The sequence below is a fragment of the Rhodobacteraceae bacterium D3-12 genome (assembly GCA_025916135.1).
Lineage (GTDB): Bacteria > Pseudomonadota > Alphaproteobacteria > Rhodobacterales > Rhodobacteraceae > JAKGBX01.
Genome location: CP104793.1, coordinates 3,145,153 through 3,202,823 on the forward strand (window position 1 = coordinate 3,145,153; position 57,671 = coordinate 3,202,823).

At 57.8% G+C, this 57,671-nt stretch carries 48 protein-coding genes, 2 tRNA genes and 4 pseudogenes (2 of these 54 only partly in view); 35 read left to right on the forward strand and 19 right to left on the reverse strand.

Annotation, left to right across the window (positions count from 1 at the left end; genetic code table 11):
- Window positions 1-472, reverse strand: the start of a protein-coding gene (locus N4R57_15610) for a hypothetical protein (protein ID UYV36423.1). It extends 650 nt beyond the left edge of the window; 472 of the gene's 1,122 nt are visible here — the first part of the coding sequence; its start codon is at window positions 470-472; its stop codon lies beyond the left edge, outside the window.
- Between the two features lie 486 nt (window positions 473-958).
- Window positions 959-2,310 (reverse strand): IS3 family transposase gene (locus tag N4R57_15615; GenBank protein ID UYV36424.1). Its coding sequence is split into 2 segments (ribosomal slippage): window positions 959-1,974 and window positions 1,974-2,310, totalling 1,353 coding nucleotides; the frame shifts between segments, so codons are not numbered across the junction.
- 69 nt (window positions 2,311-2,379) lie between these two features.
- On the opposite strand from N4R57_15615, the gene N4R57_15620 reads away from it, so the two are divergent.
- Together N4R57_15620 and N4R57_15625 are read left to right on the forward strand one after the other, a co-directional pair.
- A complete protein-coding gene (locus N4R57_15620; protein UYV36425.1) occupies window positions 2,380-2,931 on the forward strand; it encodes a hypothetical protein in 552 nt (183 codons plus the stop codon).
- Between the two features lie 29 nt (window positions 2,932-2,960).
- A complete protein-coding gene (locus tag N4R57_15625; GenBank protein UYV36426.1) occupies window positions 2,961-3,185 on the forward strand; it encodes a hypothetical protein in 225 nt (74 codons plus the stop codon).
- 173 nt (window positions 3,186-3,358) lie between these two features.
- Here N4R57_15625 and N4R57_15630 read toward each other — a convergent pair.
- The 3 genes from N4R57_15630 to N4R57_15640 all read right to left on the reverse strand — a co-directional run bounded on the left by N4R57_15630 (window position 3,359) and on the right by N4R57_15640 (window position 5,282).
- Window positions 3,359-3,434 (reverse strand) — tRNA-Trp (locus tag N4R57_15630).
- 60 nt (window positions 3,435-3,494) lie between these two features.
- Window positions 3,495-4,151: a CatB-related O-acetyltransferase gene (locus tag N4R57_15635; protein ID UYV36427.1), complete on the reverse strand. Its 657-nt coding sequence runs from the start codon at window positions 4,149-4,151 to the stop codon at window positions 3,495-3,497.
- A 195-nt stretch (window positions 4,152-4,346) separates the two neighbouring features.
- Window positions 4,347-5,282, reverse strand: a complete 936-nt coding sequence (locus N4R57_15640) for a helix-turn-helix domain-containing protein (GenBank protein UYV36428.1) — start codon at window positions 5,280-5,282, stop codon at window positions 4,347-4,349.
- A gap of 359 nt (window positions 5,283-5,641) precedes the next feature.
- Between N4R57_15640 and N4R57_15645 the strand changes: the two genes are divergently transcribed.
- Complete coding sequence (locus tag N4R57_15645; GenBank protein ID UYV39595.1) at window positions 5,642-6,295, forward strand: alpha/beta hydrolase; 654 nt, start codon at window positions 5,642-5,644, stop codon at window positions 6,293-6,295.
- 77 nt (window positions 6,296-6,372) lie between these two features.
- Here N4R57_15645 and tuf read toward each other — a convergent pair whose 3' ends face one another.
- From tuf to N4R57_15660, 3 genes are all read right to left on the reverse strand, one after another.
- The gene (tuf, locus tag N4R57_15650; protein UYV36429.1) at window positions 6,373-7,548 is read right to left on the reverse strand and encodes an elongation factor Tu; all 1,176 of its coding nucleotides are present in this window, start codon (window positions 7,546-7,548) and stop codon (window positions 6,373-6,375) included.
- A 157-nt stretch (window positions 7,549-7,705) separates the two neighbouring features.
- Window positions 7,706-8,347 carry a hypothetical protein gene (locus N4R57_15655; GenBank protein UYV36430.1) on the reverse strand — a complete coding sequence of 214 codons (642 nt, stop codon included), beginning with the start codon at window positions 8,345-8,347 and terminating at the stop codon, window positions 7,706-7,708.
- 75 nt (window positions 8,348-8,422) lie between these two features.
- Window positions 8,423-9,058 (reverse strand): hypothetical protein, encoded by a 636-nt coding sequence (locus N4R57_15660; GenBank protein ID UYV36431.1) that lies wholly within the window; start codon window positions 9,056-9,058, stop codon window positions 8,423-8,425.
- Between the two features lie 117 nt (window positions 9,059-9,175).
- Here N4R57_15660 and N4R57_15665 point away from each other — a divergent pair, with 117 nt between their 5' ends.
- Entirely contained in the window at window positions 9,176-10,531 is a 1,356-nt protein-coding gene (locus tag N4R57_15665; GenBank protein ID UYV36432.1) for a cytochrome P450, read from the forward strand.
- 281 nt (window positions 10,532-10,812) lie between these two features.
- On the opposite strand, the gene N4R57_15670 is transcribed toward N4R57_15665, so the two are convergent.
- Complete coding sequence (locus N4R57_15670) at window positions 10,813-13,269, reverse strand: DNA topoisomerase IV subunit A (GenBank protein UYV36433.1); 2,457 nt, start codon at window positions 13,267-13,269, stop codon at window positions 10,813-10,815.
- Between the two features lie 414 nt (window positions 13,270-13,683).
- Here N4R57_15670 and N4R57_15675 point away from each other — a divergent pair, with 414 nt between their 5' ends.
- The 8 genes from N4R57_15675 to N4R57_15710 all read left to right on the forward strand — a co-directional run bounded on the left by N4R57_15675 (window position 13,684) and on the right by N4R57_15710 (window position 18,885).
- On the forward strand, window positions 13,684-14,151 hold the full coding sequence (locus tag N4R57_15675; GenBank protein UYV36434.1) for a hypothetical protein: 468 nt from the start codon (window positions 13,684-13,686) through the stop codon (window positions 14,149-14,151).
- Complete coding sequence (locus N4R57_15680; protein UYV36435.1) at window positions 14,123-14,287, forward strand: SH3 domain-containing protein; 165 nt, start codon at window positions 14,123-14,125, stop codon at window positions 14,285-14,287. Before N4R57_15675 ends, N4R57_15680 begins: the two co-directional genes overlap by 29 nt.
- A gap of 133 nt (window positions 14,288-14,420) precedes the next feature.
- Window positions 14,421-15,248 carry an SDR family NAD(P)-dependent oxidoreductase gene (locus N4R57_15685; protein ID UYV36436.1) on the forward strand — a complete coding sequence of 276 codons (828 nt, stop codon included), beginning with the start codon at window positions 14,421-14,423 and terminating at the stop codon, window positions 15,246-15,248.
- 79 nt (window positions 15,249-15,327) lie between these two features.
- Window positions 15,328-15,525, forward strand: a complete 198-nt coding sequence (locus N4R57_15690; protein ID UYV36437.1) for a twin transmembrane helix small protein — start codon at window positions 15,328-15,330, stop codon at window positions 15,523-15,525.
- 30 nt (window positions 15,526-15,555) lie between these two features.
- Complete coding sequence (locus tag N4R57_15695) at window positions 15,556-16,128, forward strand: cob(I)yrinic acid a,c-diamide adenosyltransferase (GenBank protein ID UYV36438.1); 573 nt, start codon at window positions 15,556-15,558, stop codon at window positions 16,126-16,128.
- Between the two features lie 279 nt (window positions 16,129-16,407).
- Window positions 16,408-16,995 (forward strand): hypothetical protein, encoded by a 588-nt coding sequence (locus N4R57_15700; protein ID UYV36439.1) that lies wholly within the window; start codon window positions 16,408-16,410, stop codon window positions 16,993-16,995.
- A 205-nt stretch (window positions 16,996-17,200) separates the two neighbouring features.
- Window positions 17,201-17,959: an electron transfer flavoprotein subunit beta/FixA family protein gene (locus tag N4R57_15705; GenBank protein UYV36440.1), complete on the forward strand. Its 759-nt coding sequence runs from the start codon at window positions 17,201-17,203 to the stop codon at window positions 17,957-17,959.
- Window positions 17,959-18,885, forward strand: coding sequence for an FAD-binding protein (locus tag N4R57_15710; protein ID UYV36441.1), 927 nt, complete (start codon window positions 17,959-17,961; stop codon window positions 18,883-18,885). The genes N4R57_15705 and N4R57_15710 overlap by 1 nt, the downstream gene beginning before the upstream one ends.
- Before the next feature lie 127 nt (window positions 18,886-19,012).
- Here N4R57_15710 and N4R57_15715 read toward each other — a convergent pair whose 3' ends face one another.
- Window positions 19,013-19,828 carry a DUF6473 family protein gene (locus tag N4R57_15715; GenBank protein UYV36442.1) on the reverse strand — a complete coding sequence of 272 codons (816 nt, stop codon included), beginning with the start codon at window positions 19,826-19,828 and terminating at the stop codon, window positions 19,013-19,015.
- Window positions 19,829-20,022: 194 nt separating this feature from the next.
- Between N4R57_15715 and N4R57_15720 the strand changes: the two genes are divergently transcribed.
- The 3 genes from N4R57_15720 (at window position 20,023) to N4R57_15730 (ending at window position 22,466) form a co-directional block, all read left to right on the forward strand.
- Complete coding sequence (locus tag N4R57_15720; GenBank protein ID UYV36443.1) at window positions 20,023-20,898, forward strand: 3-hydroxybutyryl-CoA dehydrogenase; 876 nt, start codon at window positions 20,023-20,025, stop codon at window positions 20,896-20,898.
- A gap of 110 nt (window positions 20,899-21,008) precedes the next feature.
- Window positions 21,009-21,866, forward strand: a complete 858-nt coding sequence (locus N4R57_15725) for an alpha/beta fold hydrolase (GenBank protein ID UYV36444.1) — start codon at window positions 21,009-21,011, stop codon at window positions 21,864-21,866.
- A gap of 69 nt (window positions 21,867-21,935) precedes the next feature.
- A complete protein-coding gene (locus N4R57_15730) occupies window positions 21,936-22,466 on the forward strand; it encodes a DUF3859 domain-containing protein (GenBank protein UYV36445.1) in 531 nt (176 codons plus the stop codon).
- 24 nt (window positions 22,467-22,490) lie between these two features.
- Here N4R57_15730 and N4R57_15735 read toward each other — a convergent pair whose 3' ends face one another.
- Window positions 22,491-23,270, reverse strand: coding sequence for a sulfite exporter TauE/SafE family protein (locus N4R57_15735; protein ID UYV36446.1), 780 nt, complete (start codon window positions 23,268-23,270; stop codon window positions 22,491-22,493).
- A 168-nt stretch (window positions 23,271-23,438) separates the two neighbouring features.
- Between N4R57_15735 and N4R57_15740 the strand changes: the two genes are divergently transcribed.
- From N4R57_15740 to cueR, 3 genes are all read left to right on the forward strand, one after another.
- Window positions 23,439-25,121 carry an acyl-CoA/acyl-ACP dehydrogenase gene (locus N4R57_15740; GenBank protein ID UYV36447.1) on the forward strand — a complete coding sequence of 561 codons (1,683 nt, stop codon included), beginning with the start codon at window positions 23,439-23,441 and terminating at the stop codon, window positions 25,119-25,121.
- 317 nt (window positions 25,122-25,438) lie between these two features.
- Complete coding sequence (locus N4R57_15745; protein UYV36448.1) at window positions 25,439-27,931, forward strand: heavy metal translocating P-type ATPase; 2,493 nt, start codon at window positions 25,439-25,441, stop codon at window positions 27,929-27,931.
- Window positions 27,928-28,329: a Cu(I)-responsive transcriptional regulator gene (cueR, locus tag N4R57_15750; protein ID UYV36449.1), complete on the forward strand. Its 402-nt coding sequence runs from the start codon at window positions 27,928-27,930 to the stop codon at window positions 28,327-28,329. Before N4R57_15745 ends, cueR begins: the two co-directional genes overlap by 4 nt.
- A gap of 108 nt (window positions 28,330-28,437) precedes the next feature.
- On the opposite strand, the gene N4R57_15755 is transcribed toward cueR, so the two are convergent.
- Window positions 28,438-30,330 carry an acyl-CoA synthetase gene (locus tag N4R57_15755; GenBank protein UYV36450.1) on the reverse strand — a complete coding sequence of 631 codons (1,893 nt, stop codon included), beginning with the start codon at window positions 30,328-30,330 and terminating at the stop codon, window positions 28,438-28,440.
- 265 nt (window positions 30,331-30,595) lie between these two features.
- On the opposite strand from N4R57_15755, the gene N4R57_15760 reads away from it, so the two are divergent.
- The 12 genes from N4R57_15760 to N4R57_15815 all read left to right on the forward strand — a co-directional run bounded on the left by N4R57_15760 (window position 30,596) and on the right by N4R57_15815 (window position 42,716).
- Window positions 30,596-31,477: a carbon-nitrogen hydrolase family protein gene (locus N4R57_15760; protein UYV36451.1), complete on the forward strand. Its 882-nt coding sequence runs from the start codon at window positions 30,596-30,598 to the stop codon at window positions 31,475-31,477.
- An 83-nt stretch (window positions 31,478-31,560) separates the two neighbouring features.
- The gene (gene infA / locus N4R57_15765) at window positions 31,561-31,779 is read left to right on the forward strand and encodes a translation initiation factor IF-1 (GenBank protein UYV36452.1); all 219 of its coding nucleotides are present in this window, start codon (window positions 31,561-31,563) and stop codon (window positions 31,777-31,779) included.
- Window positions 31,780-31,907: 128 nt separating this feature from the next.
- The gene (locus N4R57_15770; protein UYV36453.1) at window positions 31,908-32,498 is read left to right on the forward strand and encodes a Maf family protein; all 591 of its coding nucleotides are present in this window, start codon (window positions 31,908-31,910) and stop codon (window positions 32,496-32,498) included.
- A complete protein-coding gene (locus N4R57_15775) occupies window positions 32,495-33,517 on the forward strand; it encodes a ribonuclease E/G (protein ID UYV36454.1) in 1,023 nt (340 codons plus the stop codon). The genes N4R57_15770 and N4R57_15775 overlap by 4 nt, the downstream gene beginning before the upstream one ends.
- Window positions 33,514-33,708, forward strand: coding sequence for a DNA gyrase inhibitor YacG (locus tag N4R57_15780; GenBank protein UYV36455.1), 195 nt, complete (start codon window positions 33,514-33,516; stop codon window positions 33,706-33,708). The genes N4R57_15775 and N4R57_15780 overlap by 4 nt, the downstream gene beginning before the upstream one ends.
- A gap of 81 nt (window positions 33,709-33,789) precedes the next feature.
- A tRNA-Phe gene (locus N4R57_15785) sits at window positions 33,790-33,864 on the forward strand.
- A gap of 1,310 nt (window positions 33,865-35,174) precedes the next feature.
- Window positions 35,175-36,526 (forward strand): IS3 family transposase gene (locus N4R57_15790; GenBank protein UYV36456.1). Its coding sequence is split into 2 segments (ribosomal slippage): window positions 35,175-35,511 and window positions 35,511-36,526, totalling 1,353 coding nucleotides; the frame shifts between segments, so codons are not numbered across the junction.
- A gap of 632 nt (window positions 36,527-37,158) precedes the next feature.
- Window positions 37,159-39,738 carry a DEAD/DEAH box helicase family protein gene (locus N4R57_15795; GenBank protein ID UYV36457.1) on the forward strand — a complete coding sequence of 860 codons (2,580 nt, stop codon included), beginning with the start codon at window positions 37,159-37,161 and terminating at the stop codon, window positions 39,736-39,738.
- A gap of 297 nt (window positions 39,739-40,035) precedes the next feature.
- Window positions 40,036-41,232 (forward strand): tyrosine-type recombinase/integrase, encoded by a 1,197-nt coding sequence (locus N4R57_15800; protein ID UYV36458.1) that lies wholly within the window; start codon window positions 40,036-40,038, stop codon window positions 41,230-41,232.
- Window positions 41,229-41,978, forward strand: a complete 750-nt coding sequence (locus tag N4R57_15805) for a hypothetical protein (protein UYV36459.1) — start codon at window positions 41,229-41,231, stop codon at window positions 41,976-41,978. Before N4R57_15800 ends, N4R57_15805 begins: the two co-directional genes overlap by 4 nt.
- A gap of 117 nt (window positions 41,979-42,095) precedes the next feature.
- Complete coding sequence (locus tag N4R57_15810) at window positions 42,096-42,341, forward strand: AlpA family phage regulatory protein (protein UYV36460.1); 246 nt, start codon at window positions 42,096-42,098, stop codon at window positions 42,339-42,341.
- Between the two features lie 51 nt (window positions 42,342-42,392).
- The gene (locus tag N4R57_15815; GenBank protein UYV36461.1) at window positions 42,393-42,716 is read left to right on the forward strand and encodes a hypothetical protein; all 324 of its coding nucleotides are present in this window, start codon (window positions 42,393-42,395) and stop codon (window positions 42,714-42,716) included.
- A 358-nt stretch (window positions 42,717-43,074) separates the two neighbouring features.
- Here N4R57_15815 and N4R57_15820 read toward each other — a convergent pair.
- A protein-coding gene (locus N4R57_15820; GenBank protein UYV36462.1) for an IS3 family transposase occupies window positions 43,075-44,426 on the reverse strand; the annotation gives its coding sequence in 2 pieces (ribosomal slippage) (window positions 43,075-44,090 and window positions 44,090-44,426; 1,353 coding nt in all).
- Window positions 44,427-44,573: 147 nt separating this feature from the next.
- Here N4R57_15820 and N4R57_15825 point away from each other — a divergent pair.
- Complete coding sequence (locus N4R57_15825; GenBank protein ID UYV36463.1) at window positions 44,574-45,236, forward strand: glutathione S-transferase; 663 nt, start codon at window positions 44,574-44,576, stop codon at window positions 45,234-45,236.
- A 219-nt stretch (window positions 45,237-45,455) separates the two neighbouring features.
- On the opposite strand, the gene N4R57_15830 is transcribed toward N4R57_15825, so the two are convergent.
- Complete coding sequence (locus tag N4R57_15830; protein ID UYV36464.1) at window positions 45,456-45,782, reverse strand: hypothetical protein; 327 nt, start codon at window positions 45,780-45,782, stop codon at window positions 45,456-45,458.
- Window positions 45,783-45,956: 174 nt separating this feature from the next.
- Between N4R57_15830 and N4R57_15835 the strand changes: the two are divergent.
- From N4R57_15835 to N4R57_15850, 4 genes and pseudogenes are all read left to right on the forward strand, one after another.
- Window positions 45,957-47,570: pseudogene (locus tag N4R57_15835) on the forward strand (GMC family oxidoreductase N-terminal domain-containing protein).
- Between the two features lie 71 nt (window positions 47,571-47,641).
- The gene (locus N4R57_15840) at window positions 47,642-49,270 is read left to right on the forward strand and encodes a long-chain-fatty-acid--CoA ligase (GenBank protein UYV36465.1); all 1,629 of its coding nucleotides are present in this window, start codon (window positions 47,642-47,644) and stop codon (window positions 49,268-49,270) included.
- A 3-nt stretch (window positions 49,271-49,273) separates the two neighbouring features.
- Complete coding sequence (locus N4R57_15845; protein UYV36466.1) at window positions 49,274-50,995, forward strand: aldehyde dehydrogenase family protein; 1,722 nt, start codon at window positions 49,274-49,276, stop codon at window positions 50,993-50,995.
- A 57-nt stretch (window positions 50,996-51,052) separates the two neighbouring features.
- A complete protein-coding gene (locus tag N4R57_15850) occupies window positions 51,053-51,664 on the forward strand; it encodes a TetR/AcrR family transcriptional regulator (protein ID UYV36467.1) in 612 nt (203 codons plus the stop codon).
- Between the two features lie 343 nt (window positions 51,665-52,007).
- Here the strand turns inward: N4R57_15850 and N4R57_15855 are convergent.
- The 5 genes and pseudogenes from N4R57_15855 to N4R57_15875 all read right to left on the reverse strand — a co-directional run.
- Window positions 52,008-52,202, reverse strand: a pseudogene (locus tag N4R57_15855) (transposase).
- Window positions 52,203-52,465: 263 nt separating this feature from the next.
- Window positions 52,466-54,157 (reverse strand): calcium-binding protein, encoded by a 1,692-nt coding sequence (locus N4R57_15860; GenBank protein ID UYV39596.1) that lies wholly within the window; start codon window positions 54,155-54,157, stop codon window positions 52,466-52,468.
- Window positions 54,137-54,250: pseudogene (locus tag N4R57_15865) on the reverse strand (hypothetical protein). The gene N4R57_15860 and the pseudogene N4R57_15865 overlap by 21 nt, the downstream one beginning before the upstream one ends.
- Before the next feature lie 42 nt (window positions 54,251-54,292).
- A pseudogene (locus tag N4R57_15870) lies at window positions 54,293-56,299 on the reverse strand (hypothetical protein).
- A gap of 233 nt (window positions 56,300-56,532) precedes the next feature.
- Window positions 56,533-57,671, reverse strand: partial view of a hypothetical protein gene (locus N4R57_15875; protein UYV36468.1) — the 3' portion only. Its footprint extends 286 nt past the window's final position; only the last 1,139 of its 1,425 coding nucleotides appear in the window; its start codon lies beyond the right edge, outside the window; the stop codon is at window positions 56,533-56,535.

Here is a 57,671-nt window from a genome sequence, read left to right on the forward strand (position 1 = left end):
CGCGCTCTTTGGCGATATCGAGAATTTTGCTCAGAAAATCAGGTTCCCTGACCGGGCTAGTTTCTGCATAGCGTTCATCTATCTCGACGATAGGAGCTTTAAGCGGGGCTTCCGGAATGCGTAAGTCCCACCCCACCCCTGAGACGACAACGTCCCCAAGATCGTCCCCAATCCGGAATTGGTGACCGCAAAGCTCGCCTTCTTCTGACGTTGGCTCGTTATCATGCTGGAATTCACTGGTGGATGCGGTTGCTTCGGTTTTGGCTCCTGCTTGGCGCACAATTTCGTTCGCCGTCGCCCAATCCTCGTCACTTGGAAGCCAACCCTCCTTAGTTGCTTCGGTCAGCGCCTTCCAGTGCGCTAACCCCATTGCTGCGGCTAAAACGTTCAATGCTTCAGTGTGCGCCATCGTGGTCGCACGTGCATACCGTTTGCCAAGGGTCTTTAGTTTTTTAATCTGATGGTCATTCATGTGTCATCTCCATTTGGATATGACTAGGTGCCCGCTGCTAGCCGCTCTGCGCGCAGTGCACAGAGTAAATATCATGGCTAAAAACGCTGCGTTGCTTTGCGTGGCGGGCACACCGGCCTGCGTGAGGGCCAAGTGATAACTATGATTTTCATCCGATTTCGTCAACCGGCCCAATGCCGCCGTATGTGTTATATGAAGTGCCTAGCTACTTCGAACCACCTGGCTGGAAACTACCAGTTTAACATCGACGTCTACCACCTTATTTTATTGTATTCGGTATACAGCTTTTCGCCGTATTTCCTATCCACATGATAAGCGAACGAAATTAACCCTCTGACATGATGGCGCATGCCTGTCACTGAGCTAAAACCACGTTTGGATTGATGCGCCAATACCCCTATTTCGTCGTGGTTTGTCAGTCGTCATATAAAATGGGACATCAGAGCGGCTTGAACATTGGAGGCTCTGGTTCGGTTGCGTGATTGATTATGCGGCTTGTTTTTGATGTTGCAAGCGGCGTTGTCGGATCGTCAGTTTCTTGATCTTCTCCCTTTCTCTCAGAATGGCTTTGTCCCGTCCAAAGTAGACGTCGGCGGGTGTGACGTTATTCAGGCTCTCGTGGTAGCGCTGGTTGTTGTAGTAGTCGACGAAGGCCCCGATCTGTCGCTCGAGATCACCGGGCAGGTAGTAATTCTCCAGCAGAACACGGTTCTTCATGGTCTGATGCCATCGTTCTATTTTGCCTTGGGTTTGCGGGTGGAATGGCGCTCCGCGAACGTGGTCCATCTTCTGATCCTCCAGCCATTTGGCCAGATCGCCAGAGATGTAACAGGATCCGTTGTCGCTGAGCAGACGGGGTTTGTGTCGGACCACGGCCTGGTCGCAGCCCGATGCCTGAAGCGCCAGCTCGATCGTGCTGGTCACATCCTCGGCCCGCATGTTCGTGCAGAGCTTCCAGGCGATGATGTAGCGGCTGTAGTCGTCGAGGATGGTGGACAGGTAATACCAGCCCCAGCCAATGATCTTGAAGTAGGTGAAGTCAGTCTGCCACATCTGGTTGATGGCGGTGGTCTTGTCCGTGAACTCATCGGCGGCCTTGATCACCACGTAGTCCGGCGCAGTAATCAGATCAGCGGCTTTCAGGATGCGGTAAACCGATGATTCAGAGACAAAATATCGCTTCTCATCGGTATATTTAACGGCCAGCTCGCGTGTGGTCAGTGCCTCATGCTCCAACGCAAACTCGATCAGATCGTCACGGCGGATATCAGGGATGCGGTTCCAGACCGACTTTGGACGTGGCGAACGATCTGCCAAGGCATCCAAGCCACCTTCGACATATCGGTCATACCATCGGTAAAATGTGGTGCGCGGGATGCCCAGCATATCAAGGGTCTTCTTGGTTGGCAGATGCGACCCTTCAACTGTGCGAATGATCTCCAACTTCTCGGTTGCTGGATACCTCATTCCTCGAACTCCCCAGCCCCTGTCATGCTTTTTTTGAGCAGACGGTTTTCCAAGGTGAGGTCGGCCACGCATTCCTTCAGGGCCATGGCCTCAGATCTCAACTCCTTCACCTCAGGCGATGTCGCTTGACGCGCCGTGTCGCCGGAAAGACGACGCTTTCCAGCCTCAAGGAATTCCTTCGACCAAGTGTAATACAGGCTGTCAGAAATACCCTCGCGGCGACATAACGCCGAGATGCTTTCCTCCCCGCGCAATCCGGCCAAAACAATGCGGATCTTCTCCTCCGCCGAGTAGGTCTGGCGGGTCTTGCGGCGGATGTTTTTGACCAGCTTGTCAGCTGCGCCTTTCGATGTTCCGGGCTTCTTGTTCATCTTCGCTCCTTAAAGGCTACGATGAACCAGAAACCCTCCGTTATTCAAATCCTCATATCTGTCCCATAGGTGCTGACGTCAGACACTCGCGGTTCCCGGAAAAAGGCAACAAGTTCTCCACTGGCTGGCAAGCTCTTTGATGAAACTGGTGACCGCTTGACCCCTAGCCACACCCGGAAAAAAGGCAAGCGCCTGCGATACTACGTCTCTCGGCGAGTGATTGCTGGCAACAGCAAGATGCACCCGAATGCCTGGCGTTTGCCTGCGGAGCAAGTTGAGAGCCTCTTGACGGAACTGGTCAGACAACAACTTTCCAAATCAGATGCAGCATCTTCAATGACGCAGGGCTTATCAGCGACAGAAATCAAATCGGTTTCAGAACAATTAAAAGAAAGCCTCAGCGTTGCTGACTGCCTGAAATTGATTGAAAGGGCACATCTAAAGCCAGGCTCATTGCGTATTCAACTGGATGCACAGGTTCTTGCCGAAACGCTGAAATGCAGGCCGCAGCAGTTCAATGAATTGGAATTGTCGATTGAAGCTCCATTCCAAATGCGGAGGCGGGGTGTCGAGTTAAAGCTACATCTTGGTGACCCACCCCCGAGATCGACATCACGTTAGTGCAGAACATCGAAAAAGGACGCCGTTGGTTGGCGATGATCATTGATGGCAAGTCCGTCTCCGAAATTGCAGAAGCAGAAAATGTATCTACGCGCCGCGTACAAGATGTCGCCAACCTCGCAATGATTGCCCCCAACATTCTGGATGCCATCATCTCCGGCGAACAGCCAGTTGGCCTTACCACCGACTACCTGATCAAGAATCGTTTTTCCGCGATTTGGTCAGAACAGCACATGCAGTTCGCAGCGCTCTGAAACCTACTCACCCCAAACTCGTACCGCCGGAATCGCAAACAGAGACTATGGCCCGAAACCGGCCCTCAAAGGAGACCGTGTCGCGTCTCTCTCTAAAAGACTGCGAGGTAACCGCCCGGAAACGCGCCACAATATCGCAGCAAACCAGCAGCGCCGGAAATCAAGGAAGTGTTTGGCAGGGGCAGCAGGGTTCGAACCCGCGACCTACGGTTTTGGAGACCGTCGCTCTACCAACTGAGCTATACCCCTAGGACCGTTCAGGGGTTTAATCGCGCCCCTTCGGCTTTGCAAGATCGAATTCACGTGATTTCAAAGGGAATTCGGCGCGTGGTTGCGCAATGCCTCAAGATCGCTGCCACAAATCGCCGCTTCGGCGGCTGAGATGCGCTCTATCGGCCAGTCCCACCACGCGATCCTTAACAGTTCTGCGATTGTGTTTTCATCAAAGCGGCGGCGAAATACCGTCGCAGGGTTGCCGAGAATCACGCTGTAGGGCTCGTATTGCCCCGCGACAATCGCCCCCGCTCCGATAATCGAACCACTGCCGATCTGCGCTCCGGGCAGGATTCGGGCACCTTGTCCGATCCAGACATCATTGCCAATGATGGTGTCTGCTCCGGGGTCTGGCATAGAGGGCGCCTCCATTCCCCCACCGGTGAAAACGGCAAAGGGAAAGCTGGAGAACCCGTCATAGCGGTGATTGGCCGAGGCAGTTATGAACTGGACCCCATCGGCGATCTGGCAGAATTTTCCGATGATCAGCTTTTCGGGCGAGAATTCGTAAAGATAGGGCGCAAGCTGTGCCGCCCAATCATCGGGTGGGACGTGGCAGCTGGCATAGGAATAGTCGCCCACTTCGATCCGTGGGTGCGAGAGCGCGGCTTTGAGAAACACCGTGCCGCGATGCAATGAGCCATCGGGCAACGGAACGGGATGACGTGTGTCAGGCGACGGAAAGTCAGGCATGACGAGACCTTTCTTGATCTGAGAAAATAACAATCGGTTCAGATCGCGGTCTTGGTCATGTCACCCTCCATCGGTTGGCCTTGTGGATTTGCAAAAATTTTGCTTCGCCAAACCAGTGTCGCACACTCTTGCGCCGGAACGCAAACGGCTCTCAAAACCGCGACGACGGAGTATGCCGCGGGGCGTGCGGTCTTTTTAATGGATGTATTTGCGCCGGTAAGCTGTGGGCGTCGCACCAAAACGGTTCTTGAAGCGCCTGCTCAAATGCGACGCGCTGGCAAAGCCGTTGGCAAAGGCGATTTGGGTCACGCTTGCCCCCGCCACGCGCGGATCACGCAGCGCCGCGGCCACCGCCTCGAGGCGGAGGCAAAGCAACCGCTCGCGCACGGTTTCCTGCTCGGTCTGAAACAACTGATGCAAGTAGCGCACCGAGATCCCGACCTCGGCCGCGAGGGCGGCAGGCGTCAGGTCAGGATCATCGAATCGCGCCGCCATCGCCTTTTCGATACGAGCCATCAGGGCCGCTCGCGGTGCGACGAGCGCCGGCGTTCCGCGCTGCGCGAGATAGGCGATTTCATCGACAAGAGACTGCGCCAGCCGGTCAAGCGCAGGCGCGTCCAGATCTCCCAGAATGCTATCAAGCGCCAGTATCCTGTCACGCAGCAGCGCGCCCATACCGCCACGCGTCTCAACCCGTCCGGTGACCAGCGCGTCGTGGCCGATGGCCGCTTTCAAGCGGTCGCGGGTGATGAATAGCGTGGTTTTGGCAATGCTCTGCGGCGCGTTGAAAGCACAGTGCTCCGAAGCGTCCCAGATCAGCATGTCATCCTTACTCAGCCGGGTTTCAAAGCTCGATTGGCGCACGCATTCAAAGCCGTCACGCAGCACCAGGATACCATAAACCGCATCATCGGCTTGTTTGATCTGTTGCGTGCTACGCTCTCCCGAACAGGGATCACAGCGGCAATTCACGACCGAGAAGCCGTCAACCTCGCAGCTTGTGATCGCAGCATCAAACCCCCTACTGGCCGGCGCGCCCAAGGCCCAAGGCAGGTGCGAGCCCGACAGGGCCTCGGCCCAGGCATCATAACGGGATCGACTTTCGACATTGGCGGTAGACCAGGACTGCATCTCTCTCCCCCTCGGATGCGCACATTGCACACAGGATCAAGAATTAACGCACCCTATGTCAAGCACGTCGGAAAAACCTGCTCCAGTATTAATCCGTCTTCTAGGGAGGAAAACATGAAGCAAGATATCACATTCAAGACCGAGGACGGTACAACGCTCGCGGGTTGGTTCTTTGAGGCGGCGACAACGCCGGCGCCCTGCATCGTCATGGCCCACGGGTTTTCAGCGACCAAGGAAATGCACCTGAAAGGCTTTGCCGAGACATTTCAGGCGGCCGGGATGAACGTGCTGGTCTATGACAATCGCAACCTTGGGAATCGGGAGGAGAACCGCGCGGTGAGATCGACCCCGAGCAGCAGATTCGCGATTATCGCGATGCCATTACCTATGTTCAGGGACTGGACAGCGTGGATGCCACGCAGATCGGCGTTTGGGGGTCGAGCTATTCCGGCGGGCATGTGCTTGTCGTTGCGGCCAAGGACCGGCGGGTAAAATGTGTCGTGAGCCAGGTGCCTTTGACTTACGGGCTCGAAAACGCGCAGCGGTTGGTGCGCTCGGACCATTGGGCCGGTCTGCGTGACGGTTTCGCCGCCGACCGGGCGGGACAGCTGAACGGAGACGCACCCTTGCGGCTGCCCGTGGTGGGCAACGGGCCGGAAGATCCCTGTGCCTTGCCAACGGATGACAGCCGCGAGTTCTTTCTTGGCCTGTCCGAGGAAAATCGCGGCGCTTGGGTCAACGAAATCACGCTGCGCTCGATGGAGTATTTCACCGAGTATGAACCCGGTGATTGGGTGGCCAAGATCGCGCCAACACCCCTGATGATGGTCGCGGGGCGTTACGACCACCTGACGCCTGCGGATCTTACGCTCAAGGCCTATGAGCGTGCGATGGAGCCCAAGATAATGCTGATTCTCGATTGCGCCCATTTCGAGGCTTATACCGATGAACCGTTCAAGATTTCCGCCCCGGCGCAATGCGCGTGGTTCGCCGAACATCTCGGCGTGGCGTAAACCTGCCGCCAATAAAAAAGGCCGCCCGGATCAGGGCGGCCTTCGATTTTACTGGAACGGGGGAGCCCCCGCCTCGATTACTCGATGATTTTGGCGACGACGCCGGCGCCGACGGTGCGGCCGCCTTCGCGGATGGCGAAGCGGAGACCGTCTTCCATGGCGATCGGTGCGATCAGCTCAACCTTGAACGACACGTTGTCGCCCGGCATCACCATCTCGGTGCCGTCTGCCAAAGTCACTGTCCCGGTCACATCCGTGGTACGGAAGTAGAACTGCGGACGGTAGTTGGCGAAGAACGGCGTGTGACGGCCACCTTCGTCTTTGGTCAGAATGTAGGCTTCGGCTTCGAACTTGGTGTGCGGTGTCACCGAGCCCGGCTTGCAGAGAACCTGCCCGCGCTCAACACCTTCACGGTCGATACCACGCAGAAGTGCGCCGATGTTGTCGCCCGCTTCACCGCGATCAAGCAGCTTGCGGAACATTTCAACGCCTGTGCAGGTCGTTTTGGTGGTGTCGCGGATGCCGATGATTTCGATTTCGTCACCAACGTTGATCACGCCACGCTCAACACGACCGGTCACAACGGTCCCACGACCCGAGATCGAGAACACGTCTTCGATCGGCATCAGGAACGGCTGGTCCACGGCGCGCTCAGGCGTCGGGATGTAGTCGTCAACCGCAGCCATCAGCTCACGGATCGAGTTTTCGCCGATTTCCGGGTCACGACCTTCGAGCGCGGCCAGAGCCGAGCCTTTTACGATCGGGATATCGTCGCCGGGGTACTCATAGGAGCTCAGCAACTCGCGGATTTCCATTTCGACGAGCTCGAGCAGCTCTTCGTCGTCAACCTGGTCAACTTTGTTCATGTAAACGGTGAACGCCGGGATACCAACCTGACGGCCGAGCAGGATGTGCTCGCGCGTTTGCGGCATCGGGCCATCGGCCGACGAACACACCAGAATCGCGCCGTCCATCTGCGCCGCACCGGTGATCATGTTCTTCACATAGTCAGCGTGGCCGGGGCAATCAACGTGCGCATAGTGACGGTTCTCGGTCTCATACTCAACGTGCGCGGTCGAGATCGTGATACCACGGGCCTTCTCTTCGGGCGCGCCGTCGATCTGGTCATACGCTTTGAAATCGCCAAAATACTTGGTGATCGCCGCCGTAAGTGTCGTCTTGCCGTGGTCAACGTGACCAACTGTGCCGATGTTCACGTGCGGTTTGTTACGTTCAAACTTTTCCTTAGCCATGCGTGCGGCGCCCCTTTGCTGCGGCTGCTGATTTCTGATGGCAGCCAAGTTTCACTCCGCGCGGGATTTATTGGGTTCGGAGGCGGAAATCAAGGGTCCGATCCACTTGTGACGCATGAAAAATCTGTGTTCGTCGCGTCCTGTTAGCTGCTTAGCGCTACCGCTTTAGAACCGATTTGAGAATCTGATCTCCGAGCGCGCGCGCCAGATTGTTAAAGTCACCCGCTTCGCCATCCTGCATGGCTGCGCCGATCAGGCCGGGGCGGAACTCTCCCCCGGCTGCCTTGGCTCCCCCGACCGAGACCTTGAACGCGACGCCGATCGGCGCGTTGGTTCGGGCATCAACCATTTGTACAATCGCCGCCGCATGAGGATAGTTGCTGCCCAGAAGGGCCCCTGCCCCCGGGTTTGGAATGTAAAGCCGTTCAACCCGAAGGGTGAGAGCTACGCGTGTCGCGCCGGTCGACAAAGGGCGCAGAGAGGACTTAACCCCTTGTTTCAAAATCGCTTCCGCCTGATCATCGGAGAAGGTGAAACCACGGATTGATCTATTTGAGGCGACCGAAACATCGACCCTCACATCGACAACTTTGATCAGAGATTGGATCGGCGCACGTGCGGCTTTCGTGGCGGGTTTGACAGCAGGTGCAGCGGGCGTCGTTGTGCGCGTGCCATTTTTGAATTGCGCCTCGGGAATGGGTTGGCTGGTCTTTGCAAACGGGTCCGTCGGGCCGGTGCCCGACGATTGACACGCCGCCAAAAACGCCGGGATCAGAAGTTTCAACGCTGTGCTTTTCACATTTCGCTCCTTTTGAAGACGTCAATCAGACCTTGTTAAAATCACTTTGTTATAGTGACTTACAGGGTGATTTGACTATTCTTCTTCTGGTGCGATTACGGGCGCGACCGGTTCGGGCGCGGTGGTTTTGGCCGCCACTGGCTCTGACGGTTTGGGGGCCGGGTCGCCCGGCTTCGGCTTGAACCAGCCTTCTTTGTAGTTTTGACGCACGAGGTAGTTCTGAATTTGCTTGGCGGCATTGCGGGTCAGGCCGCGCATCTGTTCCTCAGCCGACTGGGTATAGCCGGAACCGACAAGCGAACCGCCAGAAAAGCTTTCGATTACAGTGATTTGCTCGACCTTGGGGTTGAGTTTTTTGCCAGCTGCATCATCCCACACAGTGAGGTTCAGGATCAGAATGGACTTGGGGCTGGCCACCAGCGGGATGCCGGGCTGGGCCAGCACATACCCTTCGAGGCTGATCCCGAAATGATAGAGCTTGTCACCTTCATAACGCCCGAACCGCTCTTCGACCGCCTCTTGCATCATCTTGGTAAACTGGTCTTTGTCTGCCTCACGCGAGGCGGGTCCCTTGGTCAGCTTGGGAGCCACTACCACGTTATGGCCAAGAGAGAAATTTCCCAATGGAACCGGACCCTTATCTAGGTCGTTGGCATTGGTACAGGCCACGACGAATGCAAGAGAAATCAACAGGAAAACAGTGCGGAACATTGGCAGACCCCAAGCGAGTTTTATCGCACCGGAATAGCCCAGCAAAGGGGTGGGCGCAATCAATTGAATGAACGGGCGGCGGGCCTATATTGAAAGGGCCACAGTGGAGGGCCTGAAATGAGTGCTGCCGCGATACCTGTTCATGTGCCTTTGGTGACCGAACCCATGGGGGTCTTGGCCTCGCTGAATGCGGCACGGCGCAATTTGTTGGAGATTTTACCAGAAATCGCAACAACGCAGCCGATGGTTTCGGGGCGCACGGCGACCCGTTGGCATATGGTGATGGACCCTGCGGCCATTCGGCGTATGCTTCTGGAAAATATAGAAAATTATCCGAAATCTCTGGTGACGAAGAACCTGCTGAAACCCGCAATCGGCGACTCTCTTTTTATTGCGGAAGGGGCGCATTGGCGCTGGCAACGGCGCGCGGCGGCGCCGGCGTTTTCGCATCGCAACGTCACCGGCCTGGCCCCGGTGATGAGCAAGGCCGCTGAGCACAGTCTTGAGCGGATCGAAGCCGCAGGCGGGCGCGCCGTGGACATGTATGAAGAGATGGTGCGCGCAACCTTCGAAGTTATTGGGAACGTTACCTTTTCCGAAGGATCGCAGTTTGATCCCGAGGAGGTTCACAAGGCGATCGACGCCTATATTGACGCAGTCGGGCGGCTGTCGCTATTCGACATTTTGGGGATGCCGGATTGGGTACCGAGGCCGGGGCGCATTCTGTCGGGGCGACCGGTGAAGGATATGAAGGCGCTGGCCGATACGTCGGTCGAGGCGAGGAAGGCCGGGGAACCGGGCGAGGTTCCCGATCTTTTGGACTTGCTGCTTGAAGGGGAAGACCCTGAAACAAAACGAAAAATGAACACCGAGGAACTGCGCGACAACCTCTTGACCTTTATCGTTGCGGGCCATGAAACCACGGCGTTGACGCTCAGCTGGGCGCTGTATCTTTGTGCCTTTGATCAAGAGGTTCAGGACCGGGCGCGAAGCGAGGCGCAGGCGGTGTTAGAGGGGCGCGTGGCAACGGCTAATGATCTGGAATCGCTGCCTTTTATTCGGATGATCGTGGATGAGACCCTGCGGCTTTATCCGCCGGCGGGGATTTTGTCGCGCACTGCGCAGGCGGCGGATGAGCTTTGCGGGCGCGAAGTGCGCAAGGGCGATACGGTGATGATCCCGATTTATGCGCTGCATCGGAACCGGCTTTTGTGGGACGAACCGGATGCGTTTAAGCCGGAAAGGTTCAAAGATCGCAAGGGGATAGAGCGTTATGCCTATCTTCCGTTCGGGGATGGGCCGCGGATTTGCATCGGCGCGAGCTTTGCGGTTCAGGAGGCGGTGATCGTGTTGGCGACGCTGCTGGCGAAGCGGCGATTTCGGCTGGTGGAGGGGCGTGCGCCCAAGCCGGTTATGATCCTGACGCTGCGCCCGGAGGGCGGGGTTTGGCTGACCTCGGAGGCAATTGGTTAACGGAGCAAAAGGCAGAGGTTTCGAGGGGGTGACTCCCGGCTGACTTCCGGCTGCAATGCGTATGACATCCGATTCTTGAATGTGTTTACGCGCCATTAAGTTAATGCGGCGCACGGTGCGGGTGACCGCGCGATTCAAGAATGAGATGGACGCATGTAGCGGAGGCGAATTCCGTCGCGGAATTCGGTTATTTTTCCGTCGCGGAAAAATATGCGCCAGACAGTGAGGTGTGCGCCAAAATCCGTGACGGATTTTAGGTCGGATTTTGCGACAAAATCCGATTAGCTGAATTTATAATCTTTCGGGAAGCCATAGGGCGGGCGTTTGCCGACGCCGGCGCGTTTGCCGAGCCATTCGCTCATATCCGGTTCGTGGCGCGTTTTGCCGCCGCCCATTTCCCAGCTTAGCCCTTCGTCCCATGCAAAGGTGGTGACATCGGCCAAACCGCCATCAAGTTCCAATGCGCCCTGACGACCGCGGGCTTGATTGTATTTCTGCAAGCGCACGCCTTTGCCCCGGCCCATTTCGGGCAGCTCCGAAAGCGGGAACACCAAAAACTTGCCATTGAGCGAACAGATCGCGACATGGTCGCCCGTGACCGGTTTGCAGACCGAGGCCACCGTGTCTTTGACGTTGAGCACCTGTTTGCCAGAGCGGGTTTGCGCGATCACTTCGTCTTCGGGCACGACAAAACCGTTGCCCTCGGCAGAGGAAATCAGAAGCTTGGCGCCCGGACGGTGAATGAACAGCGTGACGATCTCGGCCTCATTGGGCAGGTCGACCATCAGGCGCACGGGTTCGCCCATGCCGCGCCCACCGGGCAGGTTGGCGGCGGACAACGTATAGAACCGCCCGTTGCTGCCCATCAGGAGCAGCCGGTCCGTCGTTTCGGCGTGGAACAGGAAGCGGCCCTCGTCGCCGTCCTTGAATTTCAGCTCGCGCTCGAGGTCGATGTGGCCTGACATGGCGCGGATCCAGCCCATTTTCGAGCAGACCACGGTGATCGGCTCTTTCTCGATCATCGCTTCGAGCGGCACGTCTTCGACTTCGGCGGCTTCGGCAAAGACGGTGCGCCGTTTGCCGATCACATGCCCGGCGCCAAAGGTTTTGCGCACCTCTTTGAGTTCATCTGCGACTCGGTCCCATTGCAGCCCCTCGCCTTCGAGCAGGTCTTCGAGGTTGGCGCGTTCTTCCATCAGCGCATCGCGTTCCTTGACCAGCGCGTCCTCTTCAAGGCGGCGCAAGCTGCGCAGGCGCATGTTGAGGATGGCTTCGGCCTGGACATCCGAGAGGCCGTTTTCACGGCCTGCAAAGCTGTGCGGAATGGCGCGGGTGCCGTCATCGCTTTCGACCAAAACGCCGGTGGCCACCGCCTCTTCGTCGGCGATGAGCGCCAGTTTCGAGACATCCACCCCGGCCAGCGGCGAGACATAATCCGCGTCATCCTGAGCGCGCGGAATGGTGTCTTGATGCGGGCGCGACCAGTCTTCGTACATCAGCGCCGCTTTGGGGTCGTCGTCATAGCGGATGATGTCGATCACGCGGTCGAGGTTCAGAAAGGCGGTGATCAGCCCTTGCAGAACTTCGAGCCGGTTGTCGATTTTCGCCATGCGATAGCGTGAGCGCCGGATCAGCACCTCGCGGCGGAAATCGAGGAAGGCGCGCAGCACTTCCTTCATCGAGCAGACCTTGGGCGTAACCCCGTCGATCAGCACGTTCATGTTGAGCGAGAACCGCGTTTCAAGGTCGGAGTTGCGGAACATCATGTTCATCAGAACATCGGGGTCCACGTTCTTTGACTTTGGCTCCAGCACGAGGCGTATGTCATCGGCAGATTCATCGCGCACATCCCCAAGGATCGGGATTTTCTTGAGCTGTATCAGCTCGGCGATCTTCTCGATCAGCTTGGATTTCTGCACCTGATAGGGGATCTCGGTGACGATGATCTGCCATTGCCCCCGCCCGAGGTCTTCGATCTCCCATTTACAGCGCAGCCGGAACGAGCCGCGCCCGGTGCGATAGGCCTGGGCGATATTCTCGTGCGGTTCAACGATGACGCCGCCGGTCGGGAAATCCGGTCCGGGCACGTAATTGAGCAACGTGTCGTCGCGGGCATCCGGCGTTTTGATCAGGTGCAGGCAGGCGCCGATCAGCTCGTCAATGTTATGCGGCGGGATATTGGTCGCCATGCCCACGGCGATTCCGGCGGAGCCATTGGCCAGCAGGTTGGGATATTGCGCCGGCAACACCGAGGGCTCTTCGAGGCGACCATCATAGTTGGGCCGGAAATCGACCGCGTTTTCGTTCAGCCCTTCGAGCAGCGCCTCGGCAAAGGCGGTCATGCGGGCTTCGGTATAGCGCGAGGCCGCCGGGTTATCGCCGTCGATGTTACCGAAGTTCCCCTGCCCGTCGACCAGCGGGTAACGGACGGCAAAATCCTGTGCCAGCCGCGCCATCGCGTCATAGATCGCAGCGTCGCCATGCGGGTGGAAATCACCCATCGTGTCGCCGCTGATCTTGGCCGATTTCAGGAAGCCGCCGGTTGAGGTCAGCCGCAGGCGGCTCATCGCATAGAGAATGCGGCGGTGGACGGGTTTGAGCCCGTCACGCGCATCCGGCAGAGCACGGTGCATAATTGTCGAGAGCGCATAGGTCAGGTACCGGTCGCCAATGGCGCGGCTCAGCGGTTCGGAAACCTGCGTACCTTTGTCGTTTGGATCATCCAGCAAATCGCTCATGCACGTTCTTTAAATCGTTTCGCGCGACACCTGCAACAGGGATAAATCGAAACTCTGCCGCCATCCGCGCCCATAGCAGGAGATCAGGTGCAGGCGAGGTTTGATGGCGTGCCTGAGCCAGCCGTTGATCCGGGTGTTGATCCGGGCGTTGATGGGGAATGGGGGCGAATCCGCTATGCCGCCCCCCTTCGCGGTCGGAAACCTCGCCTTTGCCCCGGCGCGATGCCGCAGGGCAGAAAGAGGGAACCGAAACTAATTTGACACATATCACCCCGCTTTCGCCTGTTGAGGTGGGTAAATCGCACCTAACAGGGAAAAATCGGAACCACTTCCCCGCAAAGAACGTTGCGAATCGTGTAATATGTCGAGCATTGGACAAGATCAAAGCGACGTGTGAGTTAAAGGGGTGCGCAAATGTGGCGGTTTATCATTGTGACGTTCGGGTTTCTGATAGTTGGTTTCTATCAGCTAAGCGGCGGATCGGATTATGCGCCGCGCGAAGGCTCGCGCCAGCAAGCTGCTTTGAAGGCGGCGGAGCCGGTGGCGAAATCCAACCTGCCGCGCAACACGGCCACGGCTGTAACTCCGCAGGGTGACGCCAAGATCATTCTTGCCTCGACCGGAGCCGAGCCGGTGCGCAACGACCGTGTGCGCCTTGTGATCAAAGGGGTCGTGAACGACACCAGCAACGTGGCAACTGTTGCCGCTGATCCGAGCAAAATTGCCAAGCTTGTCGCCGCCGCATCGACCACGCACAAGCCCAAGCCCGCCGTAAGCCAGACCGCTATCGGCTCGAACCCGCGTCAGGATCAGTTTCAGGGACCTGCGCAAAGTCGCCTCCAACCGCGTGAACATGCGCTCGGGCCCCGGCAAGGAGCATAGCGTCGTCGGTAAGCTGACCCGAGGCACCGAGGTTGAGGTGACGCAGGATAATGGCACCGGCTGGGTCCAGCTTCGGGTTGTTGATACCGGCGAAGAAGGCTGGATGGCAGATTTCCTGCTGGTCGCTGCGAACTAGGCCAGAGCCGACAACCAACAAGATTGAGAAAACCCCGGCGTTGTTCCGGGGTTTTGCTTTGGGGCTTGCAGTTGCGGCCACGGGGCAAGATGCACTACCAACGCGCAATAGTGCAACACGCAGGGCAAGGTTCATGAGTAAATCCATTCTGATCACCGGCTGTTCATCGGGCATCGGGTATGACGCGGCCCAAGGGTTGGCGGCGCGGGGATGGCGCGTCTTTGCGGCCTGTCGCAAGGCCGAGGATGTCGCGCGCCTCAAGGCCGAGGGGCTTGAGGCGGTGCAGCTCGATTATGCCAATGCCGATAGCATCGTGAATGCGCTGGCTGATGTGCTTGAGGCCACGGGCGGCACGCTTGATGCGCTCTATAACAACGGCGCATTCGCCCTGCCCGGCGCGGTCGAGGACCTGCCGGCGCAGGCGTTGCGCGAGGTTTTCGAGACAAATTTCTTCGGCCTTCACGAGCTGACCCGCTATGTGATCCCGGTGATGCGCGCGCAGGGGCATGGGCGGATCGTGAATTGCTCCTCGGTGCTGGGGCTGGTGCCGATGGGCTGGCGCGGGGCCTATGCCTCGACGAAATTCGCGCTTGAGGGGCTGACCGATACGCTCAGGATCGAGATGCGCGATACGCCGATCCATGTCATCACGCTCAACCCCGGCCCGATTTCGACAAAAATCCGCGAGAATTCGATCCCGCATTTCGAGCGTTGGGTGGATTGGAAATCCAGCGCGCGCGCTGAGCAGTATCAGGCCGACCTGCTGGCGCGCTTGTATGAAAAACGAGACGCGGATTTCTTTGAGTTGAAACCCGGCGCGGTTACGAAAAAGCTGATCCATGCGCTGGAATCGCGCCGCCCACGGCCGCGTTATTACGTCACAGGGGCGACCCATCTGATGGGGCTTGCCCGGCGTTTGCTGCCGACCCGCGTGCTCGACTGGATGATCGCCAAAGGCTAGGGCGCGACAAAACTCCCCTTCGCATTTGCGCTCACACCCCCTACATCAGGGGGCAGACACGTCATTGAAAGGAAATCACATGGCCGATGATCCGCTGTTTTGGGTGGTGGCGCTCGCCTGTTTGGGCGTGCTGGTGATCCTGATGATCGGGGTTGGCGGCTTTGCCAAGGGTGGTGAGTTCAACCGCAAGCACGCCAATCGCATCATGCGCTATCGCATCGCGGCACAGGCGGTGGCAATTGCGCTGATCCTGCTGTTCGTCTGGTTCCGCTCATAAATCTGGTTCCGCTGATAAAGGAGGCGCAGAATGGTTGTTCTGTCGAAAATCTACACCCGCACCGGCGACAAGGGCGATACCGCGCTTGGCGATGGCACGCGCCGGGCCAAGCATGACGCGCGGGTGGCGAGTTATGGCACCTCGGACGAGTTGAACTCCACTGTCGGCCTTGCCCGCTTGCACGCCGAGGGCGATGTCGATGCGGCACTGGCGCGTATTCAGAACGATCTGTTCGACCTCGGCGCTGATCTTTGCCGTCCCGATATGGCGAAAGACGCAGACGCAGACTATCCGCCGCTGCGCATGGTCGATGCACAGGTTGCACGGCTGGAAAGCGAAATCGACGCGATGAACACCGTGCTCGAACCGCTGCGCAGCTTTATCTTGCCGGGCGGGACGCCTTTGGCCGCCCATCTCCACCTCTGCCGCACGGTGGCACGCCGCGCCGAACGGCTGGCCGTGGAACTGAGCGAAACCGAAGAGGTGAACGCCGCCGCGATCAAATACCTCAACCGGTTGAGCGATTGGTTCTTTGTTGCCGCCCGCATGGCCAATGATGACGGCAAATCAGACGTGCTTTGGGTTCCGGGCGCGAACCGCTGAAAGCGGCAGGCCGTCCAGCGGACGGACCGGCGACCGGAAGGGCGGAGCCCCGGCCCCACTAGGGCGGGTGCGAACAGCTGAACGGCTTTCGGCTTTCCAATAAGCCCTCACTCCCCCCTGCCCCAAACCCGAACCGTCGCAAATTCTGTCCCCACAGAGACGCGCGAAGACGGCGGGGTGGGCCGCGCAAACGGTGCGACAAACGCCACGGTAAACAGGGTGGGAGCCGTCTGAGCGCGTCTCTTGTTGCGGCATCGGCTTGGGGTTAATCTTGCTGTCATGCGCACCATTGGAATCGGCCACAACTCTCAAGATGATGCCACCCGCAGGGGGCGGATACGGCGTTGGCAGCAAGCCAAGGCGGGGCTGAAAGGGCCTGCGTTGTCGCAAACCCAGCTTAGGATGCGCATGCGCCGTGCCGAGGAATTGGGGCTGAGCTATCGCCAATATAACGCGCTGGTGCTGGCGAGCGGACGCGATCCGCGGGCCTTGGTGTTTACGCCGGGCGGCATGGGCTTGCGGTTGGAGCGGCGTTTGCGGTTGCCGGATGTGGAGCGCGAAAAGCTGGCGCGGTTGCGCAATTGCCATCTGCTTGCCATCGCCCCGGAGGCCGAAGCGGCGCAGGATTTTCTGGAAGAATTGCGCGACGTTAGCGCCCTGCCCTTTGCTGGAGCGATCGCGTCGCCTGCGCTCGATGCGGGTTGGGGCGCGGTGCGTGCGGCGTTCAAGCCCGCTTTGACGGGCCTGTCGCTTTCCGGTGATGCGCTGGCCATGATTGGCAGCGCCAATTCGCACGAGCCGGGCTGGGCGGCGGCGATTCGGGCGGGGTTCCTGCCCGGTGAGGTTTTCTTTGAAAGGGCCGCTTAGGCCACCTCTCGTAAGGGTGGTTTCCGTTTCGTCATGCGGCCAGATGCCGCCGAAAACGATGCCAGAATTTGGCGGACGCGGCGTCGGTTGGCGCTAACATGACGATTTTACCCTGTTTCCGCGCGAGCGTAGCCTGTAACACAGGCCGGGAGAGCTGGAATCGTCCGACCGGGCGACCATGAACAAGCTGAAGGAGACCACGAGAATGAAGGTGCTTGTGCCTGTCAAACGCGTGATTGACTATAACGTGAAAGTCCGCGTCAAAGCGGATGGCAGCGGTGTCGATCTTGCCAACGTGAAAATGTCGATGAACCCGTTCGACGAAATTGCCGTCGAAGAGGCGATCCGCCTCAAAGAAGCGGGCAAGGCCGATGAAGTGGTCGCCGTTTCAATCGGCGTGAAGCAAGCGCAGGAAACCCTGCGCACGGCGCTGGCCATGGGTGCGGACCGCGCCATTCTGGTTGTGGCTGCCGATGACGTTCACACCGATATTGAGCCGCTTGCCGTGGCCAAGATCCTGGCCAAGGTTGTTGAAGAAGAACAGCCCGGCGTTGTTCTGGCCGGTAAACAGGCGATCGACAACGACATGAACGCCACCGGTCAGATGCTGAGCGCCCTGCTCGGTTGGTCTCAGGCGACTTTTGCCAGCGAGCTCGACATCGAGGGCGACAGCGCAAAAGTAACCCGCGAAGTTGATGGCGGTTTGCAAACGATCAGCGTCAAGATGCCGACCATTGTGACGGTTGATTTGCGCCTGAACGAGCCGCGTTATGCGTCGCTGCCCAACATCATGAAGGCCAAGAAAAAGCCGCTGGATGAGAAAACCGCCGCCGACTACGGCGTCGATGTCACACCGCGCCTTGAGATCGTTTCGACCTCGGAGCCGGAAGCACGCAAAGCGGGCGAAATCGTTGGTTCGGTTGACGAACTTGTCGCGAAACTCAAGGAAGCGGGGGCAGTATAATGGCAGTTCTTCTTCTTGCAGAAGTCAACAATGGCGAACTGGCGATGGACGCCACCGCCAAGGCCGTCACCGCCGCGAAGGCATTGGGTGACGTCACCGTTTTGGCCGCGGGCGCAAGCGCCGCAGCGGCGGGCGAAGCCGCCGCCAAGATCGACGGCGTGGCCAAGGTTTTGGTTGCCGAAGACGCGAGCCTCGGCCACCGTCTTGCGGAATCGACCGCGGCGACCATCGTGGCGCTGGCCGGGGATTACGAACATATCGTCGCCCCCGCCACCACCGACGCCAAGAACGTGATGCCGCGCGTGGCCGCTCTTCTTGATGTGATGGTGCTGTCGGATGTGTCCGGCGTTGTCGATGCCAACACGTTTGAGCGCCCGATTTATGCCGGGAACGCGATCCAGACGGTGAAATCGTCGGATGCCAAGAAGGTCATCACCTTCCGCACATCGACGTTTGACGCCGCTGGTGAGGGTGGGTCTGCATCGGTTGAAACCGCGTCGGCGGCTGCTGATCCGGGCCTGTCGAGCTGGGTTGAAGACAAGGTGGCCGAAAGCGACCGCCCTGAGCTTACCTCGGCTGGTGTGGTTGTATCCGGTGGTCGCGGTGTCGGCTCGGAAGATGACTTTAAGCTGATCGAGCAACTGGCTGACAAGCTGGGCGCTGCTGTTGGTGCTTCGCGCGCTGCGGTTGACTCGGGCTATGCTCCGAACGATTGGCAGGTTGGTCAGACCGGCAAAGTGGTTGCCCCCGATCTTTATGTCGCGGTCGGTATTTCCGGCGCGATCCAGCACCTTGCTGGTATGAAAGATTCGAAAATCATCGTGGCGATCAACAAAGACGAGGAAGCGCCGATCTTCCAAGTCGCCGATTACGGCCTTGTGGCGGATCTGTTTACCGCTGTGCCAGAGCTGATCGAAAAGCTCTGACGGGGGATGGTGGGGTGAAACCCCACCCTACGACATAAGAGAGGCCCGCCGGTTTTGGCGGGCCTCTTTTTTGTTGGCTGTTCGTGAAGGGGTTGGCCGTGTTGGCGGCAGCGCCTGTTCACATGGCTTAAAGCTTGCCAAGCAATGCCAGCGCGGTTTCGTCATGGGCGGCGGGGCCAAGCATGCCCTGTGCCGCCGGGGATTCGAATTCCGAAAAGACCATGCCCTTGACCCCACGCGCGAGGGCCTTGGGGCTTGCCACCACCTCGACCACGTCGCGCACGCGCGGGCGCAACCGTTCGATCATCCAGCGTTCAACCGCGAAGGGATCATCGCGGACCTTGGTCAGGTCGGTTGCCTTTTCAGGCGTGTGATCCGCAAGCCAGAGCAATATGACGTCTGAGCCGAGCTTGGACAAAAGAAACTCCATCCGCGCCAGCCAGGCCTGCTGCACCTCTTGAATGATCAGCGCAAACCGCTCTGGCGCGATGGCGGCCAGACTGGCCAGCATATGGCGCGTAAAGTGGAAGTCGGTAAAATCCACATCACGAAACACCGAGCGCATCAGGGCCGAGGCACGCAGAAACCTGTCATTGCGGCGCGGATGCACCGAATAGAACCGGTTGGTCAGGTTATGCGCCCCCATGACCTGCACCACCGTGGTGCTGGCCTTGGCCGCGATAGAAAGCACAATTTCATCATTCAGAAAAACATCGACCCCGGCGTTTGGCTGTCCGAAATTCACGCAAGGCTTTCCCAGCGCGGTTTCGACCAGAGCCGGAAAAGGATCGGCGATGAATTTGCCGTAGGTTTCTGTCCCTCCGATGAAGGTTAGATACCCTTCGTCAAGCTTGCGCAGAGGTCCGCGAAACACCAGTTTGCTGTCACCATATCGGCACGGGTTATAGTCAAGGAGCCCGCTCCCCAAGTTCTCAAAGGTCATTACACCCACCAAATAATTTCTCACCCGGCGCGGAGAATCGCAGAAACCCCTTACAGAAAGGCTAATGCGCGAATTCATCGCGTTTTTTAGCGATCAGCGGAGGCGCGCGGGGCCGGTTGGCTGGGGGCTAGGACTTGCGGTGGGCGGCGAGCCGTGCCTATTCTCAACCCGACCAGAAGGCATGGGGCAAAAGCATGGACATCAAGAAAGTCGGCGTAATCGGAGCGGGGCAAATGGGCAACGGGATTGCTCATGTGATGGCGCTGGCGGGGTATGATGTGCTGCTCAACGATGTCAGCAGCGAGGCGCTTGAGGCGGCGACCGGGCGGATCGAGAGAAACATGGGCCGCCAAGCCGGGCGCGGGCTGATCACCGACGAAGAGATGATGGCCGGGTTGAAGCGGATCAAGCCGACGCAGGATCTGCCCGAGCTGGGCACCAGCGATCTGGTGATTGAAAGCGCGACCGAGAATGAGGCGATCAAGAACAAGATCCTTGAGGGGTTGGTGCCGCATCTGGCCGAGCATACGATCCTGACCTCGAACACGTCGTCGATTTCGATTACCCGGCTGGCAAGCCGGACGGATCGGCCGGAAAAATTCATGGGGTTCCATTTTATGAACCCCGTGCCGCTGATGAAGCTGGTCGAGTTGATCCGTGGAATTGCGACGGACCAGCCGACTTATGACGCCTGTTTCGCGGTGGTCGAACGGCTGGGCAAGACTGCGGCGAGCGCCGAGGATTATCCCGCGTTCATCGTTAACCGCATCCTGATCCCGATGATCAACGAGGCGTGTTATGCGCTTTATGAAGGGGTGGGCAATGTGGCGTCGATCGACAACGCGATGAAGCTGGGTGCAAACCATCCGATGGGGCCGCTTGAGCTGGGTGATTTTATCGGGCTCGATACCTGTCTGGCGATCATGCATGTGTTGCATGACGGTTTGGCGGATACGAAATACCGCCCCTGCCCGCTGTTGACGAAATATGTCGAGGCTGGCTGGCTGGGCAAGAAGACGGGCCGTGGGTTTTACGACTATCGCGGTGATGCGCCCGTGCCGACGCGCTAAGGCGCTGTTAACGGGGGCGTTGCGAAGCGGAAGGCGGACACGTGACGCGGCGTTCAGTGCCGTGGGGTCAGGCTTTACCCGCCGAGGTGCTCTGCGGTTAGCTTGTCAGTATGGACGCAGACCACATCACCGCAGACCACATCACCATTGAGACCGGTGGCGGCCCGATTGAGGCGCTGTATTACCGTTCGCCCAAGGCGACCACGGTGGCGGTGTTAAACCCGGCGACGGGCGTGCCGCAGAGATATTACCGCCATTTTGCCACGTGGCTGACGGATCAGGGCATTTCCTGTCTCACCTACGATTATCGCGGCTTTGGCGCCTCGGCCCGGGGGCCGATCCAGGACGTGCGCTTGAGCATGGCCGACTGGGGCATTCACGACCAGCAGGCGGCGCGAGATTGGCTGAGTGAGGACCGACCGGGCCTGCCGCTCTGGGTGATCGGGCATAGCCTTGGCGGGTTCATGCTTGGCTATCAAACTGGGCTGGAGCGGATCGCGCGGGTGATTGCGGTGTGCTCAGGGCCGATTCACCATTCGGACCATCCGTGGCCTTATCAGGCCTCGGCGCGGTTCTTCTGGTTTGCTTTGGGGCCCGCGTTATTGGCCACAACCAGCTATTTGCCGGGGCGGTTTTCGGGCTTGGGTGCGGATGTGCCGGGGCCGGTGTTCCGACAGTGGAAACGCTGGTGCACGACGCGGGGGTTTCATTTGGCGGACAAGAGCCTGCCCGCTCATGATGCCAGCGCGTTGACGGCGGAGTTGCGCACAGTATCGCCGCTCGATGACGAGATGATCCCGCCGCATGTGGTTGAAAAGCTGGCCATGTTTTATCCAGAGGCCGCGCAAACGCATGTGGTTCTGGACCCCAAGGCCTATGGGCTGGGCAAGGTTGGGCATCTTGCCATGTTCGCCAAGCGTAACGCGGCACTGTGGCCTGCGATGGTCGGGATTGACAGCGCGGTTTGAAACCGCCGCTTGGCGCGGTATGCTGGGGATACGAAACGTGCGGGGGTTTGCGGTGAAGCGGTTTTTTCGATGAGTGTTGCCATGTTGATCAGTGGGTTGATCAGTGGCGCAGCGATGGCGCAGGACCTTATTGCGCCGACGTATATTTTGGACAGTTACGGTGTCTACTGCGGGATCGAGGGGCCAAAGCAGAAGCTGGCGGCGCCGGGCACGGTGTTGGGCTATATTCAGGTGACCGAAGCGGACACCACAGCCACGGTGCAGACAACGCGGGTGCCTGCCGCTCTTGGGCTGTCGTTCGGCGTGTCGATCCGGCTGGCGGAGGAGCAGAGCAACACGGCGGTCGAGTTTCGCGTCACCCACCCCACGGGTCGGCCCGGTGAGCGGATCACCGAACGCTGGACCACACAGCTTAGCGGTGCGGGGCCGTCGTTGAACCGGTTCGCTTTTGACTATCCCGAAGAGTTGATCCTTGGGCTTTGGGTGTTGGAAGTGGTGCAGGCGGGGGAGGTCGTTTTGCGCAAAAGCTTTGACGTGGTTGCGCCGGAGGCGGCGGCAGATGTCCTGTCGCAATGTTCGGGCTATACGCCGGTTTCGTAACGACAGGAGCAGCGGGAGCGCCCCCTACCCCATCAGCCCGCGACGGATCAGGTTGAGCCCGGCGATGATCAGCACCACCATCGTGGCGCGACGGAACAGGGTTTGATCAATCCGGTCCTGTATCGCAAAGCCGAGTGCCATGCCCGCAAGCGCTGGAAGGCAGAGCGCGACGGAGAAGGGGAATGTCTCCCAACGCATGACGCCAGAGCCGATATGGGCCAGCAAAAGCACCACCGAGCCGAGCCCGTAGAGCACGCCTTGGATGCGTACGGAATCGCGCTTGGGCGTGCCGAGGGCGGTGAGATAGAGCACCGTGGGTGGGCCCCATGTGCCGGAAAACCCGCCCATCGCCCCGGCGACGAGGGCTGTGCCCGCCTCGCTCCGGCGCGAGGATTTCAGCACGGTTGGACGCCAGCCAAAGAGTTGCAGCGTCGTAAAGAACACCACCGGTGCGCCGATCAGGATAAGCATCACCGGCACCGGGATCACCCGCACCATTTGCGCCGAAAGCGCGAGGGCGATGCCGCCCACGATCATGAACAGGCGGAAATCGAGGATCGAGCGCAATGCCTCGGCCGGGCCTTGGCGCAGGGCCTGCCAGCTGTTGGCGAGCACGGTTGGTATGATCAGCCCGGCCAGCGCCAGTTCCGGGGCGATCACGCTTCCCAACAGGGAGATCATGATCATCGGCATGGCAAAGCCGACCACCCCTTTGACCAGACCGGCGAACAGGGTGATCGCAAAGCAAAACACCAAGGCGTCGAGCGAGAGACCGGGCGAGAGCAGGGTAAGAAGTGCGTCCATGGGCAGATGTGTAGTCGGTGTTGCGGGCCGACGCAGCCGCAAAATTCCAGCCCGTTTTTGAACGCCGCGCAAGAAATGAAAAATATCACGCCGCTTTGCAGCATTAATGTTGCGCTGCACCTGCAAAATGACTAAACCCTCCGGGTGACACGCAAGAGAGACTGATTCATGCCCAAAGATATGAGCGGACCCGCCATGACAGACATCCTTCTTCCCGATCTTCTGAGCCTGACGGCGGCGGCGGTTGCGCCGAGTGAAGCCGTTTTGGAAAAAGCGTTGGCCAAGCTGCGCGAAACGGTAAGCGAGGACGGGCGGGTTTCGGCCAAGCTTTTGGAGGCGAACCAAGGTGCGGCGCATGGTGTGGCATGGCTTGCCACCTATGTTGAGGCGCTGCGCCAGATGCAGAAATGGGCCGAAAAGGTCAAAGAAGACGGCAAGTTCGGCGAGGTTGAACAGCTTATCCACCAGATCGCATTCGGTGAATACCTGCACCAGATCGCGGGCGGCATCCCGATGAACCAAGGCGAGGTTGTGCGCCTTCAGGAGATGGGCCTTGGCTGGGACGCTCTAAGCGGCTTTCAATGCGCCGAAGTGCAGACATTGATGGCACGCGGCAACACGCAGCACGCGCGCACAGCGCTTGTCGCGTTGATGCAGGAGCGCAGCGCGGAGATCACCGTGGGCGCGACCGGGCTGGACGAAGAGCTGGAGATGATCCGCGAGCAGTTCCGCCGCTATGCCGTTGAAAAGGTGGAGCCTTTTGCCCATGACTGGCATCTCAACGACGAATTGATCCCGATGGAGGTGATCGAGGAACTGGCCGAGATGGGTGTCTTTGGCCTGACGATCCCCGAGGAATACGGCGGGCTTGGCCTGTCCAAGGCGTCGATGGTGGTGGTGAGCGAAGAGTTGAGCCGTGGCTATATCGGCGTTGGCTCGCTTGGCACCCGCTCGGAGATTGCGGCCGAGTTGATCGAGGGCGGCGGCACCGACGCGCAGAAGGAACATTGGCTGCCCAAGATTGCCAGTGCCGAGATCCTGCCGACCGCCGTGTTTACCGAACCCAACACCGGCTCGGACCTAGGCGCGTTGCGCACGCGGGCTGTGAAAGACGGCGATGATTACCGCGTCACCGGCAATAAGACATGGATCACCCATGCGGCACGCACCCATGTGATGACCTTGCTGGCGCGGACCGACCCGGAGACCACCGACCATCGCGGGTTGAGCATGTTTCTGGCCGAAAAGACGCCGGGCGACGATGCGGCCCCCTTCCCCACCGAGGGCATGTCGGGCGGCGAGATCGAGGTTCTCGGCTATCGCGGGATGAAGGAATACGAGCTTGGTTTCGACAATTTCCACGTCAAGGGCGAGAACCTTTTGGGGGGCGTCGAGGGTCAGGGCTTTAAGCAGCTGATGAAGACCTTTGAGGCGGCGCGTATCCAGACCGCCGCGCGGGCGATTGGCGTGGCGCAATCGGCGTTGGATCAGGGGATGCAATACGCCCAAGATCGCAAGCAGTTCGGCAAGTCGTTGATTGATTTTCCACGGGTGTCGAGCAAGCTGGCTATGATGGCGGTTGAGATCATGGTGGCGCGGCAGCTGACCTATTTCAGCGCGTGGGAGAAAGACCACGGGCAGCGCTGTGACCTTGAGGCCGGGATGGCGAAGCTTTTGGGCGCGCGCGTGGCCTGGGCGGCGGCGGACAATGCGTTGCAGATCCATGGCGGCAACGGTTTCGCGCTGGAGTACAAAATCTCGCGGATCTTGTGTGATGCGCGGATTTTGAACATTTTCGAAGGTGCTGCGGAAATTCAGGCGCAGGTGATTACGCGGCGTTTGCTGGGGTAAGCCTTGGCGGGCGGGGCTTGGCCTGCGCGGTTTGAGGCGTGGGGGGCAGCCTCCACACCGCTGTTATTAATGGGGCAAGCCTCCAAACCGCAGTGATAAATGGGGGCAGCCCCCCAAACCACTGTAGCAGGTGGGGGGCCAGCCCCCACACCCCCCGGGATATTTACAGTCAGATGAAGCATGGGCGTGGTGGGCTTCGGGCCCGCTGCGGTTTTGGGCTGTTGTTAGGGGGCACGCGAAATATGCTGCGGCGGGGCTTGACCTTCCAGTGAGGGGAAGCCCTATCTGAGAAGCGGACAATTCAAAGGACTGCTGTGATGACCGCCCTCAGGGATATGAAGCTTTCGATCGCGAATTTGAGCTGTGCCTCTTGTGTGGGGCGCGCGACCAAGGCGTTGGAGCGCGTTGAGGGGGTTGAGCGGGTTGCTGTCAATCTGGCCACGCAGAGTGCGATGGTTCAATTTGCGGAACCGGCCGGGGCGGGCGAGATTGTCACGGCGTTGCGCGAGGCGGGGTATCCGGCGCGGGAGGCGCGCGTTGTTTTTGAGATCGAGGGGATGAACTGTGCCTCATGCGTGGGGCGGGTTGAGACGGCGTTGGGCGCGGTCGAGGGGGTTCGCGATGTGGCTGTGAACCTTGCCAGCGAAACCGCGACGGTTGGGTTTCTTGAGGGCGCGGCAACGGTTGAGGACTTGCGGGCAGCGGCGGGAGCCGCGGGCTATCCCGCGACGTTGCGCGAAGGGCGCGGGGATGGCGGCATAGCGGAGCGCAAGGAGGCGGAGGCTACGGGGCTGAAGCGGGATTTGTGGATCGCGGCGGTGCTGACCCTGCCTGTGTTTCTTGTTGAGATGGGCGGGCATCTGTTTGCGCCGCTGCATCATTGGATCGCGGCCACGGTCGGGCAGCAGGTGAGCTGGGTGGCGCAATTCGTGCTGGTCACGCTGGTTTTGGTTGGGCCGGGGCGGAGGTTTTATGCCCATGGGGTGCCCGCGTTGTTGCGCGGGGCGCCGGATATGAACAGCCTTGTCGCGATGGGCACGGCGGCGGCGTATCTCTTTTCCGTGGTGGCGACCTTTCTGCCGGGTGTTTTGCCGGCAGGGAGCCGGGCCGTTTATTACGAAGCGGCGGCGGTGATTGTTGTTTTGATCCTTTTGGGGCGGTTTCTTGAGGCGCGCGCGAAAGGCCGCACGGGGGCGGCGATTGCGCGGTTGGTGGATTTGTCACCCAAGACGGCGATTGTGCGCCGGGGCGGGCAGGATGGCGGGGAAAATGGCGGGCAGGATCAGGAGATTGCCGCGAGCGAGGTCGAGGCGGGCGACATTGTTGTGCTGCGCCCCGGGGCGCGGGTGCCTGTGGATGGCATAATTGCCAGCGGACAAAGCCATGTTGATGAGAGCATGATCAGCGGCGAGCCTGTGCCGGTGGCGAAGGCCGAGGGTGACAGCGTGACCGGCGGCACGATCAACGGCAACGGGGCGCTGGTTTTCCGTGCCACAGCCGTGGGGCGCGACACCACCTTGGCGCGGATCGTGCGCATAGTGGAGGAGGCGCAGGCGGCCAAGCTGCCGATTCAGGGGTTGGTTGACCGGATCACGCTTTGGTTTGTGCCCGGGGTCATGGCGCTGGCGGCGGTGACGGTTTTGGTGTGGCTGGTCTTTGGCCCCGCGCCCGCGCTCAGCCATGCGCTGGTGGCGGGGGTGGCGGTGTTGATCATCGCCTGCCCCTGCGCGATGGGGCTGGCGACGCCGACCTCGATCATGGTGGGGACCGGGCGCGCGGCAGAAATGGGTGTGTTGTTTCGCAAGGGCGACGCGTTGCAGGCGCTGCAAGGGGTTGGGATCGTGGGGTTTGACAAGACCGGAACGCTGACCGAGGGGCGCCCGACACTAACCGATTTCGAGCTGGTGGCGGGGTTTGAGCGGGGCGAGGTTTTGCGCCTGATCGGGGCGGTTGAGGGGCAATCGGAGCATCCGATTGCGCGGGCGATCGAGGCGGCAGCGCAAGATGAATGCGGCGCGTTGCCCGCGGTGACAGGGTTTCAGGCCGAGACAGGATTTGGCGTGCGCGGCGACGTGGCAGGCACCGCCGTGATGATCGGCGCCGCGCGGTTGATGGCGCGCGAGGGCATCAAGACCGGCGCGATGACCGAGCGGGCCAAGGCAATGGCAGACGCCGGTAAAACCCCGCTTTTCGCCGCGATCAACGGACAGTTGGCCGCTCTTGTCGCGGTGGCGGACCCGTTGAAGCCGACGACCAAGGCGGCGATCCGGGCCTTGCACGACATGGGCGTGACAATCGCGATGATCACCGGCGACACCCGCGCCACCGCCGAGGCCATCGCAAAGGACGCCGGTATTGATATCGTCGAGGCCGACTGTCTGCCCGAGGATAAGGTCAATGCTCTGGACAGGCTGCGCGGGCGTGATGGGACGCTGGCGTTTGTCGGTGACGGGATCAATGATGCGCCAGCGCTGGCGCATGCCGATGTCGGCTTGGCGATTGGCACCGGCACGGATGTGGCGGTTGAGGCCGCCGACGTGGTGTTGATGCGCGGCGATCTGGCCGGGGTGGTCAACGCGATTGGCGCGTCACGCGCAACGATGCGCAACATCCGTCAGAACCTGTTTTGGGCCTTCGCCTATAACGCGGCGTTGATCCCGGTGGCGGCGGGGGTGCTTTACCCGGCGTTTGGGGTGCAGCTTTCGCCGATGCTGGGCGCGGGGGCGATGGCGTTAAGCTCGGTCTTTGTGGTGAGCAACGCGTTGCGGTTGCGCCGATTGGCACCGCTGATGAAGGAGGCCACGCCATGAACATCGGTGATGTCGCCGAGGCGAGCGGGCTTCCGGCGAAAACCATCCGCTATTACGAGGATATCGGGTTGGTGACGCCACAGAGGGCGGCCAATGGATACCGCCGGTTTCGCGACAGTGATCTGCACAAGCTGCGCTTTCTCGGGCGGGCGCGTGGGCTTGGGTTTTCGATCGAGGATTGCCGCGCGTTGCTGGCGCTTTATGAAGATAACGGGCGGGCGTCGGCGGATGTGAAGGCCATTGCGCGCGACCATTTGGGCGTGATCGAGGTCAAGATCGCGGAGCTGCGCCAGATGCAGGAGACGCTGTCGCATCTGGTGGCGCATTGCGCGGGCGATGACAGGCCCGATTGCCCGATCCTGAACGATCTATCCGCGCCGGAGGTTGGGCGGGGGTAGCGCGCCTTCCCCGCCCCTGCCCCTCCCTGCGCCGTTCGACATGAAAAAACCCGCCCCGGATCAACACCGGAGCGGGCTTTGTTTTGCGTGTTTGCCGCGTGAAAGCGCTTAGGCTTCGGCGGGTTCCCAAGGCCGGGTGAAGGCGCTGAGCGATTTTCCGATCTCTTCTGACGAGGCACCGTTGGCTGTGACCTGCGCCACCAACCCGCGTTTCTTGTCGTCGATCACCGAAGTGACGCGCGCCGCGCAGTTGTTTTTCTCCAAGGTGGCGTTATAGACCCGCGTGATCGCGCTTTTGCGCAGATCGGGTTTGAACACTTTGCCGACCGCCGTTTTGGGCAGTTCGTCAAGGATTTCAACGTGTTTCGGAATCGCCGCACGCTCGTGAATGTGGCGTTGGGCGTGGGCGTCGAGGTCTTCGACCGTGGCGGTGGCGCCTTCGATCAGTTCGACATAGACGCAAGGCACCTCGCCCGCGTGGGCGTCGGGCTGACCGATGGCACCGGCAAAGGCGACGTCGGAATGCGACAAGAGCGCGTCTTCGATTTCGGCGGGGTCGATGTTGTGACCGCCGCGAATGATCAGATCCTTGGCGCGGCCCGTGATCCAGAGGTAGCCATCGGCGTCAAGCCGCCCGAGGTCACCCGTGCGCAGGTAGCTGCGGTTGCCGATCTCGTGATAGAGATCGCGGTTCTTGACCTCTTCGGTATAGGTATTGCCGTCAAAGACACCGGGGTTGGAGACGCAGATCTCGCCCACCTCATCCACCGCCTTTTCAACCGGTCCGCTATCGCCATCCGCAAGGATGCGGATATCGGTATAGGGGAAGGGAATGCCGACCGAGCCAATTTTCTTTTCGCCATCGACGGGGTTGCAGCTTACCAGCACCGTTGCCTCGGTCAGGCCGTAGCCTTCGATGATGTTGATGCCGGTCGATTTGGTGAAGCGGTTGAACAGTTCAAGCGGCATCGGGGCCGAACCGGAAAAGGCGTTTTTCACGGTCGACAGATCGGCATTCACCGGCTTTTGCATCAGCGCCGAAACGGCGGTGGGCACGGTGATGATAAAGGTGGTTTTCCAGCGCTCGCAGAGCTTCCAGAAGTTATCGAACACGCCTTCGCCGCGATAGCCCGCAGGCGTGGGAAAGACCACATGCGCGCCGGATTTGATGACCGCGATCAGGATCACGTGACAGGCAAATACGTGGAAGAGCGGCAGCGGGCACATGATGCTTTCTTCTTCGGTATAAAGCAGTTCGTCGCCGATCCAGCCCTGATAGATAATGCCGGAGTTCTTGTGCTGTGCCACCTTGGGCATGCCCGTCGTGCCGCCGGTATGGAAATAGGCGGCGACGCGGTCTTCCTTGACGTCTTCGAAGGTCAGCGTCTTGGGCTGTTTGGCGATCTCGGCGTTGAAGTCTTTTACATCGGCGTGATGTTTGCCCGGCACCTTGGGACGCACCAGCGGCACGATCCAGCTTTTGGGCGGGGAGAGGTAGCGGTTGAGATCGACCGTCAGGATGGTGTGCACATTGGGCGCGTGGCGCACCGCTTCGGCGGTTTTCTGGGCGATGTCGGTTTTCGGGAAGGCGCGCAGGGTGACCACGACCTTGGCATTGGTTTCGCGCAGGATCGCGCCGATCTGTTCCGGCTCCAAGAGCGGGTTGATCGGGTTGACGATGCCCGCCACCATGCCGCCGATCAGGGCCAGCGTGGTTTCGGTGGCGTTGGGCATGATCAACGCGACGACGTCGTCTTTGCCCACTTTGAGCGAGCGGAACAGGTTCGCGGTCTGGCAGACCTTTTCGTGGAATTCGTTCCACGTCAGGGTTTCGGCCTTGGCATCCGGTTCGGACAGCAGTTGATAGCTGACCGCAGGACGCGAGCCGAACTTGTCGCGGGTCTGGCTCAGCATCTCGTAGATGGTGGTGGGCAGCTCACGCTCCTCGTAGGGCATGGCGTTGGTTACATCTAGGCTGTCTTGCAGCGTGGCAAATGTCATATTGGTCCTCCCCGGCGGCCGCGCGAGGCGGCCTATTTCTCCCTGACGCGTATATTGAAAGGGAATGACGGCTCACGCAAGGGTAGTGAGGGACTCTTCACAGTGGTTTGCGTAACGTCAGTTTGCAAGGCGCGCCCTTGCCCGCATACGGGGCCGCATATGGGGCCGCGTTGGGAGCTGGATTTGGGCGCCGCCCCCTATCCGCTTGCTTTGGCAATGCGCGCTATTTAGACATGGTCGACCTCCCTCTTACAGGACACACGCCATGAAGCTCGCCACTGCCACTTATGACATGACCTGGTTGCCCGATTGGCAGGCTTATGAGGCCAAGATAACCGCTTGGGTGAGCGATGCGGTCAAGCAAGGCGCGGATCTTTTGATGTTTCCCGAATACGGCGCGAACGAGCTGGCCGCATTGGAGGGCGAAGCGGCGGCAACATCGCCGCAGGGGTCGATCGACGCCATCGGCAAGTGGCTGGACCCGTTTGAGGCGCTGTTTTCCAAGCTGGCGCAGGCGCATGGCGTGCATATCCTTGCCCCGTCCGCGCCGGTGCGCGAGGATCAGCGCGTGGTCAACCGGGCCGGTTTCTTCGCCCCCGACGGCAAGGTCGGCTGGCAAGACAAGCAGATCATGACGCGGTGGGAACGCGACGAATGGAAGATCGCCCCCGGCGGGCCGCTGCAAGTGTTTGACACGACGCTCGGCAAAATCGGCATTCTGATCTGTTATGACAGCGAATTTCCCCTGCTGGGCAAGGCCTTGGCCGATGCGGGGGCGGAGGTGATCCTTGTCCCCTCGGCCACCGAGGCGCTGGAGGGGTATTGGCGCGTGCGGGTTGGCACGATGGCGCGCGCGCTTGAGTTGCAGTGTGTGACGGCGATGGCCTCTCTCACGGGGGGCGACCCGCGGCTTTATGCGGTTGAGGAAGACACCGGCGCCGGCGGTATCTTTGGCCCGATGGACAGAGGGTTTCCAGCCGATGGTGTGATCGCGCTTGGTGCGCATGACGTGCCGGGCTGGACCCTTGGCGAGGTTGATCTGCAAAAGGTGCGCGATGTGCGTGCCGATGGCCGGGTTTTGAACCTGAGCCACTGGGGCGAGCAGCGCCCCCGTGTCGAGCAGGTCGCAAAGGTAACGCTTCGCTGATAACCCCCTTGAAAACCTGCTAAAAAGGGCGCATCTAGTGCTCGCCCGCGATATGAGGCGGGTTGTGTAGCAAAGGAGAGACCATGGCCAAGGAAGAACTGCTCGAATTTCCAGGCGTCGTAAAGGAACTCCTGCCGAATGCGACATTCCTGGTCGAGCTGGAAAACGGCCATACGATCATCGCACACACGGCAGGTAAAATGCGCAAGAACCGTATCCGGGTTCTGGCAGGCGACAAGGTGCAAGTTGAAATGACACCTTATGATTTGACCAAAGGTCGGATCAACTATCGCTTCAAATAAGCGCAAAGCGTTATGCGCCATGGGTGAGCGGTATTGCCAATGGCGCGACGCGGCCCGTGTTGGCAGCCGGCACAGTTTGCATGGTCTGCACAGTCGACACCGTGCCCTGACCGATGGGAACAGCACAGATGGCTGAAACCTCGCCCAAACTCATTCTCGGATCGGGAAGTCCGCGCCGCAAGGAATTGCTGGCGCAGATTGGCGTTGTCGCTGACGATATCCGCCCCCCCGAGATTGACGAAACCCCGCATAAAGGCGAGTTGCCCCGCCCCTATTGCGCCCGTATGGCGCGCGAAAAGGTGGCGGCGGTGCGCGCGGATGCGGATGATGTGGTGCTTTGCGCCGATACCACCGTGGCGCTTGGCCGCCGGATCATGGGCAAGCCCGAGGACGCCGCCGAGGCGCGCGCTTTTCTGGAGGCGATGTCCGGGCGCCGGCACCGGGTGATCACCGCCGTGGCGCTGCGCCGGGGTGAGCGGCTTTGGGAGCGTGACGTGGTGACCCATGTCAAAATGAAACGCCTGTCAGAGGCCGAGCTTGATGGCTATCTCGCCAGCGGCGATTGGCAGGGCAAGGCCGGGGGCTATGGCATACAGGGACCAGCCGGGGCGCTGATCCCGTGGATTTCCGGCTCGTTTACTGCAGTTGTCGGCCTGCCGCTGGCCGAAACCGCAGGGCTGTTACAGGCGGCGGGCTATCCTGTTTGGGGGACACCATGAAGGGACGGCAGATCATTCTGGACCATTTTGAGGGGCGCGAGGCCGCGGCCCTGATGGTTGATGGGCGGTTGGAAGACTTCCTGATCGCTTATGACGCGCCACGCCCCGGCACGATCTATCGCGCGGTGGCACAGCGCCCGATGAAGGGCCAAGGCGGCGTGATCGTAACCACGCCCGACGGGCCGGGTTTCCTGCGTCAGATCAAGGGGATCGCGCCGGGGGATACGCTTTTGGTGCAGGTCACCGGCTATGCCGAAGACGGCAAGGCATTGCCTGTGAGCGAGAAGGCCCTGTTCAAGAGCCGCTATGCGATTGTGACGCCTGATGCTCCGGGGCTCAACATCTCGCGCGCCATTCGCGACGATGACCGGCGCGACGAGCTTATGGTGATCGCCAAAGAGGAAATGGCCGGTTGTGATTATGGGCTGATCCTGCGCTCGGCCTGTTTTGGGGCCGATGATGGCGAGATAGCCGAAGATATCGCCGCGATGCGTGCTCTCGCCGAGGAGGTGTTTTCGGCGCGCGAGGGTGAGGCTGCGATGCTGTCCCAAGGCGACAATCCGCATGTCATGGCGTGGCGCGACTGGTCAGAGCCCGCCGATGTGGTGACCGAAGCGGGCGGTTTTGAGCACTGTGGCGTGCTTGATGCGCTGGCCGCGCTTGAGCAGGCCGAAAGTCCCCTGCCCGGCGGTGGTTCGTTGTTCGTGGAGCCGACCCGCGCCTTGGTCGCAGTCGATGTGAACACCGGCGGCGATACCTCGCTGGCAGCAGGCTTGAAAGCCAACCTTGCCACGGCGCAGGCGTTGCCGCGTCAGCTGCGTCTGCGCGGGCTTGGCGGGCAGATTGTGATCGACCTTGCGCCGATGCCCAAGAAGGACCGCCGCGGGTTCGAAGCCGCCCTGCGCAAGGCGCTGAGGGCTGATGGGGTTGATACAGTGCTGGCCGGGTTCACCCCGCTGGGTCACTATGAATTGCAACGCAAACGCGCCCGCCTGCCGCTGCACGAGGTGCTGGGGTGAGCTGTCCGATCTGCTCCAAGGCGAGCGTTCAGGCCTATCGCCCGTTCTGCTCCAAACGCTGCGCCGATCTCGATTTGGCGAAATGGCTGAACGAGGGCTATGCCGTGCCATCGAACGACCCGGAAGACATTGCCGAGGCGCACGACGCCCTATTGCGCGCGGGCGAAGAGACGCCGCCGAAAACACATTGATTTTTTCTCGCAATCCCTCTGGACAGCGCCCCCCGCTCGCCTAGAACGCCTGCACCCAAAGCGGCCAGCCGCTTGACCCGTGCCCGGGTAGCTCAGGGGTAGAGCAGTGGATTGAAAATCCTCGTGTCGGTGGTTCGATTCCGCCCCCGGGCACCATCGCTTCCATACCAAGAGGATCTTCACTCTGTCTGGGTGGAAGGAAAAGCCCTTCAATATCGCCGTTCAGCTCAACATCACGGCCTTGCGGGTCTTCGTTGGGGTAGATGATAACCTCATCGACCAGTTCTCGAACAGCAGTCATGACTTCCCGTTTGTAAGCATAATTGTCCTCAAGGGTGCTTGAAAGTAACTGGTTAATTACTTCTTTGTATCGTTTCATGCCTTCCTCAGGATCAATCGTTATTGGCTCCGGGGCAACGTCAAGTTGCCGCCTTTTTGTGCGTTCCTCGCTATCAAGTTCCAACAGTCTGACTTCGATAGCATCCGGTTCAACTCCTCTTTCCAAAAGTAGGAGTAACTTGCGCCGCGCTTCACTGATCTGAACTAGCCGTTTTTCTAGCTTGGGGCGTGTTTCGTCCAGTGTTGCCACGTGTCGCTTCAGATCCCCATTATAGGCTTTGATTGCAGGCTCTACGCAGTCGGCTTGGAGCAAATGCTCGTTCAGGGCATAGAGCACACAGTTGTCTATCAGTGAGCGTGAGATCAGTCTTCGGTTCGAACAGGTCGACCGCTCCCGTCGCGCACTACATCCAAATTTTGTGTATTTTCCTCCGCCGATAGAAATGTATGAGGAACCGCACACTCCACATTTCATTAAGCCGCTCAAGAGGTGGTCAGAGCGCTTCTTGTACTTCGCGTTGATACGGTTGGGGAGGCGCGACTGAACTTTTTCCCAAATTTCCTGCTCGATGATCCGCAGCTCAGGTGCATCATATTCAAGCTTCTCGCCAGATTTTACGCGAATGACCTTTCGTCCGGTCTCGGGATTCCTCACCTTCTCAGTTTTGCCCCATACCCGTCGCCCTATATACAACGGGTTTCTCAGAATCCCGACTCCACGTTCGCGGTGGCCGTTGATGCTGCTGGCGTTCCAAACGCCTCCACGAGGCCCCGGAATATTCTCTGAATTAAGTTGTCCGGCAATCATCCGAGGAGAAAAGCCGTCTGCGTACATCTGGAAAATACGCTGTACAACTTTCGATTCATGCTCGTTAATTTTGTGCACGCCGGGTTCAACGGTTTTCTCATATCCATAGGAAATACCTCCAGCAGATTTGCCGCTTCTGAATTTTGCTGCCAGCCCTCTTTTTGTCTTCTGCGACAAATCCTTAAGGAACTGAGCGCTCATTGTGCCCTTGAAGCCAATATCAAGGTCACCAATTGTCTGACGTCAGCACCTATGGGACAGATATGAGGATTTGAATAACGGAGGGTTTCTGGTTCATCGTAGCCTTTAAGGAGCGAAGATGAACAAGAAGCCCGGAACATCGAAAGGCGCAGCTGACAAGCTGGTCAAAAACATCCGCCGCAAGACCCGCCAGACCTACTCGGCGGAGGAGAAGATCCGCATTGTTTTGGCCGGATTGCGCGGGGAGGAAAGCATCTCGGCGTTATGTCGCCGCGAGGGTATTTCTGACAGCCTGTATTACACTTGGTCGAAGGAATTCCTTGAGGCTGGAAAGCGTCGTCTTTCCGGCGACACGGCGCGTCAAGCGACATCGCCTGAGGTGAAGGAGTTGAGATCTGAGGCCATGGCCCTGAAGGAATGCGTGGCCGACCTCACCTTGGAAAACCGTCTGCTCAAAAAAAGCATGACAGGGGCTGGGGAGTTCGAGGAATGAGGTATCCAGCAACCGAGAAGTTGGAGATCATTCGCACAGTTGAAGGGTCGCATCTGCCAACCAAGAAGACCCTTGATATGCTGGGCATCCCGCGCACCACATTTTACCGATGGTATGACCGATATGTCGAAGGTGGCTTGGATGCCTTGGCAGATCGTTCGCCACGTCCAAAGTCGGTCTGGAACCGCATCCCTGATATCCGCCGTGACGATCTGATCGAGTTTGCGTTGGAGCATGAGGCACTGACCACACGCGAGCTGGCCGTTAAATATACCGATGAGAAGCGATATTTTGTCTCTGAATCATCGGTTTACCGCATCCTGAAAGCCGCTGATCTGATTACTGCGCCGGACTACGTGGTGATCAAGGCCGCCGATGAGTTCACGGACAAGACCACCGCCATCAACCAGATGTGGCAGACTGACTTCACCTACTTCAAGATCATTGGCTGGGGCTGGTATTACCTGTCCACCATCCTCGACGACTACAGCCGCTACATCATCGCCTGGAAGCTCTGCACGAACATGCGGGCCGAGGATGTGACCAGCACGATCGAGCTGGCGCTTCAGGCATCGGGCTGCGACCAGGCCGTGGTCCGACACAAACCCCGTCTGCTCAGCGACAACGGATCCTGTTACATCTCTGGCGATCTGGCCAAATGGCTGGAGGATCAGAAGATGGACCACGTTCGCGGAGCGCCATTCCACCCGCAAACCCAAGGCAAAATAGAACGATGGCATCAGACCATGAAGAACCGTGTTCTGCTGGAGAATTACTACCTGCCCGGTGATCTCGAGCGACAGATCGGGGCCTTCGTCGACTACTACAACAACCAGCGCTACCACGAGAGCCTGAATAACGTCACACCCGCCGACGTCTACTTTGGACGGGACAAAGCCATTCTGAGAGAAAGGGAGAAGATCAAGAAACTGACGATCCGACAACGCCGCTTGCAACATCAAAAACAAGCCGCATAATCAATCACGCAACCGAACCAGAGCCTCCAATGTTCAAGCCGCTCTGATGTCCCATTTTATATGACGACTGACAGCTATACCTGCGCGGCAAGCTTGCTCGATTTCGTATTGTAACCCTCACAATCGCTCCTCCTAAAGGTCAGAAAAAATCTTCGTGGCGAACTTCCAAGTCGTGGAGACGCCATAGTGGGTTCAAAACATGTTAGCCGAATTTTGGTCAAGTATTTGTTTTTGCTAAAATAATTTAGCACATCCTCGATCCTTGGAAAGAAGCACAACGTTCATCGAACGAGGGAAAGGTTGTTGGGCAATATGTGCCCGTCTTTCTCCGAGAATGGGAAAGTGCACATCTGAAGAAAAATAATTTCATACATACTCAGCGTTGTCAGCGTGGGTGCAACGCGGTGAACAGCGAATCGCGAACATCAATGCAAGGGTGATTCTCCGTCCCCTTGACGTCCGTAGCAGCCCGAAGAGCTGCGTTTCCGACAGTTCGTATCGTAAACCAGCCCCCTCTTTATGGGGTGATCCTCGCACCTTTACTCTGGGCGGCGAGCCATGGAGCGGCTATCCTCTTGTAGGTTGTGCACGCGGCACGTTAGGGACGGGTGCAAAAGCATTGAGGGCAGGAAATGGCATTTAAAAGAAGCAAATCGAAGCAAGACATTTTTGAGAACCCAATTGACCTATTCAGATCATTCTCTCGACGAGCGTACCCTTCTGAAATGCCGCATCAGCGAGCTATTATTCAGTCGTACGTAGAGAAAGCGTTAGACAAGGCAGATGTTGCCTTGCAACTTCCCACTGGAAGCGGAAAAACTCTGGTAGGAGCGATCATTGGAGAATGGCGTAGGCGTAAATTCAATGAGAGGGTAGTATTCTTGTGCCCCACGCGACAGCTAGTAAATCAAACTGTCGAACAATGCAGAGACAAGTACGGTATGGACGTTCTCGGCTTTACCGGCAGCAAGAAGAACTACGATCCAAGTGCCATTGCGGAATATCGACAGGGTCGGAAACTAGCGGTTACAACCTATCAAAGCCTATTCAACATCAACCCATTCTTTAATGATGCGGAGACGATCATCATCGATGACGCACATGCTGCGGAGAATTATATCGGGAAGATGTGGTCTTTAGAAATCAATGGCGCTGATAAAAATCACAAAGCTCTTTTTCAGTCGGTAGCAAATATTTTAAAGCCGCACATCGGGCGGCTCGATTACTCCATCCTAAGCGGAGATGTAAAATCATTCGCAGACGTCGGATGGGTAGACAAGATTCCTACTCCCGTCCTCGCTAAGATTATTGACCCATTGACTGAGGCGTTGGACGTTAACGCAGAGGATTCAAATCTTGTGTTCCCTTGGCGGCTGTTGCGAGGTCATCTTTCTGCGTGCCACATCTACTTATCTTATGGCGAGATTTTGATAAGACCGCTTATTCCGCCAACGTGGTCTCTGGACGTTTTTGAAAAAGCCTCCCACCGGATATATATGTCTGCGACGCTAGGTGAAGGGGGCGACTTAGAGAGACTTACAGGCCGTGAAGAGGTCTTTAGACTCGCTGCTCCAGCCGGTCACAACTTGGACAGTGTGGGTCGCCGCTTTTTCTTGTTTCCCGGTATGTCACTTCAAGATGCGGAAGCACAAGATTTACGATTGGAGCTCATTCAAAAAGCGGGTCGAGCTGTAATTCTGACGCCTAGCATGAAAGATGCCGCAAAAGCGAAAAGCAAGATCGAAGATATTGGCTATGATGTTTTCTCTGCGGAAGACATTGAGGATTCAAAGGCCGCGTTTGTGGGCTCTAAAAAAGCTGTTGCTGTGATGGCTGGTCGATACGATGGAATAGATTTTCCAAACGATGAATGTCGTCTGCTCTGTGTGGAGAACCTTCCGAAGGCGACAAATCTTCAAGAGAGATTCGTTTCTAAGAAGATGGGTGCGGAGCTGCTGCTTAATACTCGTATCCAGACCCGGGTGCTTCAGGCGATTGGTCGATGCACCCGAAGCCTGCAAGATCATTCAGCAGTGTTGATTTCGGGAGACGAGCTTCAGGATTATTTGACCGATAAAAACCGTAGACGTCACTTCTTACCTGAACTGCAGGCTGAAATTGATTTTGGGGTTGACCAATCTATAGACGTTGAGGCTTCCGATTTTAATGAGAATTTCGATGTGTTTCTCGAAAACGATGCAGATTGGCGTGACGTAGATGAGGATATTGTAGTAGCAACAAGGACTGCGGAAAAGATTCCTTTCCCCGCATCGGGCGAGCTAGCGGATGCCGTACGTAGTGAAGTTAAGTACCAGAAAGCAATCTGGGCATCGGACTATGAACAAGCGCTGAGGCATTCCAAAACAGTTCTGGAAAAATTGACCGGTCCAGAACTGCGGGGGTATCGTGCTCTGTGGCATTATCTCGCGGGTTCGGCAGCATATCTGCTTAGTGAGCAGGGCGATCCAAATGCGGGTGAGATATCTAAAGATCAATACCGAGCAGCGATTAAGGCCGCTAGCAACCTTCCTTGGACGTCAACGCTATTACCAAAAAGGGAGCTTGATGGACCTGAAAGCGAAATCGACTTCGAACTTTCGTTACAGGTTGAGCGAATAGAGAGTAAATTTCTACGGCTTGGGATCGCGCACGACAGGAAGTTTTCCGAGATTGAGAAGAATATTCTAGAGGGATTAGATCGTGAAGAACACTTCGAGAGCGCACAAGTAATGCTGGGTGAAATGCTAGGCTTTCTGGCTGGCAACGAAGAGACAGATGCTGCACCTGATCCGTGGTGGCTTGGAAACACTAAAGGCATTGTCTTTGAAGACTATGTAGGTGCTAAGCAAGACACCCTTGGCGCGGATAAAGCTCGGCAGGCCGCGAGCCATCCAATCTGGATGAAAGAAAAAGTCGACGTTGCAGCAGAATGTGAAATATTACCAGTGATTGTCGGACCTATCTCCAAGGCCCATGACGGAGCATTTCCGCACCTCAACTCCGTTTCATTCTGGTCACTTGATGACTTCAAAGAATGGGCAGCAGATGCTCTGGCCTGCCTGCGTGAGATGAAGACCCTTTTGGCTCGTGAAGGTGATTTGGTTTGGCGCGCAGATGCAGCGAAAACCCTTGAGAACAACGGCATGTCTATGTCTGCGATCTTAGGTGCCCGGTCTAAGAGTATTGCGGCGGACGTACTGGGTAAAGCGTAGGTAAACCTCTGGTGCGGATGAGTAGCCTCAGGTTACCTGAGGCTACTCAGAATGGACGATCGCTTCGCGGGCGTGTCAAATTCACTGGTGTCGAGTGCGAACGTAAATTTCAAGTTGGTTGGTAAATGATGGATTCCCGCCCCGGGCACCACTTTAACTTCCAGCACCATCCAGTAACGTCCAACTTATTGTAATGGTTGGATTCCGAGTCCAGTGGCGTCCAACGAAAACCAGTGACAGCGGCAAAAATTGGGGGTATAATGTGGGGTAAGTATAATTTGATTCCGGTTTTTCTCAGTGCCACTGTCCGATGTCGCCATCCGTAACCTCAAGTCGCGAGAGAAGCCCTTCAAGGCGACCGACTCGCATGGCCTCTACCTGCTGATAAATCCAACGGGATCAAGGCTTTGGCGCTTTAAGTACCGGTTCAACGGCAAGGAAAAACTGCTGGCGCTGGGCAGCTATCCGCTGGTCGGTCTCAAGCTCGCGCGGGAAAAACGAGACGATGCGCGTCTGTTGCTCGTCGAAGGGTATGATCCGTCCATCGAACGCAAGCGAAGAAAGCGCCAAGAATTTCTCGAGCAAGGCATCTCCTTTTCGGACCTGGCCGCGGAATATCTCGATAAGTTGCGCCGCGAAGGGCGGGCCGCTCAGACCCTCAAGAAGCTGGGGTGGATTATTTCGCTTGCCGAGGCGCGCCTGGGTGACATGGAAGTCAAGGATATTGAAACACAGGACATCCTCGCCTGCCTGCGCGTGGTCGAGGCCGAGGGCAAGTTCGAGACCGCAGGACGTTTGAGATCTACGATCGGTGCGATCCTGCGCTACGCGATCGCCACGGGCCGCGCGACGACCGACCCAACGCAGGCCTTGAAGGGGGCTCTCATCAGCCCGAGGAAAAAGCACCGCTCTGCATTGACGGACAAGCGCGAGTTGGGGGCGTTGATGCTGGCCATCGATGCCTATTCCGGCGAGCCGAAAACTGCCATCGGTTTGCAACTCCTGGCTATCTTGGCCCCGAGACCCGGCGAGCTTCGTCTTTCAAGCTGGGACGAGTTCGATTTTGAAGAGGCGACTTGGCGTATTCCAGCAGAAAGGATGAAGATGCGCCTTCCGCACCGTGTCCCGCTTCCGCGACAAGCCGTGGGCTGGTTGGAAGACCTTGCGCGGTATCGCCAAAAGAGTGAACTGCTGTTTCCGTCGACACGCGACTGGAAGAAAGCGATTTCGGAAAACACCTTCAACCAGGCCATCCGTCGGATGGGCTACGACAAGGACATGGTCACCGCCCACGGCTTCCGCGCGACTTTCTCGACATTGGCCAACGAGTCTGGCAAGTGGAACCCCGACGCGATCGAGCGAGCGCTTGCCCACGTGGAAGGCAACGATGTGCGCCGGGCTTACGCACGCGGTGAGCACTGGGACGAGCGGGTGGAAATGGCGCAATGGTGGGCCAACGAGTTGGATCTTTACCGCGAGCAAGCCGCCGTATGACTGAGGCAGGCAAATCATCGGAGAACGAAGGCGCGGATACGCGCGGTATCTCGATCGAAACCGCGTCCAAGGTCGTGCTGGCGTCCGAGGCACCTCTCAAGGTCGGTATAATAGATGAGCACTTTTGCGCGGCGCTGAACCACCTTGTAGCCGAGATTACTGTGCTCTCTTTGTCGCGCGACCCTAGGAGTGCACGTAAGGAGATCGATCGCTTGGAGCGTGCCTTCCAGTCATACCAGCGCTTGGCCGAGAAGTTGCCTTCGCACGGTTTGTTCCCACCGAAGCCACCGGCAGATTGGAGGGCCGCGGTGACGCTCTGGCTTCTGAACACAAAGGCTGACTTGAATTCGATGAAAATTCAGCGTCGCACTAATGACTTGTCGCCGTTCTATCCACGAGCAATCGGCCTCTTCAACGCCGCCTTTCAGTCGGAGATCACGATCTGGCATGACGGTGGCGATAATAGCTCGCCGTTGGTAAAATTTGCTGAGGCCGTGATAAACAGCGCGCGTGAAGCAATAGACCTTGACGCGTTAGCAAGCCAAGCTCGCTTTGAATCCAAAGAGTTACTAAACCCGTGGCGAACGCCCACGCGCGACGCAATCCGCGTTGGACTTCAAAATGGTCGTGAGAAGATGCCTGTCGAGGGCGCAGGTCCATTGGGCGCAGATGGCTACGAAGGGCCTCGGCAACCGATCTGGCTCTCATACTCCGGAATGTTCGCGAGCATGCTTAAGCCAGGTTGATCGAAGCATGGGAAAAGTTCGCTGCGTTTCAGACGCGAGCTTTTCTTACTAAATCCAGCAAGATCCATGCATGTCTGGCGGCAGTCAAAGCTGTCCAGATATGAATGGAGAAACTCGATGCGCGCCAAAACGATAACGGACACACCGTGGAAAAACTGCCCGCCTTCTGGTCGCCTGCTGCGACCGGAAGAAGTATTTGAACGCACAGGGCTTAGCCGTTCGCAGGTTTACGCGATGATTGCCGATCGCAAGTTCCCGCCCTTCCTCAAAGTTTCGAGCCGTGCGTCGGCGTTGCCCGAAGCCTGGTTGGACTGCTTCGTGCAAGATTGCGCGAAAGCAGCATTGGAAGACATCCAACCTTAAACCAGGCCCCAACAAGACATCCAGAAACCCACTGAGATATGGAGAAAATCCGTGAGAACGTTAGCAAATGATATCGTTGGCAACATGCGGCCCGAGGAACTGGCGGCACACCGTGCAGACCTTACGCAGCAGGCAGTTCTTTTGGGTCCAATGCCGTCTCCTAAGGAAATCGAAGAGAACTGGCCATGGTTTCTTGCATGGCAAAGCAACCACGATACGCCTCCCTCCTTTCGTGCCGTTCATGATGACAGCGATCAGGTTTCAGCGCATCTGAGCGAGTTCTTCCAGTTCTGGTATCATGTGCAACTGAGTTATTTGGCGGTTCTCACGTGCCATGGAGAGATGACAATGGAGGGGGTGGTTTGCAGGCGTTAGCATTTTCAAGTCCGGCGGGTCGCACGCTTTTCGTGTCTCACCGCTTTCCCACTTTGGCTAAAGCACGACACGAAACCTCAAGCGCCAAACTTGCAAGCATCGTTTCGAGCAAATTAGTCAACTCCCAATAGAACGATCTCATCCAAAAACCTAGCTTCGTACACTTCGTCGCGCCGATCGCGCACGAGGCCTGGCGAAGCCGTGCCAGGGGAAAACGACCGTGTCACAGCATGATTCAAGGACTATCACCTACTCGCTCGGCAGAGGAGACAATCTAGGCCGACCTGTCAGTCGTCATATAAAATGGGACATCAGAGCGGCTTGAACATTGGAGGCTCTGGTTCGGTTGCGTGATTGATTATGCGGCTTGTTTTTGATGTTGCAAGCGGCGTTGTCGGATCGTCAGTTTCTTGATCTTCTCCCTTTCTCTCAGAATGGCTTTGTCCCGTCCAAAGTAGACGTCGGCGGGTGTGACGTTATTCAGGCTCTCGTGGTAGCGCTGGTTGTTGTAGTAGTCGACGAAGGCCCCGATCTGTCGCTCGAGATCACCGGGCAGGTAGTAATTCTCCAGCAGAACACGGTTCTTCATGGTCTGATGCCATCGTTCTATTTTGCCTTGGGTTTGCGGGTGGAATGGCGCTCCGCGAACGTGGTCCATCTTCTGATCCTCCAGCCATTTGGCCAGATCGCCAGAGATGTAACAGGATCCGTTGTCGCTGAGCAGACGGGGTTTGTGTCGGACCACGGCCTGGTCGCAGCCCGATGCCTGAAGCGCCAGCTCGATCGTGCTGGTCACATCCTCGGCCCGCATGTTCGTGCAGAGCTTCCAGGCGATGATGTAGCGGCTGTAGTCGTCGAGGATGGTGGACAGGTAATACCAGCCCCAGCCAATGATCTTGAAGTAGGTGAAGTCAGTCTGCCACATCTGGTTGATGGCGGTGGTCTTGTCCGTGAACTCATCGGCGGCCTTGATCACCACGTAGTCCGGCGCAGTAATCAGATCAGCGGCTTTCAGGATGCGGTAAACCGATGATTCAGAGACAAAATATCGCTTCTCATCGGTATATTTAACGGCCAGCTCGCGTGTGGTCAGTGCCTCATGCTCCAACGCAAACTCGATCAGATCGTCACGGCGGATATCAGGGATGCGGTTCCAGACCGACTTTGGACGTGGCGAACGATCTGCCAAGGCATCCAAGCCACCTTCGACATATCGGTCATACCATCGGTAAAATGTGGTGCGCGGGATGCCCAGCATATCAAGGGTCTTCTTGGTTGGCAGATGCGACCCTTCAACTGTGCGAATGATCTCCAACTTCTCGGTTGCTGGATACCTCATTCCTCGAACTCCCCAGCCCCTGTCATGCTTTTTTTGAGCAGACGGTTTTCCAAGGTGAGGTCGGCCACGCATTCCTTCAGGGCCATGGCCTCAGATCTCAACTCCTTCACCTCAGGCGATGTCGCTTGACGCGCCGTGTCGCCGGAAAGACGACGCTTTCCAGCCTCAAGGAATTCCTTCGACCAAGTGTAATACAGGCTGTCAGAAATACCCTCGCGGCGACATAACGCCGAGATGCTTTCCTCCCCGCGCAATCCGGCCAAAACAATGCGGATCTTCTCCTCCGCCGAGTAGGTCTGGCGGGTCTTGCGGCGGATGTTTTTGACCAGCTTGTCAGCTGCGCCTTTCGATGTTCCGGGCTTCTTGTTCATCTTCGCTCCTTAAAGGCTACGATGAACCAGAAACCCTCCGTTATTCAAATCCTCATATCTGTCCCATAGGTGCTGACGTCAGACAGTTTTGAGCCTAATCAGGATCTTCTTTTTGCGGGCGAACGCTATTCGCCATAAAGTGGGGCAATGACCCAAGATATTTTGACCACACCGCGACCGATCCTGTGGACCTTCCGACGCTGCCCTTATGCAATGCGGGCGCGGATGGCGGTGTTGAGCGCGGGGCTGGAGGTGGAACTGCGCGAGATCAAATTGAAAGACAAGCCGCAGGAATTTCTTCGGGCCTCACCGTCGGCCACGGTGCCCAATCTGCAAGCGGGTAACTTGAACCTGGATGAGAGTCTCGACATCATGCGATGGGCGCTTGGGAAGAGTGATCCGCATGGGCTATTGAACATGCCGAGTATTGGCGAGGCCCTGATTGCCCAGAACGATGGGCCCTTCAAAGCCGCGCTTGACCACACGAAATACTCAGTCCGCTATCCTGATCTGGATGCACACTCCGAACGGGCGAAAGCATCCAACTTCATCCAGTCACTTGAGACACAGCTGGCAAAGCATCCTTACTTGACGGGCGACAGGCCCACACTCGCCGACATCGCGATTTTTCCGTTTGTGAGGCAGTTCGCCCATATTGACCGTGCCTGGTTTGACGCGCAGCATTGGCCCAATGTGATCCTTTGGTTGGACGGTTTCCTTCAGAGCGCCGATTTTCAGAAGGCCATGGTGAAATTCACGGTTTGGGAAGACGGCACGCGCCCCTATCTTTTTGGCCACGCCTCTGAATAGCTCTGGCATTGCCAATGCGCGCCTGCATCGGCGCGCTTCGTCGGCTGCGGCTCTGTGTATGTCTCCGAAACAGCCATTCAAGACAGCAATTGGCTCCTGCTCCGAAACCCTATTTTCGCCGCAGACGATCCTAACTCAAAGGGCGCGACCAAAACCACGCTTTACGCTCGTCCAACAGATCGGCTGCGCCTGGTACCGGACTGAATTTCCTCCTGCCTTTTAAGCGACGTTACAATCAACTTTGGCCGTCGTTTTGGGCGTGGCGGAGTAGGAGGTCAGATTGCTGAACAAACGGCTCATGGCCTCGGCGGTCTGATTATGGTCGGCTATGTTTTCATCCATCGCGAAATCAAAAACGCTGCCAACAAAGCTCGTCTCAACCATACCGAGTTCGACAATACGCACCCGAATGCTTAACGGTTGAAGCTCGTAGTGCAGCGCGTTCGACCGGCTTGCGACCGCGAATTTTGTAATGCGCTGCAGTGGTTTGAGAGGAGAGGTTATCTGGCCGCCGATGGAAGGAATGCTGATGATCGGGGCACTCAAACATTCAATTCGTAGATTGGTGTCTCCGGCTTTGTAGCGAGGTTGATCTAGCCTCTGAAAATTTTCTTGGACAAGTGTCCTGATTTTCTGCTTAATACAAGAGTCTGAAATATGACGCCGTAATTCTGGGCTGTTTTGTCTGGGAGAGCGTGGAGGAAAATCAGGGAGAAGATAATGGGGTATGATTTTGTAATCATAGGGGGGCTCCGCAGGAGCGACAATGGCTTCGAGGTTGAGCGAAGATCCGAACATATCGGTATGCTTGCTGGAGGCTGGCGGCAAAGGAACAAATATTTTACTGCGCGCACCCGCTGGTGTGGTCGCCGTAATGCCTGGGCACGGAAAGCTGTTTAACTGGGCCTTTGACACGGTGCCGCAACCGGGGCTGAACGGGCGTAAAGGTTATCAACCGCGCGGACGTGCGCTTGGCGGTCCTCGGCGATCAACGCGATGCTTTATGTCCGAGGGCATAAATCGGATTACGATGGTTGGGCCGAAGCAGGTTGTGATGGGTGGTCTTGGGACGAGTGCCTGCCCTACTTTAAGAAGTCGGAAAACAACGAGGTCGGTGCGGATGATTTCCACGGGGATAGCGGCCCGTTGCAGGTTTCCAATCAGACAGAACCACGGCCGATCACCCATGCCTTTGTCGAGGCTGCAGAAAGTCTTCAGCATCGCCGCCGGGAGGATTTCAACACCGGCGACAACGAAGGGGTCGGCCTGTATCAGGTGACCCAGTTTCATGGCAACGGTAAGCACGGCGAACGCTGTTCGGCCGCCGCAGGATATCTGCACCCTGTCATGGACAGGCCCAACCTGACCGTGATCACCAAGGCCCGCGCCACCAAGATTCTGTTTGAAGGCAAACGTGCGGTCGGTGTGGCCTATCGTCAAGGAAAGCAAGATAAGGAAGTGCGCGCAAACAAGGAAGTGATCTTATCCGGTGGCGCATTCCAATCGCCACAATTGCTGCAATTGTCCGGCGTCGGCCGCCCGCAGGACATCACGCGGCACGGGATCGACATGGTTCACGAACTGCCCGGCGTTGGGCAGAACCTGCAAGACCACCTTGATTTCATCCTCGCCAACAAGACCAGCGACACCGACAATTTCGGCATCGGCCTGCGCGGCACTGCGCGTTTGACCGCAGCGATCCTCAAGTGGTGGCGCAAAGGCACAGGCATGATCGCCACGCCATTTGCGGAAGGTGCGGCTTTTCTGAAAACCGATCCGGCGCTGGACCGGCCTGACATCCAGTTGCACTTCGTGATCTCGGTCGTGGACAATCACGCCAAACGTCTGCACCTCGGCTATGGTTATAGCTGTCACATCTGTGCGTTGCGTCCGCATTCCCGTGGCGAGGTGTTCCTGAACAGTGCCGATCCGATGGCAGACCCCGGCATTGATCCGAAATTCCTGTCAGACCGCCGAGATCTGGAAACCACGATCAAAGGCGCGAAAATGACCCGTGAAATTCTTGAGGCTCAGCCATTGGCCGCCTTCAAAAAGAAAGAGCTGTTCGGGGTCACGGACAACATGTCTGACGCAGAATGGGAAGAACACATTCGCGCCCGCGCCGACACGATCTATCACCCGATTGGAACCTGCAAGATGGGCACCGATGATCTGGCCGTGGTTGACCCGCAGTTGAAAGTGCACGGCATGGAGGGGTTGCGCGTTGTCGATGCCTCGGTCATGCCAACGCTGATTGGTGGCAATACCAATGCGCCGACCATCATGATCGCCGAAAAATGCGCGGACATGATCAAAGCCGAATACGCCGCTTGAGCGAGAAAACAGCCGCCCTACGTCCGCGCGTCGCGGGGCTGCACGACCAATAAAATTAGGGAGAGAGAATTATGTTGGGTTCGATGATGAAACAAGAGTTGCTGATCAGCGACTTGATTGTCCATGCTGGGAAATACCACGGCGATACCGAAGTCATTTCGCGAGAAACATCCGGCGAAATGCACACGACAAACTGGGGCGAAGTCAGCATCGCGTCATGCAAGCTGGCCTCGGCTCTGCAAAATCTGGGACTGTCGCAGGGCGACCGTGTTGCGACGCTGGCGTGGAACAACCACCGCCACCTCAAGATCTGGTTTGCGGTTTCGGGCGGCGGCATGGTGTGCCACACGCTGAACCCGCGCTTGCCCCCCGAACAGTTTATTTTCATCTGCAACGACGCCGACGATAAGGCGATGTTTTTTGACAAAACCTTCATGCCGCTGATCACGGGCACACGCGCTCACCTCAAGACGATCGAGCACCATATCTATATGGGCCCACGCGACGAAGAGGTGCTGGCCGCCATTCCCGATGTGATCTTCTTTGATGAATTGGTCGAAACCGGGGCCGATGATTATGCGTGGCCACAGTTTGACGAAGAAACGCCATGTTCGCTGTGCTATACGTCGGGAACGACGGGCAACCCCAAGGGCGTGCTTTACACCAACCGCTCCACGATGCTGCATACATTCGCGATCAGCTTGCCGGATTCCCTGTCGCTTTCCGCTAATGACACCATTTTGCCAGTGGTTCCAATGTTCCACGCGAATGCTTGGGGCATCCCCTATGCGACGGCGATGACCGGCGCAAAAGTGGTGATGCCGGGGCCGGGTTTGGACGGCGACAGCCTTTTGGAACTGATCGACACGTATAAAGTGTCGCTCGCCTTGGGCGTGCCGACGATCTGGATGATGCTGCTGGCGGCTGCTGACAAATCCGGCTCCAAAATGGAAAGCCTTAAACGCAACGTGATCGGGGGATCGGCCGCCGCTCCATCCATGATTGCCGCGTTCCGCGATAAATACGATTGTGAAACAATCCACGCATGGGGGATGACAGAAACATCGCCTTTGGGCACCGCGAACCAGATCAAGGCCAAGCATCTGGCGCTTGACACAGAAGCGATGGCAGACCTGCGGTCGGGCCAAGGGCGCCCGCCTTTTGGAATTGACCTGCGGATTGTCGATGATAACGGCAAGGTGCTTCCCAATGACGGGACGACCGAGGGCGCGTTGCAATGTCGGGGTCACTGGGTTGTGGACACCTATTTCGGTGCGGATAAAAACGCCATGACAGCGGACGGCTGGTTTGACACGGGCGATGTTTCAACCATCGACGAAGACGGTTTCATGGTGATCCGTGACCGCACGAAAGACATCATCAAATCCGGCGGCGAATGGATTTCATCGGTCGATCTGGAAGGCATCGCGGTGGCGCATCCGGGTATTGCCATGGCCGCAGCGATCGGCGCGACGCACCCGAAATGGGATGAACGCCCCATCATCATCGCAGTCCCGGCCGAGGGCGCCGCGCCCAGTGAAGCCGAGATTCTTGCGATGTTTGAAGGCAAGGTTGCCAGTTGGCAGATCCCCGATGCGGTGATTTTTACCGACGCAATTCCGCTGAACGCCACCGGTAAAATGCTGAAGAACAAACTGCGCGAGCAGTTCGGCAACACCCTCATTGAAAAGGGAGTTTGACCGATGGATGGTTCGATGACTCCTCTGTTTGTCGAGGAATACGACACGGCGCTTAACGCGCTGGACGCCGCCAAAGACACATGGGCACAGACCGACACCGCCGAGCGGATTTCATTGCTTAGCCAAGTGAAAGACAACCTCAGAAGCGTCGCACAAGGCTGGGCCGAGACTGCCGCGCGCAAAAAGCTGATCCCCGAAGGCTCTCCCCTGATCGGGGAGGAATGGACGTCCGGCCCCTATGCCCTGATGTCCGGCTGCAATGGCTTCATCCAGACGCTCAGCGGGATGGAGGGAAAGGCATATCTGGACCATCTGCCAACGCGCATGCTGCCGACAGGTCAAATCGCGGTAAAGGTGCTACCGCATTCGATCTGGGATCACCTGCTGCTGTCAGGCGTCAAGGCCGAGGTCTGGATGCAAAAAGGCGTCAACGGCGCAAACTTGGCCAAGAACGCGGCGCTGATCTATGACGAACCCGCATCGCAGCGCAAAGGCAAGGTCGCGCTGGTGCTGGGGGCGGGCAACATCGCCTCGATCGCGCCGCTGGATGTGCTGCAAAAACTGTTGATCGAAAATCAGGTCGTCATCCTGAAAATGAACCCCGTCAACGACTATCTGACGGACTATCTGCGGATCGCGCTGAAACCCTTCATCGACCGTGATTTCGTGCGCATCGTCAAAGGCGACGGTGCCGCGGGGGCCTACCTGACCGAGCATCCGATCATCGAAGAGCTGCACATCACTGGTGCCGCCTCGACCCATGATGCGATTGTATGGGGCACGGGGGCAGAGGGTGAAAAGAACCGCAAAGCAGGGACACCCAAGAACAATAAACGGTTCACATCCGAACTGGGCGCGGTGTGCCCGACCATTGTTGTTCCCGGCCCGTGGTCTGATGCGGACCTTAGGTTTCAAGCCGAGCATATCGCAACGCAAAAGCTGCATAACTCCGGCTTCAACTGCGTCGCCTGTCAGGTGTTGATTATGCCCAAAGGTTGGGACAAAGGCGCAACCCTGATGGATAACCTGCGCAAGGTGATCGCGAAATCGACCCGACTGGCCTATTATCCGGGCGCTGCGGATCGGTTGGACACCTTCAAGGGCAATGCTGCAAACGTAGAAACGGTTGCCCGTGGCAAAGCCCCCGCCGCAATCATCAACAGCGTTGATGACGCCGAATGGTTCCGCGAGAACGAAGTTTTCGCGCCTGCCATGTCCACGCACGAAATGGACGCGCCGGATGCCGAAACCTACCTCAAGGCCGCCATCGCCTATGCCAACGATCAACTGCACGGCACCCTTGGGGCCAACGTCTTGATCCACCCCAAAACCATCCGCCAAATCGGACAGAAACGCTTTGACGAAATCATCGCCGATCTGCGCTATGGGGCGATTGCGATCAATGCTTGGACGGGGCTGGCCTTTCTTGCGACGGCCTGTCCGTGGGGCGCCTTTCCGGGGCACACGCCCGAGGATGTCCAATCGGGCATCGGAACGGTTCACAATACTTTCATGCTGGAGAACACCGAACGATGCGTGGTGCAGGCCCCTTGGAGCCCGTTCCCGCGCAATTTGTTGTCGGGCAGCTTTACCCTCTTGCCGCGTCCGCCGTGGTTCATCACCAACCGCAAACAGGACAAGGTCGGCGCATTGCTGACCGATTTCCAGTACAAACCCAGCTGGTTCAAATTGCCCAGAATCTTTCTGAATGCTCTATTGGGTTAAGCCAAGGCCCGGGTGCAATACCTTGCACTCGGGCGCCACAAGGAGCATTTTGCGCCTATGAATGAAATGCCCGCCAAATTAAAAGCGCGCTCGGATCGCAAGAACGCCAAACGGGGTCTGAAGAAGCAGCAGATCGCGGAAAGCGCGATCAAAGCGCTTGTCGAGCTTGGTTATGCAAACACCAGTCTGCGCGACATCGCTGAGCAAAGCGATATGTCGCTGGGTATGCTGCATTATTATTTTGAAGATCGTGCCGACCTGATCGTTTTCTGTGTGTCCCGTTACAAACAGGATTTCGTGGCAGAAATTGCCAGCGCCCTAGCGGCGGCGAAGGGTCGAGACGGCGTGATCGGTGCCTTTAGCGAGGTGCTGTCGGCGTCGATCGTCAACGATGCCCAGACCCACAGGCTTTGGTATGACATCCGCAATCAGGCAATGTTTGATGAAGCCTTTCGCCCGGAAGTGGAAGACATTGAACGCAAGTTGATCGAGGTCGTGCGCTCTGCCTTCCTGCAGGCAGGCCATGACAGCCCTGCAAATGTAGAGCTCGCTTATGCGCTGCTTGACGGCGCTTTTCGTTTTTTGATGCAGGGCCAGTTTGGCGCGTCGCCTAAATCGAAGGAAGATCTGAAAGCAGTCTTTCAGAATGTGCTAAGCCAGTTTCTTTAGTCTTTCCGGGGCAATAGCCTCGGGCGCAGCGTGAACGCGCCTCTTTATCGGAAAACGCACTCCCAATTCTCTGTCTTGGTCACGGCTCCCTATTAGAGATCGTGTTGGCGGCAGCATATTTTGGAGAACCCTCAGTTCAACCGCCCCGCCGCAAAGTGGTTTTTAATAACTGGCTCCATGAGCTTCGCTGCCGCGTCACGTAAAACTTGGCTCCTACACGATAGTTTGTCGCAAGGGCAATAGGCGCACCTCCACGAAGCCGGCTTATCCGCAATCTACGAAAGCTTCGAGATCACCTACTGCCCGGCAGCACATACATAGCATGTGTGAGGGGGCGATTCATCAAACGTCGGCTCTTGACTTCATGATCTACGTCGAGCTTCTTCAAAACCGGATCACCGAAAAGCTTCATCCACTTGTATAGCGAATGCGTGCTGACGCTTAAACGCCGGGAAACCTCCCGAACCGGTTAGCTCCGCACCGTGTGCTGATGCGCCACATCCCGCTTAAACTCGTCGCTGTAATTGCTTGTCCCCATGTCGTTCTCCTTGCCTCAAAGTCAGGGGCAAAGCGTCTGCAATAGCAAAGCAGCGTGCCCAATGGAGTGTACTTCTCGTGCTTGGATATGCGGCATTTTGCGCGTTTTTTGGGCGGCTTTGAGCCACAAGGGCAGCTTGACCAATTTCGGTCAAGCTGCCCAAGGTTATCGTTTTTCAATCCGTCGCCGGGTTTGTGGTCTTGCTAAGGTCGCCTTCCGGCGATCTGCGGTTTTGAACGCGACCCTAAATCCGGCATGCCGTTTTAGTCAAAGATGAAATCGAATTGAGAATAGTTCTCACCAACTCCGATTTCGCTGATATCAACCCCTTCAAGCAGGATCGTATCGGCGCCATCAGTGATCCTTGTCGATCCACCCCCTGCATTAGACAGGTGGGTGAGTAGATCGGCGAAATCCGTGATCCCAGAAACCCCGGAAAGGTCAACTTTCTCGGCATCGTTGGCGCTAAAGTCTGTGATGGTGTCGTTGCCAAACCCGTTCACAAACACGAAGGTATCATCGCCCAAATCACCCGTCAGGCTGTCGTTACCAACGCCTCCAGTTAAGACATCGTCGGCCCGGCCACCCAGAAGCGTGTCGTTACCGCCACCACCCGAGAGCAGGTCGCCGTTGGCTTGATATGCCGCACCTACAGCACCCTGACCGGACATCAGCAAATCATTGCCTTCGCCGCCCGAGATCGTATCGACCTCGGCCGAGGAGAAGTCATCGCCGCCGGTGATGGTATCGTTACCGTCGCCACCGGTCAGGCTATCAGCGCCATTACCGCCGTTCAAGTTGTCATGGCCGTCACCGCCTTCAAGCGTGTCCTGGCCATAGCTGTTGATGCTAGCGGTCCCAGCATAAAGCACATCGTCGCCCAAGCCACCACTCATGCTGTCGTCGCCTTCACCTCCAGACAGAACATCATCCGCTCCGCCGCCGAGCAATGTATCGTCACCCGCATCGCCGGAAATCAAATCGCCATTGGCTTGAGATCCCGCACTTGCGGCCCCCTGACCAGACATAAGCAAGTCATTGCCCTCGCCGCCCGAGATCGTATCGACATCGGCCGAGGAGAAGTCATCGCCGCCCGTAATCGTATCGTTGCCATCGCCACCAGTCAGGCTATCGGTGCCATTGCCGCCGATCAGGCTGTCATCGCCATCACCGCCCTCAAGCGTGTCCTGGCCCAAGCTATTCATGCTGTCGGTCCCAGCATAAAGCGTGTCGTTGCCCAAGCCGCCCATCAGGCTGTCGTTGCCTTCACCGCCAGACAGAGAATCGTTCGCTTCGCCGCCGAGCAATGTATCGTCGCCCAAATCACCGAAGATCAGGTCACCATTGGCTTGGTATGCGACATCTACAATGGTCTGACCGGACATCAGAAAATCGTTCCCGTCGCCGCCGTAAATCGTATCGACATCTGCCGTGGAAAAGTCTGTGCCACCGGTGATCGTGTCATTCCCTGCGCCGCCACTCAGACTGTTTTCACCATCGCTTCCGACGACAAGGTCATTACCCTCACCGCCTTCGATCGTGTCCAAGCCATGGCTGCTAAAGCTGTCCGACCCAGCATAAAGCGTGTCGTCGCCCAAGCCGCCGGTCAGGCTATCGGTGCCGTATCCGCCCATTAGAAAATCATCCGCTTCGCCGCCGAGCAATGTATCGTCACCCGCTTCGCCGGAAATCAAATCGCCATTGGCTTGATACGCCGCACTTACAGCACCCTGGCCGGACATCAGCAGGTCATTGCCTTCGCCGCCCGAGATCGTATCGACCTCGGCCGAGGAGAAGTCATCGCCACCGGTGATGGTATCGTTACCGTCGCCACCAAACAGGCTATCAGCACCATTGCCGCCAATCAGACTGTCATTGCCCACACCTCCATCAAGCGTGTCCTGGCCCAAGCTGTTGAAGCTGTCTGTCCCGGCATAAAGCGTGTCAGCGCCCAAGCCACCTGTGATGCTGTCGTTGCCTTCACCTCCAGACAGAACATCATCCGCGTCGCCGCCTTGCAATGTATCATCGCCTGCATCGCCGGAAATCAGATCGCCATTGGCTTGCGTTGCCGCGCTGGCACCTATTTGCCCCGAATAAATAAAGTCATTGCCATCGCCGCCTGAGATCGTATCGACATCGGCCGATGAGAAGTCATCGCCACCGGAGATAAGATCGTCGCCAGCGCCACCAGACAGGCTATTGGCCCCATTGCCACCGTACATTAAATCGTTGCCATCACCGCCCTCGAGCGTGTCGTTTCCGTAACTGTTGACGCTGAAGCTCCCAGCAAGAAGCGTGTCGTTGCCCAAGCCGCCGATCAGGCTGTCGGTGCCTTCACCGCCCATTAGCGAATCGTCCGCTTCGCCTCCGAGCAATGTATCGTCGCCCGCATCGCCGTAGATCTGGTCACCATTGGCTTGATATCCGCCAGCTACAAAGGTCTGGCCGGACATCAGAAAATCGTTCCCGTCGCCGCCGTAAATCGTATCGACATCTGCCGTGGAAAAGTCTGTGCCACCGGTGATCGTGTCATTCCCTGCGCCGCCACTCAAACTGTTTTCACCATCGCTTCCGACGACAAGGTCATTACCCTCACCGCCTTCGATCGTGTCCCAGCCATAGCTGCTAAAGCTGTCCGACCCAGCATAAAGCGTGTCGTCGCCCAAGCCGCCGGTCAGGCTATCGGTGCCGTATCCGCCCATTAGAAAATCATCCGCCCCGCCGCCGAGCAATGTATCGTCACCCGCTTCGCCGGAAATCAAATCGCCATTGGCTTGAGAAGCGGCACTAGTAGCACCCTGACCGGACATAAGCAGGTCATTGCCCTCGCCGCCCGAGATCGTATCGACATCGGCCGAGGAGTAGTCATCGCCACCGGTGATGGTATCGTTACCGTCTCCACCAGTCAGGCTATCAGCACCATTGCCGCCAATCAGGCTGTCATTGCCGTCACCGCCGTCAAGCGTGTCCTGGCCCAAACTGTTGACGCTAGCAGTCCCGGCATAGAGCGTGTCATCGCCCAAGCCGCCAGAGATGCTGTCGTTGCCTTCATCTCCAGACAGGACATCATCTCCCGCGTCGCCCATCAGCGTATCGTCACCATCCCCGCCATCGACCGTGTCGTTGCCGCCTTCTGGCACCATAAACGGCGGGCTGCCGTGAATTGCCATTTCTGAGCCGCCGGTCACCAGGTTGACCATGCTTTCGCTGTTGGCATCCACGACCCAATGCTCGTGCAAGTTCATAGGCTCTATATCAAAGTTAAACGCGTCTCGCTGGATCGTTGTGGTCGTGCGTGCATCACCAAAGATCCTGATATCGCCAAAATAGCCCACGGTGCGCTGGTTGGTCTGATCGTCGACCGCGCCGTCATCGTTATCTTGACCGAAAACCAACAGACCATTGCCACCGAGCCCGCCCGGGTCAAACGAGACGGCACCTTGGTATACGCCGTCAATAAGAAGGCTAACACTCGACTCGTGAGCATAGCCGTAGGTTCGCACCGAGATTCGGTGGACTTCGCCATCAAAAACGTCGGCGGCTGAAACGCCGAGGTTGCCGAAAGCTTCGTTGTAAAAGAAGTCAAAATCACCAAATAAATTTACATAGAGCCCGAACTCATTCTCCGTCCCCGGCAAACCGTAAGAAAACAGATGCGGCGCATCGCCTTCGGGTATGCCCCCTTCACTCTGGAACAGGAATTCAATCGTATTATAGGCTGGTGCGCCTGATGAAAAAATTGTGGCACTCAGGGCGTCGGTGCTCGCGCCGCCCGTGTTGAGCCCAATAAGATGGCTCGCACTATTTGGCGCGTCGCCATGCAGGAGGTCGTTACCGCTGCCACCATCCACAACGTCATCGCCCACACCGCCAATGATACTGTCGCTCCCGGAACCGCCGTCGAGCACGTCATCGCCGCCGTTGCCGTATATCGTATCGTTGCCACTGTCCCCGGCAATTACGTCATCTGCACCAAGGTCACCCGCTGATTGATTGTAATTGTAGTCACCATAGATTTTGTCATCACCTGACCCGCCAAGCAGCGTGTCTTCGCCGGCTCTGAATTCAACGATTGAAGCGCCGATTGTACGCACATCACCCCAAATGAAATCATCGCCGCCGTTGCCCCCAATGAAATCATGGCCACCGCGGAACGTGCCTTCGACTGAGTAGCTCGATGAGGCAAGAGAGTCAGTGGTGTCCCCGGCGAGGGAATCGTCGCCACCACCGCCTAGCAATGTATCATCACCGGCGAGGAGGGTTGATGTTGAATCAACCGAAAAGGCATCACCCCAGGCATGCGCTGACGACAAAGAGGTTAGCGTGCTTAAGTCGATGAAATCGTCCCCCCCATGACCACCGAGCCAGTGTAGATGAGAACCACATCGCCACCAAATTGTGGTAGAAAATCATGTGGGTTGTCCGACGATGCGATAATAAGATCGTCACCGCCAAATATACGCGCATTTGACTCCGTGTTATACGCGTCGCCGACCGCGACACTGGCAGTTCCATTGAGAGTGTCATTTCCGCCGACCAAGGTCGCCTCGTTGACGTCCAGCGCGTCCCCGAAGAAGAAGTTGACGCCAAGATCACCAGCCTCGAACGTATCGTCCTGACCGATTAACAGCGTTGCCGCACCGCTTAGATTACCGGCATCGCCACCAACTCTCTGTTGAAAGGTCGAATCGGTGCCAATAAAAGTTGTCTCTCCTGCCAGAACTTCGGCCCAGAAGGTGTCGGAATCCGTGCTTGTGCCGGTGAATGACAAATTGGACAGGTCTATATCAACCCCAGAGATAATGACGTCTTCACTGCCGCTATCGTAAAGGTCGATGACAAATTTCTGGACTTGTCCGGCTGTCGGGATATTGCTCCCGTCTATCGCGATCCCATGACCAATTGCCGTGATTTTATGCCCGTTGGCAGAAATCCAAGAATACGACGTGCCCGTAGAACTGTGGAAAGAGTCAAAAGTAATGTTTTGGGTTATTGACATATAGAATGATGGGCCGTCGTTATTGCTAAGGTCCACGACGGGCCCTGACGCGGTCTGATCGGCCTGCAAGCCGACATAGTTGATCACTTGGTCCAACTCAGCCTGGGTCAACCCCTCGAGCCGGTCCGCGGTGGGGACAACGAAGCTTTGGACATCTTCGGTGCCATCGGCAAAATTGTCGTTTTGCTGCGCATACATCATGAAAGAGATGGATTCACCGGGTTCAACCGTGATGGTATCATAGCCGTGTGTAAAGCCGCCAGTTGAGACCAATGAGGTTGGCGTCAAGCTTCCGTCACCAAAGAAAATTCCGACCACCGGGTCCGAGCCGCCGTTGCCAGTCGCGCTGTCATCCGAGATGATATAGGTGTCATCCGCCGCCTGCACCGTGTCGCCGCTGGAGCTCGCCAAAACCGTGTAATTTGAATCAGCGCCGGAGTTGTGGCTGTAGCTCAGGTCAAAGGTGA

Excerpts from the sequence above, each read along its gene's own strand:
- N4R57_15845 (UYV36466.1), top strand. The coding sequence starts at position 49,274 with ATGGATGGTTCGATGACTCCTCTGTTTGTCGAGGAATACGACACGGCG.
- N4R57_15770 (UYV36453.1), top strand. The coding sequence starts at position 31,908 with ATGGCTGAAACCTCGCCCAAACTCATTCTCGGATCGGGAAGTCCGCGC.
- N4R57_15690 (UYV36437.1), top strand. The coding sequence starts at position 15,328 with ATGGCCGATGATCCGCTGTTTTGGGTGGTGGCGCTCGCCTGTTTGGGC.
- N4R57_15730 (UYV36445.1), top strand. The coding sequence starts at position 21,936 with ATGAGTGTTGCCATGTTGATCAGTGGGTTGATCAGTGGCGCAGCGATG.
- N4R57_15810 (UYV36460.1), top strand. The coding sequence starts at position 42,096 with ATGCGCGCCAAAACGATAACGGACACACCGTGGAAAAACTGCCCGCCT.
- cueR (UYV36449.1), top strand. The coding sequence starts at position 27,928 with ATGAACATCGGTGATGTCGCCGAGGCGAGCGGGCTTCCGGCGAAAACC.
- N4R57_15740 (UYV36447.1), top strand. The coding sequence starts at position 23,439 with ATGCCCAAAGATATGAGCGGACCCGCCATGACAGACATCCTTCTTCCC.
- N4R57_15725 (UYV36444.1), top strand. The coding sequence starts at position 21,009 with ATGGACGCAGACCACATCACCGCAGACCACATCACCATTGAGACCGGT.
- N4R57_15825 (UYV36463.1), top strand. The coding sequence starts at position 44,574 with ATGACCCAAGATATTTTGACCACACCGCGACCGATCCTGTGGACCTTC.
- N4R57_15710 (UYV36441.1), top strand. The coding sequence starts at position 17,959 with ATGGCAGTTCTTCTTCTTGCAGAAGTCAACAATGGCGAACTGGCGATG.
- N4R57_15640 (UYV36428.1), bottom strand. The coding sequence starts at position 5,282 with ATGCAGTCCTGGTCTACCGCCAATGTCGAAAGTCGATCCCGTTATGAT.
- infA (UYV36452.1), top strand. The coding sequence starts at position 31,561 with ATGGCCAAGGAAGAACTGCTCGAATTTCCAGGCGTCGTAAAGGAACTC.
- N4R57_15795 (UYV36457.1), top strand. The coding sequence starts at position 37,159 with ATGGCATTTAAAAGAAGCAAATCGAAGCAAGACATTTTTGAGAACCCA.
- N4R57_15745 (UYV36448.1), top strand. The coding sequence starts at position 25,439 with ATGACCGCCCTCAGGGATATGAAGCTTTCGATCGCGAATTTGAGCTGT.
- N4R57_15635 (UYV36427.1), bottom strand. The coding sequence starts at position 4,151 with ATGCCTGACTTTCCGTCGCCTGACACACGTCATCCCGTTCCGTTGCCC.
- N4R57_15850 (UYV36467.1), top strand. The coding sequence starts at position 51,053 with ATGAATGAAATGCCCGCCAAATTAAAAGCGCGCTCGGATCGCAAGAAC.
- N4R57_15700 (UYV36439.1), top strand. The coding sequence starts at position 16,408 with ATGCGCACCATTGGAATCGGCCACAACTCTCAAGATGATGCCACCCGC.
- N4R57_15665 (UYV36432.1), top strand. The coding sequence starts at position 9,176 with ATGAGTGCTGCCGCGATACCTGTTCATGTGCCTTTGGTGACCGAACCC.
- N4R57_15685 (UYV36436.1), top strand. The coding sequence starts at position 14,421 with ATGAGTAAATCCATTCTGATCACCGGCTGTTCATCGGGCATCGGGTAT.
- N4R57_15680 (UYV36435.1), top strand. The coding sequence starts at position 14,123 with ATGCGCTCGGGCCCCGGCAAGGAGCATAGCGTCGTCGGTAAGCTGACC.
- N4R57_15675 (UYV36434.1), top strand. The coding sequence starts at position 13,684 with ATGTGGCGGTTTATCATTGTGACGTTCGGGTTTCTGATAGTTGGTTTC.
- N4R57_15775 (UYV36454.1), top strand. The coding sequence starts at position 32,495 with ATGAAGGGACGGCAGATCATTCTGGACCATTTTGAGGGGCGCGAGGCC.
- N4R57_15695 (UYV36438.1), top strand. The coding sequence starts at position 15,556 with ATGGTTGTTCTGTCGAAAATCTACACCCGCACCGGCGACAAGGGCGAT.
- N4R57_15670 (UYV36433.1), bottom strand. The coding sequence starts at position 13,269 with ATGAGCGATTTGCTGGATGATCCAAACGACAAAGGTACGCAGGTTTCC.
- N4R57_15735 (UYV36446.1), bottom strand. The coding sequence starts at position 23,270 with ATGGACGCACTTCTTACCCTGCTCTCGCCCGGTCTCTCGCTCGACGCC.
- N4R57_15705 (UYV36440.1), top strand. The coding sequence starts at position 17,201 with ATGAAGGTGCTTGTGCCTGTCAAACGCGTGATTGACTATAACGTGAAA.
- N4R57_15660 (UYV36431.1), bottom strand. The coding sequence starts at position 9,058 with ATGTTCCGCACTGTTTTCCTGTTGATTTCTCTTGCATTCGTCGTGGCC.
- N4R57_15805 (UYV36459.1), top strand. The coding sequence starts at position 41,229 with ATGACTGAGGCAGGCAAATCATCGGAGAACGAAGGCGCGGATACGCGC.
- N4R57_15720 (UYV36443.1), top strand. The coding sequence starts at position 20,023 with ATGGACATCAAGAAAGTCGGCGTAATCGGAGCGGGGCAAATGGGCAAC.
- tuf (UYV36429.1), bottom strand. The coding sequence starts at position 7,548 with ATGGCTAAGGAAAAGTTTGAACGTAACAAACCGCACGTGAACATCGGC.
- N4R57_15840 (UYV36465.1), top strand. The coding sequence starts at position 47,642 with ATGTTGGGTTCGATGATGAAACAAGAGTTGCTGATCAGCGACTTGATT.
- N4R57_15715 (UYV36442.1), bottom strand. The coding sequence starts at position 19,828 with ATGACCTTTGAGAACTTGGGGAGCGGGCTCCTTGACTATAACCCGTGC.
- N4R57_15760 (UYV36451.1), top strand. The coding sequence starts at position 30,596 with ATGAAGCTCGCCACTGCCACTTATGACATGACCTGGTTGCCCGATTGG.
- N4R57_15755 (UYV36450.1), bottom strand. The coding sequence starts at position 30,330 with ATGACATTTGCCACGCTGCAAGACAGCCTAGATGTAACCAACGCCATG.